We start from the raw sequence: 54958 nt of genomic DNA on the forward strand, positions 1-54958 counted from the left end.
GGTGCACTCCCGGCAGTCGGGGTATTCGAACAGGTCGTAGGCGAGCCAGCGGCTCAGCCGGCTCTCGTCCAGCGCGCCATCGATGTGGCCGACCTCCTGGCCTGCGACACCCGTCTGGTTGTAGCATTTGTAGAGCGTGCCGTCGGGTGCAACCACATAGGCATTGAGGGAGATCGCCCCGCAGCCCATGCCGCCGGCCGGGAAATTGTCGATGACGAAGCCGCGCTCCAGGCTCAGCATCTGCAGCCCGGTGAGTTCGCGGGCGAACTCTTCCTTGTCGAAGCAGTTGCAGCCATAGTCCTTGCAGGCCTCGGTGACGCTGTCGACGACGGCGTAGTAGACCCGCAGCTTGTCCCTGAGGCCGGCGCGCTCCAGTTCGTCCAGTAATTCGGGGATGGCGTCGATGTTGGTCTTGTCGACGTTGACGCGCACCGAAATCGCGCCGATGTGGTCGACCGCTGCGGCGAGGTTTTCCAGAATCCGGTCGAAGCTGCCGCGGCCGTGTTCCCGCGGGCGCCGTGTGTCGTGGATGCGGCGTGGGCCGTCGAGCGTCACCTGTGCCGAGGTGACGCCGCAATCGGCGAGTTCTTCGGCAACGCGTGCCGTCAGCAGATAACCGTTGGTGATGACGGCGGCCGAGTAGGCGAATTCCTTTTGCTTTGCCAGGCGCTTGAATTCCGCGGCCAGGGACGTGATGACCTTGCGGCCGACCAGGGGTTCGCCGCCGAAATAGACCACCTGCAGCCCGCTGAGGCCGGCCGCTTGGGACTCGACGAAATCGACCACCTTCGACTGGATGTCCGCGGACATCAGGTCGCTGGACTTCTTCTGGTAGCAGTAGACGCAGCGCAGATTGCAGGCGAGCGTCGTGCATATGGTCAGTCCGAGGACGCGGGTGTCGAACCGCCGGACCCGCTCGGCCGCCTTCAACGACGCCAGTTCGCTGCCGTCGTCCTTTGTCGCGAAGCCGAACCGCACGAGGTCTTTTTCGAAGTCGGCGTCGGGCTCGGCGGCGGGGCAGGCAAGGAAGCTCTCGGCCCGCTGCCGCATTGCCGGCGACAATCTCAGCAAAGCGTTGGTGCGTACGTTGTAGAGGAGCTGGTTTTCGGACCCTAATTGGGACCAGACGTTGTAGCGGGAAGCTTTCATGACGTCCTCGCCGGACCTGGATGGTTCCGTCTTTCGTCAATTGCGTTCCAGCCGGCCCGTCACATGCCGGCAAATATTTTGCTGGCGGAAGTCGTGCCAAATAAACCCGGCTTCAGAAGCAAGTTCAGCGCCATGAATGCTAGCGCAACGACCCGTCGATAACAACCTTAGTAATTTATCTAAGTTACCTGCAACCTTTTGAGGGTGCGACGCAAAGAAGCCCCCGGCGGAGGCGACCGCCGGGGGCTCGGGTGGGTCGTTCGAATGCGTTGCGGCCGCTACTCAGCCGCCGGCAATTCGGCGAGGGAGCGCTGGAGTTCGGCCTCGTCGTAGTCGCGGTCTTCCAGCTTGCCGGCGAAGTAGTCCATATAGGCCTGCATGTCGAAATGGCCGTGGCCGGAGAGGTTGAAGAGGATGGTCTTGGCCTCGCCCGCCTCTTTCGCGGCCAGCGCCTCGTCGATGGCGACACGCACGGCGTGGGTCGATTCCGGGGCCGGGACGATGCCTTCGGAGCGGGCGAACTGGATGCCGGCCTCGAAGCAGCCGAGCTGCTGGACGGCGCGGGCCTCGATCTCGCCGAGGTCCATCAACTGACTGACCAGCGGCGACATGCCGTGATAGCGCAGGCCCCCTGCGTGGAAGCCCGGCGGGATGAAGCCGGCACCGAGTGTGTACATCTTCATCAGCGGGGTCAGGTGGGCGGTGTCGCCGAAATCGTAGGCGTAGCTGCCGCGCGACAGGGTCGGGCAGGCGGCGGGCTCCACGGCGACGATCTTCGGGGCCGCGCCGCCGCGCAGCTTGGCGCCGATATAGGGGAAGGCGAGGCCTGCGAAGTTCGAGCCGCCGCCGGCACAGCCGATGATGACGTCCGGTTCGTCGCCGGCCATCTCCATCTGCTCCATCGCCTCCTGGCCGATCACGGACTGGTGCAGCAGCACGTGGTTGAGCACGGAGCCGAGGGAGTAGTTGGTGTCGGCGTTCTGGGCGGCGACTTCCACGGCCTCGGAAATGGCGATGCCGAGGGAGCCGGGGCTGTCGGGATGCTCGGCGAGGATGGCGCGGCCGCAGGCGGTCTCCTCGCTCGGGCTCGGAATGCAGGTGGCGCCGTAGGTCTCCATCAGGGCGCGCCGGTAGGGCTTCTGGTTGAAGCTGACGCGGACCATGTAGACCTTGACCTCAAGGCCGAAGAGGGAGCCGGCAAAGGCGAGGGAGGAGCCCCACTGGCCGGCGCCGGTCTCGGTCGAGAGCTTCGTGATGCCGGCCTCCTTGTTGTAGAAGGCCTGGGCGACGGCGGTGTTCGGCTTGTGGCTGCCGGCGGGGCTGACGCCCTCATATTTGAAGTAGATCTTTGCCGGCGTATCGAGGGCGGCCTCCAGCCGGCGGGCGCGGATCAGCGGCGAGGGGCGCCACAGCTTGTAGACGTCGCGGACCGGGTCCGGGATCTCGATTTCGCGCTCGGACGAGACCTCCTGGGCGATCAGGGACATGGGGAAGATCGCGGCCAGATCCTCCGGTCCGATCGGCTGCTTGGTGCCGGGATTGAGCACCGGCGCCGGCGGCTCCGGCAGGTCGGCGATGATGTTGTACCAGGTGCGCGGAATGCGTTCCTCGGGCAGGAAGTATTTCACCGAGTCCGTCATTTTTGTTGTCTAACCTCCCCGTCACTGTAACCGGATTTTTTGCCGCCGCGGCGGATGCGCGGCGGGCGATGGCACGCAACCCTAGAGGATCGCCGGTGTGAAGAAAACCGTCAGGGATGCCGCAAATGTGCGGCGTTTGGCGCGTCGTTCCCGGCCGCTCGCCCGCCTCATTCGGCGGGCTGGCGGCCGGCGACGGCGATGCCGCGGGAAATCAGCGGCTGCATCACGGCAAGGGCGAGGATCAAGAGGACGATCTCGATGGCAAAGACCGGATAGTAGGGCGTTGCCGCGCCGTATTCGGCCGTGACCGGCATGGCGAGGATGATGTCGCGGATGGCGCCGCCGATGGTGACGGCAACGCCGGCACAGGTCGCCTGCACGGCGCCCCAGGCGCCGAGCGCCAGGCCGATGTGTTCCTTCGGGGCGGCGCGCATGGTCTCCGTCAGGGTGCCGTGGCCGAAGAGGCCGGCACCGAAGCCGGTGAGCATGGTTCCCGCGACCAGAAGGGCGAGCGAGTCCATCGGCGCGGCGAGGATGATGGCGACGAAGCCGGGGATGCCGGCAACGGCGCCGATGCGGGCAAGGCGCAGCGGGCTGTAACCATTGGTCAGCACCTTGGAGGCAAGGGCGAAGCCGACGAGGCCGCCGGCGGCGAGCGCGGCGGTCAGCTTGGTGGTGCCTGAAACCGTCATGTCGAGCACCTGGCCGCCGAACGGCTCCAGGATGACGTCGGCCATGCCGAAGCCGGTGGTGCCGAGGCCGATGGCGACGAGGCGCGTACGCGTGCCGATGCCGCGCACGAAGTCGCGCCAGGACTCGTTGAAATCGGGCTTGACCGTCGGCGTCATGGCGCGCTTGCGGTCGCGCGCCTCCTGCTTCCAAAGGGCGAGGATGTTGAGCGCGACGGTGACGACGGCGGCGCCCTGGATGACCTGGACGAGGCGGGCCGGCGTGTAAGGATCGAGCAGCCAGCCGAACACCAGGGCGCTGGCGCCCATGCCGATCAGCATCATGACGTACATGAGGCCGACGACCTTCGGCTGGTCCTCCGGCGGGGCGAGGTCGGTGGCGAGCGCAAGGCCCACGGTCTGCACCATGTGGGCGCCGGCGCCGACGAGAAGGAAGGCGAGGGCTGCGCCGGAAATGCCGATCCAGGCCGGTGCGTCGTGGGCCTCCTGGAAACCGGAGAGCACCAGGAGCGCGAAGGGCATGATGGCGAAGCCGCCGAACTGCAAGAGCGTGCCCTTCCAGATGTACGGTACGCGGCGCCAGCCGAGGGCGGAGGTGTGGATGTCCGACTTGAAGCCGATCAGGGCGCGGAACGGGGCAAAGACCAGCGGCAGGGAGACCATGACGCCGACGATCGTCGCCGGTACGGCCAGTTCCACGATCATGACCCGGTTGAGGGTGCCGACCAGGAGCACCAATGCCATGCCGACCGTCACCTGGAAGAGGGACAGGCGCAACAGGCGGCCAAGAGGCAGGTCCTCGGTCGCCGCATCGGCGAACGGCAGGTAGCGCGGGCCGAGGCTTGCGAGCTTCCTGAGGGCAATCTCTCTGAATCGACTCATGACCGAAACATCCGAATGCAGGATCGGGAATTCGGTGGAACGGTGACGCCCGAGCCGGGCCGGCCGCGTCCCGATGAGGGTCCGAAACCGTGCCGCCCGGACGCCCCGTATATCATCGCTTGGGACGACGATATTGGTGCACTGCTAGACGGGAGCCCGCTTGACAGGGCTTTGGGAAGGACGAAGCCAAAACGGCTTTGACCTTCCCGCAAGGCGCTCTCACAAGGAGAAGACATCCTGCTGCAGCGGGACTCCCGATGCAGTTTCGACCGCAACCTTAGAAGGTCAGGGTCGCCTGTTCGCCGGTCGGCAGCGTCAGCGACGCCGGCTCGGCGGCAACCGGGGCAACCACGGTCTGGGCAGCGGTCGGGCCGCCATTCCAGTACGCAGGATACCAATCAGTCGCGGCCAGGACGGCGACGTGGATGCCGAGAGCGGTCAGGGCAACGCCACCAAGGAAGAGGGGAAGGCCAACGGTCGGTTTCACCACCAGCCAAATCCGAGCATTATTCATAACTTTCCTCCCTTATCCGAGCCACGGGGTGGCGACGGCGGTCAGAAAATGGGCCACGAGGGCCATGAAGCCGAACACACGAGTGCCGTCGATGACGTACTTGTGCAGTTCTTCCGCTTCGGGAAGGGTCAAGCCAGACGGCCAGACCTTCTCAGGATCGATTTCCATTTGTCGACTCCTATCTGCTTCGATCGACGCTGTTTTCCGAAAGGCTCCGGAACGTTGCCGCCCCGGGGGGCAACCTGTCGGCCAGCACGCACCACAGCGTCCTTTCGACATGAAGCTTGGTCGGCGCGGCCACTGTCGAAAGTGTCATGATTATTTGACATTTGCAAACGTAAAGATCATTTGACACATAGCCGTTTGAGGCGCACTCACTGATAATCAATGTGGTCGTGACGACGGCCGAAAGGTGTTTTGTGAGGATGGCTGCGGCGCTTTGGGCTGGTGAAAAACGGGCGATTTCAAGGAACTGTGGGCTTGAAAACGAGGCGTTTGCATAGGTTTGAAGATGCCGGGCAACATTCTCATGACAGCAATGAACCCGCGTCGAAAGGGCGCTGATTGAGTAATATGCTACCGGCCTGACACCCGTTTGCCGCCAAAGCGACATAAGGCCGCGCCGCCAAGCGAAGAAGGAAGGACTGCAGGATGACGACCATACTCACGAGGCTCTACGAGAAGAAGAAGGACGCCGAATCCGTGTGTTCGGCCCTTGAAGAGAGCGGCTTCTCGAACAACGACATGGACATCGTCGGTCCGCCCCGGAGCTCCAAGAAGGACGCCGAGGAAGTGTCAACGAAAGATGACACTCGGCGCGCCAGGACGGACGCCCGGCGCGCCCTGGTCAAGGCCGGCCTGTGGGATGAGGCGGCCGATGCCTATGCCGGTCCCCTGTCGGAAGGGAACTACCTGCTCATCGTCCGCGTTCCGACCGGACGGGTTCTGGAAGCGCGCGCGGCGGCCGACGCCGTCAAGTCGATTCCCGTCAAGATCGCCGATCCGGAATCATTCACTTTCACCCGGGAAGTCTCGCGGCTCCTGGGGAAACGGCGTTATTCGCCGATGATGCCACCCAGCGATATGCTGATTTTTACCAATGAAGGGATGCCTGCCGTGTTAAAGACCCAACATCCGTTTTCCTCGTGGCTGAATCTGCCGCTGCTGTCGAAGCCCAATCCGCGCGCCAAGCTGTGGGAGCCCAAGTCGTCCGCGCCGGTGTCCGCCGCGATCGGCATGGCGCCGCTCAGCGACCGCAAGCCGAAGGTCAAGCTGCTTGAGTATCAGACGCCGCTGTCGACCTTCATGAACTTCCCGCTTCTGACCAAGCGGAAGACCATGATTCAGTAACGTCCGAGCACTTTCGGGGTGCCGGTCGCACCGGCCTTGCCGGTTCGCGTTCCTTTTCGCGGTTCCGGCCGGCGCCTCGCTCGGCGGTGATCACCTCGGCCCGACAGACGCCTTGGCCGGGCGGCAGGGCATTTGACCGGGCCGTGGTGATCCTTATCTCCCGGCTGCGGCCGGCAGCTTCGGACGCGTCGGCGGCTCGCCCGTTCGAGCCGCGCGGTCCGTGGTAACCGGATATTTCCGGGCCGGAGGTGTCGTTTCTCTCTTCCCTGCGACGTGCGCGGGGGAGATTCTCTACTTCGTTCTTTTTGACCGGGTCGGAATTCGCCATCGTTCCGGCCGGACATTTCCCCGCGCCAATTCCTTTTCATCGTCGTCCTATCGGGCTCGCGCCGCCGGCACTTCCTTAGCCGGCGGGCGGGCGTCAGGTTTTTCCTTCCCCTGTACGCTTGCCTTGTGCGGTCCCGATGCGGCCGGGATAGCCCGATTTTCGCCCGTTTTCGGCCGGTCCGGAATTTTCCCGCGCCGGCCTGATTTCGGTTTGCACGTGTGGCCGAACTGACCGAAACTGCGCGCCAATGACGCAGACACGAAGGGACATACCGCCATGGACGTCAAAGCCGCCGTTGCCTTTGAGGCCGGAAAGCCGCTGGAAATCGCCACCGTACAGCTCGAGGGGCCGCGCGAGGGCGAAGTGTTGGTCGAGATCATGGCGACGGGTATCTGCCACACGGACGAGTTCACCCGCTCCGGCGCCGACCCGGAGGGCCTCTTTCCGGCGATTCTCGGCCATGAGGGCGCCGGCATCGTGCGCGACGTCGGACCGGGCGTGAAATCGGTCAAGCCGGGCGACCATGTCATTCCGCTCTACACCCCGGAATGCCGGGAGTGCGAATACTGCCTCAACCCCAAGACCAATCTCTGCCAGGCGATTCGCACGACGCAGGGCAAGGGCCTGATGCCCGACGGCACCTCCCGCTTTTCCTTCGAGGGCAAGATGTTGCACCACTACATGGGCACCTCGACCTTCGCCAATTTCACCGTTTTGCCGGAGATTGCGGTCGCCAAGGTGCGCGAGGACGCACCGTTCGAAAAGATCTGCTACGTCGGCTGCGGCGTCACCACCGGCATCGGCGCCGTCATCAACACGGCAAAGGCCGAGCCGGGCTGCAACGCCGTCGTCTTCGGACTTGGCGGTATCGGCCTCAACGTCATCCAGGGCCTGAAACTCGTTGGCGCCAACATGATCGTCGGCGTTGACCTCAACAACGACCGCAAGGGGTGGGGCGAGCGTTTCGGGATGACCCATTTCGTCAACCCGAAGGAGATCGACGGCGACGTCGTCTCGCACCTCGTCGAGTTGACCGGCGGCGGCGCCGACTATTCCTTCGAATGCATCGGCAATACCACGACCATGCGCCAGGCGCTGGAATGCTCCCACAAGGGCTGGGGCGAGAGCATCATCATCGGCGTCGCCGGCGCCGGCCAGGAGATCTCCACCCGGCCGTTCCAGCTCGTCACCGGCCGGTCCTGGCGCGGCACGGCCTTCGGCGGCGCGCGCGGGCGCACCGACGTTCCCAAGATCGTCGACTGGTATATGGACGGCAAGATCGAGATCGACCCGATGATCACCCACGTCATGCCGGTGGAGCAGATCAACGAGGCGTTCGAGCTGATGCACCACGGCGAGTCGATCCGCTCGGTGGTGACGTTCTAGACCGCGCATTGCGGGGCGAGCGCGGCGCGCAACGGCGCGCGCCGCGGGCGGCCAGGGAGGGAGAAACGACCATGCTGAAACAAATGGCGGCCGCAGCGGCTGCCGTCCTGTTGCTCTGCGGCGCGGCGCTCGCCGATCCGACGGGCAACTACGATGTCGTCGGCGAGAACCCGAATACGGGCGGCGAATACCAGGGCACCGTCAGCGTCTCGCGGACCGGCCAGACCTACCGGGTCGTGTGGTCGATCGCGGGCCAGAAATATGTCGGCACCGGGCTCGGCGCCGTGTTCCGGGACGGCACGTTCCGGATCGGCGGGGCAACGCCCGACGATGCCGCGCTGTCGGTCGGCTACATCTCCGGCCAGAGCTTCGGCATGGCGTTCTACATCGAGCAGGACGACGGCTCCTTTGAGGGCGTGTGGACCTATGCCGGCAGCGACAGGGTCGCCCGCGAGACCTGGTATCCGCGCTAGGGCAACCCGGAGCCGGGCCGGCCTTCCTTGCCGCAGGTGCCTCGGCGCACTATGATAGCAGTGTGCTATCATAAGAGGGTGCCATGGCGCAGGTGATCGTGCGGAACCTCGACGACAATGTGGTCGGCCGCCTGAAGCGGCTGGCTGCCTCCGAACAGAAATCGCTGGAACAGAAGCTCAGGGAAATCCTCACCGAGGCCGGGCGGCCGGGCCCCGCCGACCTTCAGGCGCGTGCCCGGGCGCTCGCCGCAAAGGCTCGGCCGACCAATCTCGATGCGGTCGACCTCATCCGCGAGGACCGCGAGCGGTGAGCGTCTGCGTCGTCGACGCCAATGTGGCTCTGAAATGGTTCGTGCCGCAGCCCGACTCGGACCGGGCGCTCGCCAGCCTGCAGCGCTTCACCTTCCTGGCGCCGGATCTGATCCTTGCCGAAGTCGCCAACGGGCTATGGAAATATGTGCGGGCCGGGGTTTTGACCGGGACCCTGGCCCGTGACATCCTCGGCGCGCTCAAGGACGGCTATTTCCTTGCCGAACCCGTTGACGATGCACTGGCGGCGGACGCGCTCGCCCTTGCCGTCGAGGCGGGCCATCCGGTCTATGATTGCCTTTATGTGGCGCTCGCGCGGCGCCGGGACATCCCGTTTCTCACCGCAGATCGCCGGCTCGCTGCGCGGATCGCTCCGCTCGGCCTTGTCGAGGCGATCGACCTTCATGCGATCGAACCAGAGGGGACGTAACGTCGGACCATGGGATTTGAGACGAAATCGGAAAACAAATGCTTCGGCGGGCGCCAGCTCGTGCTGTCCCACGACAGCGCCGAGACGAAGACGGCGATGGAACTGGCGGTCTACCTGCCGCCTCAGGCCGACGACGGGCCGGTGCCGGTGCTTTGGTATCTCTCCGGCCTGACCTGCACCTGGGAGAACGTGACGGCGAAGGCCGGCGTCCAACGCTGGTGCGCCGAGCACGGGCTCGCCTTCGTTGCGCCCGACACCAGCCCGCGCGGCGAGGGGGTGCCGGACGATCCGGACGGCGCCTACGACTTCGGCCTTGCCGCCGGCTTCTATGTGGACGCGACCGAGGAGCCGTTCGCGGCGAACTACCGGATGTACAGCTACCTGACCGAGGAGCTGCCGGGGCTCCTTGCCGCCGAGCTGCCACTCGACATGGACCGCCAGGGCATCACCGGCCATTCCATGGGCGGCCACGGCGCGCTGACGATCGGCATGCGCCACCCCGACCGGTTCCGTTCGCTCTCGGCCTTTGCGCCGATCGTTGCGCCGAGCGAGGTGCCGTGGGGCCATAAGGCGCTCGGCGGCTATCTCGGCGAGGACCGGACGGCCTGGGCCGAGCACGACGCGACGGCGCTGGTCGCCAGCCGCGGCTGGCACGGCGACATCCTCATCGACCAGGGCGATGCGGACAATTTCCTTGCCGAGCAGTTGCGGCCGGAGTTGTTCGAGGCCGCCTGCAAGGCGGTCGGCGTGCCGCTGACCCTTCGCCTGCAGCCCGGCTACGACCATTCCTACTATTTCATTTCGACGTTCATCGGCGATCACGTCGCATGGCATGCGGAGCGCCTGAGGCGTTAAAATAGCGGTGCCTCAAATGCCTGTTACTCCCGACAGGCGATCTCCCAAGATCAGAGCCCGAGAATGAAAGGAGCCAAATCATGGCTGACAGTTTCAAGAGCCAGAACAAGTCGCTGGTCGACAACAACAAGGCGCTCAGCGAGTTCATCCCCGACACCATGAAGGCGTTCGGCTCGGTCGGCGCGGTGGCCTACAAGGACGGGGCCATGTCGCGCAAGCACAAGGAACTCATCGCGATGGCGATCGGCATCGCCATCCGCTGCGACGGCTGCATCGCCTGGCATGTGCAGGAAGCGCGCAAGGCCGGCGCCACCCGCGAGGAGGTGGCCGAGGTGATCGGCCTCGCCATCCAGATGGGCGGCGGCCCGTCGATGGTCTATGGCGGCAGAGCGTTTGCCGGTTATGACGAGTTCAACGATATGGACTGAGGTGATTTGCGGGCAGGCGCGACGGCGCCGGCCGCGATCCCCCGCAACAAAAAAGGCCCGGCATTCGCCGGGCCTTTCCTGTCTGTGGGTGGCGGTGCCGCCGGACTACTGCATGTAGTCGTAGCTGCCGTCCTTCCACTCGTAGAAGACGTAGCCCGGCAGGGTCACGTCGCCCTTGTCGTCGAAGGAGAGCTCGCCGAGCACGGTCTTGAAGGTGCCTTCGTTCAGCGCCTTGACGACCGCGTCATAGTCGGTGGTGCCGGCGGCCTCGGCGGCCTGGGCCCAGGCCTGCATGGCGGCATAGGTGTAGAGGACGTAGCCTTCCGGCTCGATGCCCTTGGCGCGGAACTTTTCGACCAGCGGCGCTGCGTCGGGGTTCTTGCGCGGGTCGGGCGAGAAGGTCATCAGCGTGCCTTCGCCGGCATCGCCGGTGATCGACCAGTACTCGTCGGTGACCAGCGCGTCGCCGGAGATCAGCACGGTGTCCATGCCCTGATCGCGCATCTGGCGGACCATCAGGCCGGCCTCGGTGTGGTAGCCGCCGACATAGAGGACGCCGATGCCCTCGGCCTTCAGCTTGGAGACCAGCGCGGTGTAGTCCTTTTCACCGGCGGTGTAGGCCTCGTACATGTCGGCCTTCTTGCCGGCTTCTTCCATGAACTTCATGGTCTGGTCGGCAAGACCCTTACCGTAGGCGGTCTTGTCGTGGATGATCGCAACCTTGGTGTCGGCGAAATGGTCGGCGAGGAACTTGCCGGCAACCTGGCCCTGCTGGTCGTCACGGCCGCAGACGCGGTAGATGCCCGGGCCCGGACGCTCGTCGGTGAATTTCGGGTTGGTCGAGGCCGGCGAGATCTGGACGATGCCCTCTTCGGAATAGACCGAGGAGGCCGGGATCGACGAGCCGGAACAGAAGTGGCCGGCCATGAAGACGACGCCGTTGCCGGCCATCTGGTTGGCGACCGCCACGGCCTGCTTCGGGTCGCAGGCGTCGTCGCCGATCTCCAGGTTGAGCTGCTCGCCGAGCACGCCGCCGGCGGCGTTGAGGTCCTCGACGGCCTGTTCGGCGCCGGCCTTCATCTGGGCGCCGAAGGTGGCGTACTGGCCGGTCATCGGACCGGCGGTCGCGATGGAAATGTCAGCCCAGGCCGCGCCCGACATCAACATGCCGGCCGACAATGCGACGCCTGCCAAAAGTGTCTTTTTCATCTTGAACTCCCTCGCAATCCTGTTGCGCGTCTCTGAAGGTTCGCGGCTTGTGCCGCAAGGGGCTTCGCCCTTAGCGGGCATTGTGCCCCGTTTCGAACGGAAATGATACGGGTTTTCCCGTTATTCCCGTTCCGGCTGGCAGCGGCCCTCACTGGCCGCCGGCAGCGGTCTTGGCCCGGTCACGCCAGGTGAACGGGGTGGTCTTCTCGTAGAGCCAGGGGTACTGGCGGACCATCTGGCTGGTCCGGGTCAGGCGCCATCCGAGGAGCCCGACGGCGGCCAGATAGACGAAGGTGATGATGAGGTGGTGGAGCGACGTCAGGGTGCCCTCGAACAGGCCGAAATGCAGGAAGCGCACGGCGCAGGACAACAGGAACATGAACCAGACGAGCATGAATAGCGGTCGCCAGGTGATGGCGACGGCGCGGCCCGTCATCCACGCGGCGCCGCCGCCGATGACCAGCGTCAGAAAGAAGAACGGCAGAAAGGTGTCTTCCCAGAAAAGGCCCATGGTCGCTCCGTTGCGGGGTCCCTCGGCGCGGGACCGTCACCGCCAGTCCGTGTGTCTTGACGCAGGAAACCCGCCGCGCTCGAACGATCGCCGGCGGGGGTCCCGCATCAGTGCCTGCCGCCCTCCAGATAGGCCGCCTGAACCTCCTCGCGGGCGAGGAGTTCGGCGCCGGTTCCGGTCATGGTGATCTCTCCGTTGACCATGACGTAGCCGCGATGGGCAAGGCGCAGGGCGTGGTAGGCGTTCTGTTCGACGAGGAACACGGTCAGTCCCTCGCTCTCGTTGAGTTCGCGGATGACGTCGAAGATCTGCTTGACGATCATCGGCGCAAGGCCGAGCGAGGGCTCGTCGAGCAGCAACAGCTTCGGCCGGCTCATCAGCGCGCGGGCGATCGCCAGCATCTGCTGCTCGCCGCCGGACAGCGTGCCGCCGCGCTGGCCCTGGCGATCCTTGAGGATCGGGAACAGCTCGAAGACGCGGTCCAGATCCTTGTCGAAATGCTCCATGTCGGTGACGGCGGCACCCATCAGCAGGTTTTCCAGCACCGTCATGCGCGGGAAGATGCGTCGGCCCTCGGGCGACTGCGCGATCGACATGTGCATGATCTCGTGGGTCGGCGCGTTGGTGATCTCCGTGCCTCGGTAGGTGATGCTGCCGGCACGGGCCTTGGGGTCGCCGCAGATCGTCATCATCAGCGTCGACTTGCCGGCGCCGTTGGCGCCGATCATGGTGACGATCTCGCCCTCATAGACGTCGACGTCGACGCCGCGCAGGGCGACGATCTTGCCGTACCAGGTCTCGACGCCGCGGATCGATAGGAGAGGGGCCTTGCCGTTCATACGCCGACCTCCTCTTCCACTTCGTCGACTTCCTCGTCGTCAACGCCGAGATAGGCGGCGATCACCGCCGGGTCGTTCTTGACCTTTTCCGGATCGCCGTCGGAGATCTTCTCGCCGTAGTCGAGGACGACGACGTGGTCGGAAATCTCCATCACCACCGACATGTCGTGCTCGATCAGGAGGATCGAGGTTTCGTGGTTGGCGCCGATATAGCGCAGCAGCCTGTTGAGCTCGGCGCTTTCGCGCGGGTTAAGGCCGGCGGCCGGCTCGTCGAGGCACAACAGCTCCGGCCCGGTGCACATCGCTCTGGCGATCTCCAGGCGGCGCTGGGCGCCGTAGGGCAGGTCGGCGGCCGGGTCATCGGCGCGGTCGATCAGGTTGACGTGTTCCAACCAGTAGGTGGCGCGCTCCACCGCCTTGGCCTCCGCGTGGCGGTAGCGCGGCAGGGAGAAGATGCCGGCGAAGGAGAAGGCCGATGCGTGCATCAGGGGATTGTGCTGGGCGACCATCAGGTTTTCCAGAACGGTCATGCCGCCGAACAGGCGGATGTTCTGGAAGGTGCGGGCGACCTTGGCATGGCGCGATATCTTGAAGTCGGCCATGCGCTCCAGAAGGTAGGTGTCGCCGTCGTGGTGGCGCAGCTTCAGGCGCCCCTCGGTCGGCTTGTAGAAGCCGGTGACGCAGTTGAACACCGTGGTCTTGCCGGCGCCGTTGGGGCCGATGAGGGCGGTGATGTCACCGCGGCCGACGTCGAAGGACAGGTCGTTGATGGCGACCAGACCGCCGAAGCGCATGGTCAGGTGCTCGACCTTGAGGATCGGGTTTTCGGACCAGGACGCCATCAGCCTTGCCCCTGCGCAACGTTCTCTGCGCCGATCGCCTTGCGACTGTGCAGGCCGATGGAGGGCTTGCGCGAGGAAATCAGGCCGCGCGGGCGCCAGACCATGATGAAGACCATCAGGAGGCCGAAGATCAGCATGCGGAACTCTTCCGCCTGGCGGAACACCTCAAAGCCGCCGATCATGACGACGGCGGCGATGACGACGCCGATCTGGCTGCCGAGGCCGCCGAGGACGACGATGGCGAGGATCACCGCGGATTCGATGAAGGTGAAGCTCTCCGGCGAAATGAAGCCCTGGCGGGTGGCGAAGAAGGACCCGGCGAAGCCGCCGAACATGGCGCCGATGGCAAAGGCTGTGAGCTTGGTGTTGGTGGTGTTGATGCCGAGCGAGCGGCAGGCGATCTCGTCCTCGCGCAGCGCCTCCCAGGCGCGGCCGATCGGCAGCCGGCGCAGGCGCAGGGTGACCAGGTTGGTCAAAAGGGCAAGCGCCAGAATCAGATAGTAGAAGAAGATGATCCTCTGCATCGACGAATAGTCGAGGCCGAAGGTGTCGGCAAAGCCGCCTTCGCCGCGCGAGAACGGGATGCCGAAGAAGGACGGCCGCGGAATGCGCGAGATGCCGTCCGGGCCGCCGGTGAACCAGTACCAGTTGAGAAGCACGATGCGGACGATCTCGCCGAAGGCGAGCGTGACGATGGCGAGATAGTCGCCGCGCAGGCGCAGCACGGGAAAGCCGAGGATGATGCCCCAGAAGGCAGCGAGGATGCCGGCCAGCGGCAGGCAGATCCAGAACGCCCAGTCCAGGATGCCGCCGCCGACATAGCCCATCTCCACCAGCATCGGGAAGAACTTGGTGGACAGCAGCGCGTAGGAATAGGCGCCGACGGCGTAGAAGGCGACATAGCCGAGGTCAAGCAGGCCGGCGAGGCCGACGACGATGTTGAGGCCCCAGCCGAGCATCACATAGGTCAGCACCAGGATCGACAGGTCGAGGATGTAGCGGTCGGTGATCGGCAGGAACGGCCAGACCAGCGCAAAGATGAGGGCCACCGGGGCGACGATCTTGGCAAATCCGCCGAGCGAGGTCTGCGCCGGCACCAGGCCCGACAGGCCGCGCGTGATCGGCCGGTCGGTCTTCCAGACCAGCAGATTGAGGATGAGACGCCCGGCAAAGACGATCGCGACCATGATGGCGACGGTCGTCATATGGGAGGAGAGCGCCAGGCCGCCCGGTTCGGTTTCCGTCTTCAGGCCGACGATCGGCCCGAACAGGGCAAGGGCGATGGCTGCGGCGATGAGCGAGTCCTTCAGGGACGCGATCACCCGGTTCTCTTGTGTTACCGCCATGTCCGCTCAGACCTTCTCGACTTCGGGTTTGCCGAGAAGCCCGGAGGGCATGAAAATGAGCACGATCGCAAGGATCGAGAAGGCGGCCACGTCCTTGTATTCGACCGTGAAATAGCCGGACCAGAAGGTCTCGATAAGGCCGATCAGGAGGCCGCCGAGCATGGCGCCGGGGAGCGATCCGATGCCGCCGAGGACGGCCGCGGTGAACGCCTTCACGCCGGCGACGAAGCCGATATAGAAGTCGATGACGCCGTAATAGAGCAGGAACATCAGGCCGGCGACGGCGGCGAGCGCGGCACCGACCACGAAGGTCAGCGAGATCGTGCGGTCGACATTGACGCCGAGGAGTGCCGCCATCTTGCGGTCCTGCTCGCAGGCGCGCTGGGAGCGGCCGAGCGAGGTCTTGGCGATCAACAGCGAGAACGCCGTCATCAAAAGCACCGTGGTGGCGATGATGAGGATCTGGATGTTGGAGAGCTGGACCACGAAGAGGCCGTTCTCCGTCGTCGTCTCGGTGATCGTGTAGCCGCCGGTGATGATCGGCTGCAGCGGCTTGACCCGGGCGCCTTGCGCGATCTGCACGTAGTTCTGCAGGGCGATGGACATGCCGATGGCGGTGATCAGCGGGGCCAGCCGGAACGAGCCGCGGAGCGGCCGGTAGGCGAGCCGTTCGACGGTCCAGCCATAGACGGCGGCAAAGACCATCGAGATCACCAGCACCAGCATCAGGGCGAGGATGATCAGACCGATGCCGGTGGACGCGACGAAGCCGAGGGCGGTGATGGCAATCAGGGCGATGAACGCGCCGACCATGAAGATGTCGCCATGGGCGAAATTGATCATGCCGATGATGCCGTACACCATCGTGTAGCCGATCGCGATCAGGCCATAGATCGAGCCGAGAGTCAGCCCGTTAATGAGCTGCTGCAGAAAATACTCCATATCCCCTCTCGCCCTTTTCGGGCTTTTTTGGATTGCTCTGAACGCGTTTTTTGGTGCGTTTATTTCAAAGGCTTAGCGTCGATAGAACTGGTGAATGGAACGTTTGTCAATGCATACTGACACGGCACGCCCGCAATTTGTGCAGCGCAGCACGCGTTGGCAGGGCGGGTCCTTGCACTAATTCCCCGAAACAGCGGGCATCGCGGTGCCGCCTCCCACGGACCGCGGCTTTTGCGACACCTGCCCGCGACTTGCAGACGACCGCCCGGCGATGTGTTAGGGGTGGCGCGAATGCCCGGGAAGCGGCTTCGCGCGGTGCCGCGCGGGCTCAGGAAATGACGGTGGCTGGTGCGATGACGAATGTGGACGATTTGTCCCGGATGGTGACGGGCGCAGACTTTCGCGAGGCGATGAGCCGGATCGCGAGCGCCGTCCATGTGGTGACCACGGACGGGTCGGCGGGCCGATTCGGGATCACCGTTTCGGCAATGGCCTCGATCAGCGACGCGCCGCCGACCCTGCTTGCCTGCCTCAACCGCAAGAGCCCGGTCAACGAAGCGGTGACCAAGAACGGCGTCTTCTGCGTCAATGCGCTGTCGGGAGAGGCGGCGGCGATCGCCGACACCTTTGCCGGGCGCGGCGCGGCCGAGACCATGGAGGCGCGGTTCGCCGTCGGCGACTGGCTGACGCTGCAGACCGGGGCGCCGGTGCTGGCCGATGCGCTTGCCGCCTTCGACTGCCGCGTCGTCGACGTCGCCGAGGCCTCGACCCACAGCGTCTTCTTCGGCGAGGTCGTCGGCCTGATGATCGCGCCGCCGCAAAGCGCGCTGGTCTATGCCAACCGCTCCTACCGCAGCGTCTGAGCGCCCGACAGCCGGCCGCAATGGCGCAGGCTCCGGCGGTTCTTAACGTATAACCGGGATATCCGTGCTGGCATCGCTCTGCCGTAATCAGTTGTTATGGATTCGCGGCTAGTCCCGCCATAACAACCGGTTTTCAGAGCACGCCATGGTGACCTTCAATACCCAGCACGGCCGCGTCGCCGTCAACGACTGGGGCTATCGCCTGCAGGGCAGCAACGGCAGCGAACTCGGCGCCGGCGGCCTTGCCAAGGCGTCGCACGACCTCATCGTGATGGACTATTCGCGGAACGGCCTTGACGGCGGCCAGTACAGCACGGCGCAGATCGACCGCATCCAGGACGGGCCGGGCGGGCCGGCGGTCGCCGCGGCCTATATCTCCATCGGCGAGGCGAGCGGCTTCCGGTCCTACTGGGACGATAGCTGGACCAGGGTCAGCGGCAACAAGCCGAAGGCCTCCTATCCGTTATCGAACAGCGCGCCGGACTGGCTCGGGCCGGTCAATCCGGACTGGCCGGAATCGCGCAAGGTGCGCTACTGGGACGACGACTGGCAGGACATCCTCTTCAACGACGCCAAGACCGGCTGGTTCGACAAGATCGTCGCGCAGGGCTTCGATGCGGCCTATCTCGACATCGTCGATGCCTATTACTACTGGGCCGAGGAGGCCCCGGCCTCAGTCAAGCGGGCGGGCGATCCGAACAGCGTGGAAATCGCCGCCAAGCGCATGGTGCAGCTCATCGTCGATCTCGTCGAGCATGCCCGCAAGACCAATCCGGATTTCTTCGTCATCCAGCAGAACGGCGAGTTCCTGATCAACGATCTGGGACCCGGCTATAAGGCGCTGAAGGCAAAGTACTACGACGCCGTCGGCGCGATCGCGGTGGAAGACACCTATTTCACCGGCGAGCGGGACGAGAACAACGATTTCGACCCGGATCTGGAAAAGATCGACGTCCTGAAGTCCGACTACCTGAAGAAGGGCGTGCCGGTCTTTGCCGTCGACTACGTCAACCAGAACAGCAAGGTCGAGGCGTTCTTCGACGACGCGATCGGCGACGGCTTCATCCCCTATGCGGCGTTCTCGCGCGAGCTCGATGTGATGTCGAAACCGTTCGGCTCCACGCTGAAGGCGACGATCGGCTCGGACTTCCTGCGCGACGGCAATGACGGCGGCACCATCAAGGCGTTTGCCGGCGACGACACGGTGTTCGGCGCCGGCGGCAACGACAGCCTCCTCGGCCACAATGGCGACGACCTGTTGGCCGGTGGCAAGGGCGACGACCAGCTCTTCGGCGGCAGGGGGCAGGACAAGCTCGTCGGCGGCTCCGGCGACGACAGGCTGCTCGGCCATGCCGGCAGCGACCGGCTTTTCGGCGATGCCGGCGACGACCGGCTCTACGGCCACAAGCATAACGACCGGCTCGACGGCGGCAGCGGCGAGGATACGCTCGTTGGCGGCACCGGCGCCGACACGCTTGCCGGCGGCAAGGACCGGGACCTGGTGCTCGGCGGCAACGGCGACGACCTCCTGTTCGGCGGCCGTCACGACGATACGATCGAGGGTGGGCGCGGCGCCGACACGCTGGTGGGCGGACCGGGCGACGATCTCCTCGTCGGCGGGCGCGGGCAGGACGAGTTCCGCATCGCGCCGCGCCAGGGCGACGACAGGATCGAGGACTTCAGCGCTGGTATCGACGACCTCGACCTCAGGGCCTTCGATTACGCGTCGGTCGCCGAGGCCAAGTCGCATTTCCGCACGGTGAACGGCAATGCCGTGTTCTCCGACGGCGGCACCACGGTCGTCATCGAGGACATAAGGGCAAACCAGATCGACGCGGACGACCTCCTGGTGTGAGGCCGGGCCGGAGACTTACCCGGCCCGTGAGAGCCAGGCCCTCGGCTCCGTCTCCTCGCGCCCGGCGCGGCCGGAGAGCGCCGCGCAAAGGTCGGCGATGGCGCCCAGCGAATGGACGGCGCGGAACTCGTCGACATGGGGCAGCATCGCCCGGACGCCCCGGGCGCGGGGCTCGAAGCCTTCGAAGCGCAGCAGCGGATTGAGCCAGACGAGGCGGCGGCAGGAGCGGTGCAGGCGGTCCATCTCGCGCGCCAGGTCCTCGTCGGAATCGCGCTCCAGCCCGTCGGTGATCAACAGAACGATGGGGCCGCCGGAGAGCACCCGGCGCGACCACAGCCGATTGAAATCGTGAATCGCGCTGGCGATGCGGGTGCCGCCGGACCAGTCCTCGACATGGTCGGTGCAGGCATCGAGCGCCTGGTCCGGGTCCTTCATGCGCAATTGTCGGGTGACGTTCGAAAGCCTGGTGCCGAAGAGGAAGGTGTGGACGCGGCGCCGGTGCTCCGTCAGCGCGTGCAGGAAATGCAGGAAGATGCGGCTGTACTGGCTCATGGAACCGGAGATGTCGCAGATGGCGACGATCGGCGGTGGCTGTTCGTCCGGGTCGCGGCGGCGCAGCGCAATGATGTCGCCGCCGGCGCGCATGCTCGACCTAAGCGACCTGCGCGGATCGATGCGCCGGCCGCGCGAGGTCGGCACCAGGCGGCGGGTGCGCACCCGGTCGAGCGGCAGGACGAGGTCGGCGAGCGCCTTCTTGGCGAGTGCGATCTCGTCGGCGGACATCTGCGCGAAGTCCTTCTTCTGCAGCACCTCGCGGCCGGAGACGGTCAGCGTCGCGTCGATCTCGATCTCCGGCTTCTTGACCTCGGTCGGGTTTTCCAGGCCCTCGAACAACGCCTTGGCGACGCGGGCCGCGCCGGCTTTGGCCTTTTCGCGCGAGGGCTGGGGCGGGGCGGTCGGCGAGAAGAGGGCGATCAGCTTTTCGATCAGGCCGCGCGAGCGCCAGAACATGCGGAACGCCTCGTCATAGACGGGACGGTGCTCGCGCTTCTTCACGAAGATGGAATGGAGGGTCCAATAGAAATCGTCGCGGCTCTGGATGCCGGCGACTTCGACGGCGCGGATGGCATCGACGACGGCGGCCGGGCCGACCGGCAGGCCGGCATTGCGGAGCACCCGGGCGAAATAGACGATGTTGTCGGCGAGCCGGCCGCTCGGGTCCGCCTCGGCGGGCGGTGTCGCGGAGCCGGTCGTGTCGGTCCCGGCTGTCATGCGCCGGCCGCCACCTCGCGGCGCAGATCGTCGATCATCTGCCTTGTGCGGCTTCCCTTTATGCGGTCGATGTCGTCCTGGTACTTCAACAGCACGCCGAGGGTGTCGGAGACGGTTTCCGGGTCGAGCGCGAGCTGGTCGAGCTCGGTCAGCGCTGTCGCCCAGTCCAGCGTCTCGGCGACGCCGGGCTGCTTGAACAGGTCCTCCTCGGCGCGCAGCATCTGCACGAAGGCGACGATCTCGCGCGACAGGCGGTCGTCGACGCCGGGCACCTTGGTGGTGACGATTTCCAGCTCGCGCTCGGCCGTCGGATAGTCGACCCAATGATAGAGGCAGCGCCGCTTCAGGGCGTCGTGGATCTCGCGGGTGCGGTTGGTGGTGATGACGACGATGGGCGGCTGGGAGGCATGGATGGTACCGATTTCCGGGATCGTCACCTGGTGATCGGAGAGCACTTCCAGGAGGAACGCCTCGAAAGCCTCGTCGGCGCGATCGAGTTCGTCGATGAGGAAGATCGGAGCGCCGCCGAGATCGGGTTCGAGCGCCTGCAGCACCGGGCGCTTGATCAGGAAGCGTTCGGAAAAGACGTCCTTGCCGAGGAGTTCGCGGTCGGTCTCGCCGGCTGCCTCGGCGATGCGGATCTCGACCATCTGGGCGGCGTAGTTCCACTCATAGACGGCGGTGGAAACATCGAGGCCCTCATAGCATTGCAGGCGGATCAGCGAGCGCCCGAGGGTCGCCGACAGCACCTTGGCGATCTCGGTCTTGCCGACGCCGGCCTCGCCCTCCAGGAACAGCGGCCGGTTCATCTTCAAGGACAGATAGAGCACGGTCGCCAGCGAGCGGTCGGCGATATAGCCGGCCGAGCGCAGCAGCGCCTCGGTCTCGTCGATCGAGGCGGGAAGGGCGGGCGATCCGGGACCGGCGGGCGCTTCGGCCGTCATGCGTTCTCCTCTCCGTCAGGTTCGTTTCTTTTCGCGCGCACTATAGGCGATTTGGCCGCATTGTCGCCGGTCGATTGCGGCGAAAATGCTGATGCCGGCCGTCGCGGCCTTTGCCCGGGGGCGAAGGTTTGACAAACTCCGGCGCAACTGCAGTGCACCCAAGAAGGAGGCCATCCCCATGCCGACGATCGAGACGGACGACGGAACGACGCTCTACTACGACTGGGCCGGCAAGGCGGACGGGCCGGTGCTGGTGCTCTCCAATTCGCTCGGCGCAAGCCTTGGCATGTGGGACGATCAGGTCGCGGCCTTCGGCGCCAGATTCCGGGTCCTGCGCTACGACGACCGCGGCCACGGCCAGTCGGCGGCGCCCGAAGGTCCCTATACGCTCGACCGGCTCGGCAAGGACGTGGTCGCGCTCCTCGACGGGCTGGGGCTAGACAAGGTGCATTGGTGCGGGCTTTCCAAGGGCGGCATGCTCGGCATGTGGCTCGGCGCGAAACATCCGGAGCGGATCGAGCGCCTCGTGCTTTGCGACACCGCTCCCTACATGCCGCCCGCGGAGCTCTGGAACGAGCGGGCCGCGACCGCCCGCGACAGGGGCCTTGAGGCGATGGCCCCGGCGATCCTGGAGCGCTGGTTCACCGCGCCGTTCCGCGAGCAGTCTCCCGAGGCCGTGGAAAAGGTCCGCGCAATGATCGTCGCGACGCCCGGCGAGGGCTATGCGGCGACCTGCGAGGCGCTGCGCGACATGGACCAGCGGACGGCGATCCGCAGCATCGAAGCGCCGACCCTCGTCGTCGTCGGCGCGGAGGATCCGGCAACGCCGCCGGACCAGGCGCGGGCTATCCACCAGGCGATCCCCGGAGCGCGCCTCGCCATCCTCGACAACGCGGCGCACCTGTCCAACATCGAGCAGGCGGCGATCTTCAATGAGGTGGTGCTGGGTTTCCTTGGCGGATAACACTGCCTCAACGTTTCCCACGTCCTCCCGTCCGACGATGGCGCTCCGGCGAGACATTTCGCCGGTTGTGGAATCGCCTCTGCCCGGCAAAAGATGGCCAAAACGGGGGAACGACAATGTCCAAGAGGGTTCTGGCTGCTGCCGTGCTGGCGGCTTTCACCGGCGTCGGAGTGGCCTCCTGCGAGGAGGCGCCGTCACCCGAGGAGCGCGGCCGCTCCATCGCCATGGAACACTGCGCGGCCTGCCACGCGACCGCCGCCGACGACGCGAGCGCCCTGCCGGAGGCGCCGGCGTTCCGCGACCTCGGCGCGCGCTACGATGTGGGCCTTCTGGAGGAGGCGCTCGCCGAGGGCATCATCACCGGCCATCCGGACATGCCGGAGGTGGTCCTGGACCCGGAGGATATCGACGCCTTCATCGCCTATCTGCGGTCGATCCAGGTGCCGCGCTGAGGCGCTTTTGCCGACAAACCGTTTGACTTTCCGACAAAGCGTTTGACCGGGCACGGCCGCTGCGGCAAGGGTGCGGGCCTGTATCACCCGAACCTGCCTTTCTCAGCCATGAGCCGACTTGAAGCCTTCATTGACCGCATGGTCGCGCAAAAGCGCCTCCTGGAGCACACGGCGCGCCTGATCGCCGATGTGCCCGGACCGGTGCTGGAACTCGGCCTTGGCAACGGGCGGTCCTTCGACCATTTGCGCGAGATCCTGCCGGGGCGGGAGATCTTCGCCTTCGACCGCTCGATCACGGCGCATCCGAGCTGCGTGCCCGACGGCGAGCACATGATCGTCGGCGAAATCCGGGAGACGCTGAAGTTCTGCGGGCCGCGGGTGAAGCGGCCGGCGGCGCTCGTCAATATCGACCTCGGCACCGCTGACGAGACGGCCGAGCTGGCGATCGTCCATTGGCTGTCGCCGCTGATCGAGGAACGGGTGGCGCCGGGGGGCTATGTCCTCTCCGACCTTGCCCTCGACTTGCCGGACTTCGACCTGGTCGCAAAGCCGGAGGGAACGGAGGCCTGCCAGCACCAGCTCTTTCAGAAGAGGGGGATGCCATGAGCCGCAAGATCGTGTTCGCGTTTCCCGGCGTGACGCTGACGGCGACGCTGCGCGACACGCCGACGGCCGATGCCGTCTGGGCGATGCTGCCGGAGGATGCGCCGGTGCTGACCTGGGGCGATGAGGTCTATTTCTCCATGCCGACCGAGGCGGCGCTGGAGCCGGACGCCAAGGAGGTGGTGGAGGCCGGCGAGATCGCGTTCTGGCCGGAGGGCCGGATCATCGCCATCGGCTTCGGGCCGACGCCGCTGTCGCTTGAGGACGAAATCCGGCTCGCGGCGCCCGTCAACGTCTTTGCCGATGCCGACGGCGACGTGCGCGAGCTTGCCACGGTCGTTGCCGGTAACCGCGTCGTCGTGCGCCGGGCGGACTGACGCCGTGACGACCGGACTTCGCCCATGAGCCGCCTCGACAGCTTCATCCGGCGGATGTCGGCGCAGCGCGACCTGCTCGACCATGCCGCCGGACTGATCGACGGCGTTGCCGGTCCGGTGATCGAACTGGGGCTCGGCTCCGGGCGGACCTACGATCACCTGAAGGCGCGGCTGCCGGGCCGGGAGGTGTTCGTCTTCGACACCCTGTTCTCCACCGTCTCCATCGACCAGTTGCCGGACCGGGAACACATGGTGCTCGGGGATATCCGCGACACGCTGCCGTTCTGCCTGCCGCGGATCAAGGCACCGGCCGCGCTCCTGCACAACGACATCGGCGCCGGCGACGACACGGTGAACGCGGCGACGGAGGCGTGGCTGGCGCCGATCGTGCCGGGCCTGATGGCGCCGGGCGGCCTCGTCGTTACCAGCTTCACCATGGCCCTGCCGGGCTACGAGCTGCTGCCGGTCCCGGCGTCGATCCCGGCCGGGCGCTACTATCTTTATCGGGCGCCCCGCTGATCTCTTTGCCTTGACCTTCCAGTGTCGGGAACGATTTAACTGGGTAACGGCCGCCGCGATCCTTCCCGGTGCGGCGGCAAGACCCGGAGAGACTGCCATGAATATCGGCCAGGCGGCGGGCCGGTCGGGACTGCCGGCAAAGACCATCCGCTACTATGAGGAAATCGGCCTCGTCGCCCCCGGGCGGCGGGACAACGGCTATCGCGATTACGACGCCAGCGACGTGCACAAGCTGCAGTTCCTGAAGCGGGCGCGCGGGCTGGGCTTTTCCATCGACGACTGCCGGCACCTGTTGTCGCTCTACGAGGACAAGCACCGGGCGAGCGCCGACGTCAAGGCCCTGGCGCGGGCACGGATCGAGGACATCGATGCGCGCATGGCCGAGCTTCAGAGCCTCAGGACGACACTGGCCAAGCTGGTTGAGTGCTGTCACGGGGACGACCGGCCGGACTGTCCGATCCTCGACGACCTCGCCGGCCATCCGGTGGGCTGACGCCACAGGGACGGTCAGGCGCCGTGGGCGACGCGCAGGAATTCCAGATCGCGGTTGACGGCCTGTTCCATCATCATCCGGCGCATGATCTGCGGCGCGGTCACCGGCTTTGAGAACAGGAAGCCCTGCAGCTCGTTGCAGCCGGCGGCCTGCAGGAACCGGCAATGGGCCTCGGTCTCCACGCCCTCGGCGACGATGGTCGTGTTGAGGGTGTTGCCGAGGCCGATGATGGTGTGGACGATGGCCGCGGCTTCCGGCGAGGTTTCCAGATTGCGCAGGAACGAGCGGTCGATCTTCAGCTTGTCGAAGCGGAACGACTCCAGGTAGCTGAGGCTCGAATAGCCGGTGCCGAAATCGTCGAGGGCGATCTTGGCGCCGACGGCGCGGAGCTGGTCGAAGACCCGGCGCGCCGCATCGGCATATTCCAGCATGATGCCTTCCGTCACCTCGATCACCAGGCGCTGCGGATCGAAGCCGGTCCGGGTGGTGATATCGATGACCTGGTCGACGAAGTCCGGCTGGCTCAGATGCATCGGCGAGATGTTGACGGCGACCGAAAGGTCGTTCCAGTGGCGGGCCTCGCGGCAGGACGTTTCCAGCACCCAGCGGCCGATCTCGTCGATCATGCCGAATTCCTCGGCGATCGGGATGAACAGGGCAGGGGTGATCTCGCCGCGGGTCGGATGGCGCCAGCGCAACAGGGACTCGACGCTGACCATGGACAGGTCGTCGGCGCTGACGAGCGGCTGGTAGCAGACATAGAGCTCGCCGTTGGTCAGCGCCTGGCGCAGGTCGTGGACGAGGCGCTGGCGCTCGTGGACGTGGTCCTCGATGGCGGCGAAATACTGGACGATGCGGTTGTCGTGCTTCTTCTTGGCGGCGTGCAGCGCCATGTCGGCGCGGCGCAGGATCTCTTCGGCCGACGTGCCGTGGTCGGGCGCGACGGCAAAGCCGATACTGCCAATGGCGACCAGCCGATTGCCGTCGATGGCAAAGGGCTCGCGCACCGCCTCCATGATCTTCTCGCACATCGCCATCATGTCGTCGGTGTCGCCGATGCCCATCACCAGGATGGCGAACTCGTCGCCGCCGGCGCGCGCCAGGAAGGCCTGCGGACCGATGGCGGCGCGCAGGCGCCTGGAGATGCCGACGATGAGCTTGTCGCCGACCTTGTGGCCGTAGATGTCGTTGATTTCGGTGAAGCCGTCGAGGTCGAGCCGGACGCAGCCGATCTGGATGTGGCCCGGGATCGCCACCTTCAGCGTGTCGGCGAGCTGCAGGGCCAGGTAGCTGCGGTTCGGCAGCCCGGTGAGCTGGTCGTGCATGGCGTCGTGGCGGGCTTTGGCCTCGCTCGCCTCGACCTCGCGGGCGGCCCGCCGGGCGGTATTGAGGATGAAGATCGTCAGCGCAACGAGGGTCAGGATCGCCAGCATGACCAGCGGGCTCGCCTTGGCGGCAAGCACGGTGCCGGGCAATTCGGAGAACCAGTGCAGGACGCCGAGGTGCCTGCCGCTGTTGTCGATCAGCGGGATCTCGCCCGGGCCTTCGTGGAAGCTGGCCGACATCTGCGGCGGCGTTTCCTCGTTGACCGGGTGGATGTGCAGCGAATTGACGACGGCGCCGGAAGCGATCTGGTCGAGGACCGGCCGGGACAGGAACTTGACGCTGATGACCATCGACGCCGGACGCAGATCGAGGATCTTCGGGGTGATCGTCGGCGTCACCGCCATGACGCTCGCGACCCCGATCTGGCCGTCGATCAGGACCAGGTCGACGGCATGGAGCTTGTTGACGAGCTTGCTCGGGCCGACACCGCGCAATGGTGCGCGATCGTCATGGGTGCCTATGCTCTGGATGAGGAAATTGCGGTTGGTCTTCTGAACCTCGGTGACCAGGTGGGCGAACTCGCCGCGGTAGCGCTCGTACTGGGTTTCCGGCAGCTTGCGGCCGTCCGCCATCAGGTAAAGGGGGCGCTGGTGGGCGGAGACGACGGCAATGACGTCGTGGCCGTGGATGCGGTAGAGCTGCTGGCCGATATTGCGGTGCGTCCAGAGCTGATCGAAGTCGAGGACGATCTTCTTGTAGGCCTCGTCGCCGGAAAAGACGCTCTGCTGTTCCTGGGGAAGCCGTTCGATGAGGGCGTTCAGGGCGTTGCCCACGGCAACGGTGTCGCGCTGGATCGTCGCCTGGTCCGACTGGCGGGCCCAGAACGCGATTGCCACGACCGCAACGATGACGACGCTTGCGACCAGCAAGGATATCGGGAGGACGATCCGGGCACTGACGAGGCGCGTTGCACGCTTCTTCACCACAGGGCCGGTTCCGTCCAAGGTTGCACTCGTCACACTCTTTGCCCCTTGGTCCCGCGACACCCGCGGCGGGATCGGGATGGGATTAGTTCGAATTACAAATTCCTTTTAACTGACAAGGGTTAACACAACATGCTTAGAGAACCCCCAAGAAACAGGGGGGCAAAATCATCCGGTGTATACAATGGTGTGAGGGCCGGTGCGGTAACCGGTTCAGATCAGTTGCAGGCCGCGAAAGCTCGTATGGCCGTTGCGGGCGACGATGATGTGGTCGTGGACGGTGATGCCGAGCGGCTTGGCGATCTCCACGATCTGCTTGGTCATCTGGATGTCGGCGCGCGACGGGGTCGGGTCGCCCGAGGGGTGGTTGTGGACGAGGATGATGGCGGTCGCCGAGACTTCCAGGGCCCGCTTGACGATCTCGCGGGGATAGACCGGGGTGTGGTCGACGGTGCCGCTCTGCTGCAATTCGTCGGCGATCAGCGCGTTCTTCTTATCGAGGAACAGGATGCGGAACTCCTCGCGTTCCGAAAACGCCATGGTTCCGCGGCAGTATTCGATGACCTCCGACCAGGAGGTGAGGAGCTGCTTGTTGCGGACCTGGCCGCGCAGGATGCGTTCCGAGGCGGCCTGGACGACCTTCAAGTCGGTGATCGTCGCCTCGCCGATGCCCTCGACCTCGGCAAGGCGCGCCGCCGGCGCGGTCAGCACCTCGGCAAAGGAGCCGAAGCGCGCGATCAGCGCCTTGGCGATCGGCTTGGTGTCGCGTCGGGGGATGGTGCGAAAGAGCACCAGTTCCAGCATCTCGTAGTCGGCGAGGGCCTCCGCACCGGAGTCCCGGAAGCGCTGCTTCAGGCGCTGGCGGTGGCCATGGAAATGCGGCCTGGCGCTTGCTTCTGAAAAGCCGTCGCCATCCTTTGCCATGGGCGAGCCCCCTTCGCGGGCCTAGTCCGCGATGTAGGGCGGGCGGTCGAGGCCGGCCGGCGACAGGGTGAATATCTCGCAACCGGTCTCCGTCACGCCGACGGTGTGCTCGAACTGGGCCGACAGGGAGCGGTCGCGGGTCACCGCGGTCCAGCCGTCGGCGAGCACCTTCACATGGGCGCGGCCGAGATTGACCATCGGCTCGATGGTGAAGATCATGCCGGGCCTCAGCTCCAGCCCGTCGCCGCGATTGCCGTAGTGCAGGACGTTCGGGGCGTCGTGGAACAGCTGGCCGACGCCGTGGCCGCAGAAGTCGCGCACCACAGAGCAGCGCTGGGCCTCGACGAAATCCTGGATGGCGGCGCCGATGTCGCCGAGACGGGCGCCGGGCCGGACCTCGGCGATGCCGAGCATCATGGATTCGTAGGTGATGTCGATCAGCCGCTCGGCGGCACGCTTGATGGTGCCGACCGGGTACATGCGGCTGGAGTCGCCGTGCCAGCCGTCGACGATGAAGGTGACGTCGATGTTGGCGATGTCGCCTTCCTTCAGCGGCTTCTCGTTCGGAATGCCGTGGCAGACGACATGGTTGATCGAGATGCAGGACGCCTTGTTGTAGCCGCGATAGTTCAGGGTCGCAGGAAGCGCGCCGCGCTCCACGCCGAACGCGAAGATGAAATCGTCGAGGGCCTTGGTCGTCACGCCCGGCTCGACCATGGGAGCAAGGGCGTCGAGGCACTCGGCGGCGATGCGGCCGGCGCGGCGCATGCCCTCAAAGCCGTCGTCGCCATAAAGGCGTATCTGTCCGGTGTTTTTAAGCGGTGCCGTCGCCGCCTCGATATAGCTGACCATCTGTTCTGAATTCCGTCGTATCCGGCCGCACTGAGGCGGTTTTCGCACCGCCGGCCGGGCGCAGCCTGAAGTTTCTTTCCCACTCATATAACGACGAAGGCCGGTTGTGCCAGTTCCTTCGACGCTGTGTCGCGCCGTCAGGCGGTGGTGGGGGCGAGATCGAGCACCGGAACCGGGGCCGTCACGGTGATCTCCTCAAGGCCGACCTCGCAGCGCCAGGCGAGCGCCTCGACGCCGGCGGCAATGGCCGCATCGAAGGCAAGGCCGTAGGCCGGGTCGATGTCGCGGGCAAGCGATATCCGGTCCGTGTCCGGCCGCTGGATGAGGAACATCATTACCGCGCGGTGGCCGGCGGCCACCATGTCGGAGAGTTCCCGCAAATGCTTGGCGCCGCGGGTCGTCACGCTGTCGGGGAACTCCGAAAGCAGCGGTTCGCGCAGCAGGTGGACGTTCTTGACTTCCACGTAGCAGCGCGGGCGGTCTTCGCTTTCCAGCAGGATGTCGATGCGCGAGTTGACGCCGTAGCGGACCTCGCGGCGCAGGGTCTCATAGCCTGCAAGTTCGGGGATGGTGCCGGCCGCGATCGCCTCGGCGACGAGGGTGTTCGGATTGTTGGTGTTGATGCCGACGAGGACGCCGTCGGCCTCGACCAGCTCCAGCGTTTGGGCGAGCTTCCGCTTCGGGTTCGGCGAGGTCGACAGCCAGACGCGGCTGCCCGGCGCCTTCAGCCCGGTCATGGAGCCGGGGTTCGGGCAGTGCGCGGTGACGATGGTCCCGTCCGCCAGCTCGACATCGGCGAGGAACCGCTTGTAGCGCTGGACAAGGCGGCCTTCGGTGAGGGGGAGGGGCAGGCGCATTGGTTTCCTGTCTCGCCGCTATTCGATCAGCAGCGAGTCGTCCTCCAGTTCCTGGCCGCGGACCTTGCGGAACATGGCGACGAGATCGTCGGTGGTGAGCCCTGAACGCATGTCGCCGGCGACGTCCAGCACGATGCGGCCCTCGTGCAGCATGATGGTCCGGGTGCCGACATCGAGCGCCTGGCGCATGGAGTGGGTGACCATCATGGTCGTCAGCTTACGTTCGGCCACCAGCCGCTCGGTGAGGTCGAGGACGAACTCGGCCATGCCCGGGTCGAGTGCGGCGGTGTGCTCGTCGAGGAGGATGACTTCCGAGGGCGACAGGGTCGCCATGATCAGCGCCAGCGACTGGCGCTGGCCGCCGGAGAGGAGGTTCATCAGGTCGTTGAGGCGGTTTTCCAGCCCGAGGCCGAGTTCGGAGACGCGCTCGTGAAAAATCTCGCGGCGCGCGGCCGACAGCGCGGGTCCAAGGCCGCGGCGGTGGCCCCGTGCGGCGGCAAGGGCAAGGTTCTCCTCGATCGAGAGGTTGCCGCAGGAGCCGGCGAGCGGGTCCTGGAAGACGCGGGCAACGAGGCCGGCGCGGCGCGCGGTCGACCATTTCGTGACGTCGCGCTCGCCGATCAGGATGCGGCCGTCGGTGACCGGCGTGTCGCCGGCGACCGCGGACAAGAGCGTCGACTTGCCGGCACCGTTGGAGCCGATGACGGTGACGAACTCGCCGGAGTTGATCGTGAGGTCGATGCCGCGCAGCGCCTTGGTCTCCAGCGGCGTGCCGCGCGAGAAGGTGACGCCGAGGTTTTCGATGCGGATCATGCCCGGCCTCCCTTCCTCAGCCGCGGCAGGATCAGCGCGACGGCGACCAGGACGGCGGTGGCAAGGTTCAGGTCGGAGGCCTTGAGGCCGATGACGTCGGCCGACAGCGCGAGCTGGATGGCGATGCGGTAGAGCACCGAGCCGATGACGCAGCCGATGAGGGCGAGCGCGATGCGCCGGCTCGGCAACAGTGTCTCGCCGACGATGACGGCGGCAAGGCCGACGACGATGGTGCCGACGCCGGCGGTGACGTCCGCAAAGCCGTTGGTCTGGGCAAAGAGCGCGCCGGCAAGGCCGACAAGGGCGTTGGAAAGGGCGATGCCGGCATAGATGTGGAACTGGGTGCGGATGCCCTGCGCCCGCGCCATGCGGGCGTTGGCGCCGGTGGCGCGCATGGCGAGGCCGAAATTGCTGCCGAGAAAGGCGGTGAGGAGCACCACGGCGATGGCGACGAAGACCAGGAGCACGGCTGGCCGAACGAGATAGTCGGAAAGGCCCAGCCCATAGAACGGGGTCAGCACCGTCGGCTCGTTGATGATGGCGACGTTCGGCCGGCCCATGACGCGCAGATTGATGGAAAAGAGCGCGATCATGGTCAGGATCGAGGCAAGCAGGTGCAGGATCTTGAACTTGACGTTGAGCGTCGCCGTGACGAGGCCGGCGCAGCCGGCGGCGACCATGGCGGCAAGCGTTGCCGGCCAGGGCGCGACGCCGGCAAGGATCAGCACCGCGGCGACGGCGGCGCCGAGCGGCAGCGATCCGTCGACGGTCAGGTCGGGGAAGTCGAGGATGCGGAAGGAGAGATAGACGCCGAGCCCGACGAAGGCATAGACGAGGCCGAGTTCGACGGCTCCCCAGAAAGCGATTTCGCTCAACGCTGCCCCACAGTCAAAACAAGGCCCCGGAAACCGGCGGACCGCTCATGGGCGGCCCGGGCGTCCGGGGACTTTTCGTTGCAATTCGAAGGCGGTCCTATTTCACCACGGTGTTGGCGCGGTCGATGACGGCCTGAGGGATCTCAACACCCATGCGCTCGGCGGCGCCGGGGTTGACGATCAGGTTGGTGCCGGCCGCCACCTTCACGGCGATGTCGCCGGGCTTTTCGCCCTTCAGGACGCGGGCGACGATCTGGCCGGTCTGCACGCCGATGTCGTGGTAGTTGAAGCCGACGGCGGCGAGCGCCCCGCGCGGCACGGAATCGGTGTCGCCGGCATAGAGCGGGATGTCGTTCTCTTCGGCGACCTTCACCGCGGCTTCCAGGGCCGAGACGATGGTGTTGTCGGTCGGGATGTAGATGACGTCGGCCTTGCCGACGAGCGCGCGGGTCGCGCCCTGGACCTCGGCGGACTTGGTGGCAACGGATTCCACCAGTTCCAGGCCGGCGGCCTCGACGCGCGAGCGCATGCCCTCAAGCAGGGCGACCGAATTGGCCTCGCCGGAATTGTAGACGATGCCGATGGTCTTGGCGTCCGGCGAGATCTCGCGGATCAGCGCCAGGTGGTCGTCGAGCGGCGAGAAGTCGGAGAGGCCCGTGACGTTGCCGCCGGGCTTTTCGGTGTTGGAGATCAGCTTGGCGCCGACCGGGTCGGTGACGGCGGTGAAGACGACCGGGATGTCGCGGGTGCCGGCGACCACGGCCTGGGCCGAAGGCGTGGAGATCGGCACGATGACGTCCGGCGCCTCGCCGATGAACTGGCGGGCGATCTGGGCGGCCGTTGCCGGGTTCCCTTGCGCGGACTCGTAGACAAAGGTCAGGTTTTCGCCGTCCTTGTAGCCCGCCTCGGCAAGGGCATCCTTGACGCCGTCGCGGCAGGCATCGAGGGCCGGATGCTCGACGATGGCGGTGACGGCGACGGTGACAGTGTCGGCGGCAAGCGCCGGGCTGGCGATTGCGCTCGCAGCGGCGAGCGCCAACAGAAGCTTACGCATGGCGTGACGTCCTCCGAAAAATTCTTTTGACCGCCGACCAGTGGCGGCGAACCCTGCGGAGAGACGATTTTTTGCCGGGCGAGTCAATGGTCGCCCGGCCGACCTTTGCGCGAAACAAGGCCGCTTTGCGGCGGGGATGCGGGCGGCGAATGGGCGCGCCCGTAGTTTACCGCACAAGCTCCGCCCGCTTCGCTCAGAACCGGCCGTTCTGGAAGTCGGCGAAGGCCTGGTGGAGTTCGGCTTCCGTGTTCATGACGAAGGGGCCGGCCCGCGCCACCGGCTCGCTGAGCGGGCGGGCGGCAATGAGAAGGAACTTTGCACCGTCCTCGCCGGCGGTTGCCGAGACGACGTCGCCGGTGCCGAGGACGGCCAGATGACCGATGCCGAGGGTCTCCGGTCCGTTGGCACCGGCAAGCGTAAGCGTGCCGTCATGGACGAGCACAAAAGCGTTGCGCTCGCCGCCGATGGCCTCATCGAGCGTTGCGCCCGGATCGAGATAGATATCGGCAAAGAACGGATCGGTGGGCCGGTCGACGACGGGGCCGGAAACGCCGCCCGACGTGGTGCCGGTGATGACGCGAAGGGTCGCGCCGGCACGCTCTTCGACGGGGATGCGGTCGGGGGCGAATTCCTGGTAGCCGGCGGGCACCATCTTGTCCTTTGCCGGCAGGTTGATCCAGAGCTGGAAGCCGGAGAGGAGGCCGTTCTCCTGTTCCGGCATTTCCGAATGGACGATGCCGGACCCGGCCGTCATCCACTGGATGCCGCCTGGCTCGATGACGCCGGCATTGCCCCTGTTGTCGGCATGGCGCATGCGGCCGTGGAGCAGATAGGTGACGGTCTCGAAGCCGCGGTGCGGATGGTCGGGGAAGCCGGCGAGATAATCCTGCGGCTGGTCGGAATGGAACCAGTCGAGCATCAGGAACGGATCGAGGAAGTCGAACCGGGGCGTTCCCAGCATGCGCCGCATGCGCACGCCGGCGCCGTCGGAGGCGTTCATGCCGTCGGTGCGAAAGACGACCGGGCGGATCTTCTGGTCGATATCGGTGACGGACATCGGCTTCTCCTCGTTTTGCGTCGGCTCCGGCGACGGACATGTCGTTCCCGCGGCCGGTCTGCCCCTTATCTGGTGTCGGACGCTGTGTTGAAAAGCGCTGCGTCGTGAACAGTTTGTTTGTGCCTGTGCCAAGGTGCAGTACGGCCGTCTGTCGCCGGGTTCGATGCCGTCCTGGAATTATGCATCCATAAGTAGAAATCCGTTTACAAAATCGCGTGCCTGCACCACGATCGAGGCATGGTAACCGGCGCTTCCCATAGCTGTGACGACGATCACCTGACGGCATGCCCGGAGTGCGTGCAGCGGAAGATACGCGTGCTGGAGCCGGGCGAGACCCTGACCCTGCGGCCCGGCGAATATCGTCGGCCGATCACCGCGGTGGGCCTTCGCGGAAGTGCATCGAACCGGATCACCATCCGCGGGCAATCGAAGGGTTGGTATCCCGAGGAGACGGGGGACCAGCAGGAACCCGATCCGTCTGCCGAGGCCGTCCTGACCACCGGGATGAGTGCCGAGCTATTTCGCCGGGACGCCAACATGCTGGCCCGCAAGAAACAGGCGGCAGGGGGCAGCCCCGGCCTCTATTACATTGCCGACGAGGCGATGCTGTTCCTGCGCGACTGCCAGCACGTGACGGTCGAGAACCTCTATTTCAATCGATGCTGGCCGACCGCCGTCTATCTCGACAATTGCCAGGACATTACCGTCCGGTCCTGCCAGTTCCGCTGGGGCACCTATGCCGTCGGCGCGGCAGGGTTTCACACGCGACATCTGACCGTCGAAGGGTGCCGCTGGCAGCAAAACCCGGACAACAAGGGGCGCCACTGGAAGGATTTCTTGTGGTTCCGGATCCACGGCGATCTCGACGAGGAAAACCCTCCGGATGGCGATGGCCGGGTCTCGATCGAAGAGGGATGGCGGCTCTTTGACGGTGATTTCTTCGTCGGCTGGCGCATCGCCGGGTTCGTCACCCTGCGGGGCAACCTGATCGAGGATGCCTTCAACGCCATCCACATGTTCAACTTCACGGAAAATCCGCGCACGGACCTCAATCTCAACGTCGTCGTGGAGAACAACCGGTTCGTGCGCATCCGGGACAACGCCATGGAGCCGGAAGGCGCGGCCTGGAACTGGGTGGTTCGCCACAACGTCTTCGTTGACGTCTATCGCTGGTTCGGCTTCGAGGTCGAGCGCTCCGGCTGGTTCTACATCTACGGCAACCTTGCCTGGTACACCCAGGTGCCGGGCCCCGATCCGGGAGCCGACGGCAAACCGCGCGACGACCACACGGGTGGCTCTGTCTTCAAGTTCAACACCAAGCACGTCGCCGACGGGCCGACCTATGTGTTCCACAATTCCTTCCATCTGCGCGAGCCGATCGCCAAGAAGAAGCGGTTTGCAAAGCTGGCGTTCTTCAACAACGCCATTGCCTTCTGCAAGGCAAAGGAGGGCGGTTGCACAGGACGGCCGACGCTGTTCGCGCAGGGCGCGCGGGCCCTCGCCATGCCCCACGATCCTGCGGCGGACCTTGCCCAGATGTACGTTGCCGAAAAGAAGCGCTTCACCAAGGACTGGGAGGCGCTCGAAATCGTCTTTGACGGCAATTTCATCCATGGCCCCGACCGGCTCAGCCACCTGCGCGCGGTCGGCTATCTGTTCGGCGATGCCTCAAGCGATTTGGATCCCGGCTTTGCCGGGCCGCTCGACGCGACGAACACGTCGGCATCTTCCTTTCGGTTGGACCATGGCGCCGAGGCGGCCGGCAAATCGATTCCGTTTGTCCTCAAGACCAAGAACGACTTCCAGACGTTCAAGGACGCCGGCGGGGGCAATGTCGGGGCGATCCGGGACGACGGCTCATTGTTCCAGCTTGCCGACGAGTTCGAGTGGATCACCGTCAAGATGCCACCGCAAAAGACCTCCTGACCAGGGCCGCTATTCGGCGCCACCGTGCGCGGTGCGGAGGTCCTTGAGGAAGGTCTTCAGGGTTTCCGTTGGCCGGTAGCCTTTCCTGAGGATCAGGCAGAAGGTGCAGGTATAAGAGACCTCGTCCGGCAGGATGGCCCTGAGCCGGCCGTCTTCGACCCATTGGCGCGCATAGTGCTCCGGCAGGAAGCCGAGATAGCGGCCGGAGAGGATCAGCATCAGTTGCGGCTCGATCTGGTGGACGGTCGCCTCGACCGGGCCGAGCAGCAGGCGCTTTTCGTCGGTCGCGCGCCAGTAGCCGCGGCGGATGAAGGCGTGGCGGCGGAGTGCTTCCGGCGTTACCGCGTCCTCGGCCAGGACGGGGTGGTCGGTGGCGGCGTAGAGATAGTGCTGCTCGTCGTAGAGCGGGACGGATTCCAGCCCGGAGATCAGGTGCGGGAAGCTGCCGATGCCACAGTGATAGACCCCGTCATAGACCTTCTGCTGCAGTTCCTGGGGCCGGTCCTGCATCAATGTGATGGAGACGTCGCCGCCGCGCCCGCCGAATGCCGCGACCGCCTCGGACATGCGCGAATTGGGGTCGGTGACCATGCTGTCGACGAGGCCGATGCGCAATTCGCCCGTCAGCGTGCCCTTGAGGGCGCCGATCTCCGCGTCGAAATCGCCGATCGCCTTGAACAGGCGCCTTGCGGCATCGAGCACCATGGCGCCCTTTTCGGTCAGCCGGAAGCCTGTGCGGCCGCGCTGGCAGAGCTTGATGCCAAGCCGCTCCTCAAGCGCCGTCATGTGGTTGGAAATGGTCGAGGCGGAAATGTTGAGCTCGGCCTCGGCGGCGGAAAAGGCGCCGTGGCGGGCGACGGCCTCGAAAACCTGCAAAAAGCGCAGGTCGCTGCGGGAGAGGCGGACGGGCATAGTTTGATATTTCCAAAAGTGAGTTTTGATAATTCCCTATTTTTTCCAGCTACGCCAGCCGCTAGCCTGCTCAATCGATAAGCATGATCAAATCGTGGTCAGAAAAGAGGCGCCCATGAGCTTCAACCAGCCGCTCGGCGGCAACGAGATGCCGCGCTTCGCCGGCCCGGCGACGATGATGCGGCTGCCGTCGCAGGAAACGGCGGAGGGCCTGGACGCCTGCTTCGTCGGCATCCCGCTCGACATCGGCACCTCGAACCGCTCCGGCACGCGCCAGGGACCGCGCTATATCCGCATCGAGTCCTGCATGCTTCGGCCCTACAACATGGGCACGGGGGCGGCGCCCTTCGACAGCCTGCAGGTCGCCGATATCGGCGATGTTCCGCTCAACACCTTCGATCTGAAGAAATCGGTTGTGATCATCGAGGAGGCCTATGACGGCATCCTTGCCCATGACTGCCGGCCGCTGACGCTCGGCGGCGACCACACGCTGGTCTATCCGATCCTCAAAGCGATGGCCAAGAAGCACGGGCCGGTGGCTCTGATCCACGTCGATGCCCATGCCGACATCAATGACGAGATGTTCGGGGAAAAGATCGCCCACGGAACGCCCTTCCGCCGGGCGCTGGAAGACGGCTGCATCGCCGCCGACAAGGTGTTCCAGATCGGCCTGCGCGGCACCGGCTATTCGCCGGAGGATTTTGATTGGTCGCGCCAGCAGGGGTTCACGGTGGTCCCGGCCGAGGACTGCTGGATGAAGTCGCTCACCCCGCTGATGGCGGAGATCCGCGCCAAGATCGGCGACCATCCGACCTATCTCTCCTACGATATCGACAGCCTCGATCCGGCCTTTGCGCCCGGCACCGGTACGGTGGAGATCGGCGGCCTGACCATCTGGCAGGCGCTGGAAATCATCCGCGGCTGCCGCGGCCTCGACATCGTCGGCGGCGATCTCGTCGAGGTCTCGCCGCCCTACGATCCGTCGGGCAACACCGCGCTCGTCGGCGCCAACCTGCTCTATGAAATGCTCTGCATCCTGCCCGGGGTCCGCTATCCGGATGAGGCTCCGGGAAACAAATAAATCAGAAAAACCGACCAGAACCCGCCAAAAAGCCATCCAGAGGTGAACCGAGCCATGAACACCGCGATCAAACGACTGAAGCTGACGGGCGCCGCCGCGCTCGGCGCGCTCCTTGCCGGCGTCGCCGCGATGCCCGTCGCCAACGCCACCGAAGAACTCAACGCGCTGGTCTGGTGCGACCACACCGACCCGGCCCTGATCGAGCCGTTCGAGAAGAAGTTCGACGTCAAGGTGAACCTGAAAGAGTATGAGGGCACGGGTTCGGCGCTCGCCATCGTGGAACAGTCGCAGCCCGGCGACTGGGACGTCTTCGTCATCGACGGCGTCGACGTGCCGCGCGCCATCGATGCCGACCTGCTGGCGCCGCTGCCGGCCGACGAGATGCCGCTCGACGACATCTTCCCGGAACTGCGGCTCGATGAGGCGCAGATGCGCGACGGCAAGCTCTACGCCGTCTCGGAAAAATTCGGCTACAACACCGTCTCCTTCAACAAGACCAAGGTCGATGCCGCCGACATGAAGGACATGACGGTGCTTTGGTCCGACGCCTACAAGGGCAAGATCGCCGTCTACGACTATTACCTGCCGGTGATCGGCATGGTCGCCGTCGGCCTCGGGAAAAAGACCTCGGAGCTGACCGCCGACGACCTTCCGGCGATCAAGGAAACCCTCTTCAAGATCAAGGACAACGCCAAGCTCGTCGGCGAGGTGGTGTCGAGCCAGACGGCGATCGCGACCGGCGAGGTCGACATTCTCGTCGGCGGCGGCGAGTGGGTGACGGCCGGGCTTTCCGCCGACAAGCCGGAGCTGGACTGGATCCTGCCGGAGCAGGGCGGCGTGCGCTGGTCGCAGTCGATCGGCGTCTTCAAGGACAGCACCCGCAAGGAACTGGCCACCGAGTTCGTCAAATACATTGTCTCGCCGGAAGGCCAGGCGCGGCTCGCCACCTCGTCCTGCTACTGGGCGATGCCGGCGAACGCCAAGGCCGGTGCGGAACTGACCGACCAGCAGAAGGCGGCGCTGCGCTGGGATGACCAGCCGACTTACCTGAAGAACGCCCAGATGTATCCGGCGCCCGACGCCGAACTGGACGCCGCCATGCAGGACCTGTGGACGGAATTCCTCCAGCATTAGAAAGTCCTCCAGCACCAAGACGGGCCTTGCCGGGCGTGACGTGACGTCCGGCAAGGCTTGAGGCGAACGAGGTGGCGGTCATGGCTTTGGCGGCACGGGCGAGGCGGTTCGATCTCGGAGCGTGGGGCTTCGTTGCCCCGGCGCTTCTGTGGACGGCGGCGTTCTTCGTCGCGCCGTTCGTCGTCATGGCGGTCGTCAGCCTCTGGGAGCGGATCGGCACCGATCTCGTCGCCAGCTGGAGCTTCGCCAACTACCTGAAGTTCTTTGAGCGCGGCCATTTCCTCGAAGCCATGCTGAACTCTCTGGAGGTGACCGTCATCGTCACCGTCACCTCCATCCTGCTCGCCTATCCGTTCGCCTGGATCATCGCCGAAAAGGTGCCGCCGCGGCTGCAGCGGCTGGCGCTGGTGCTCGCCATCCTGCCGTTCTGGACCTCCTATGTGGTCCGCTCCTATTCCTGGCTCTTGGTGCTCGCCAATAACGGCATCATCAACGAGACGCTGCTCGGCATCGGTCTCATTGGTGAGCCCCTAGATCTCGCCAACAGCCGCACGGCGACCGTGATCGGCTTCGTCCACTTCTTCGTCATGCTGCTGACGCTGACGATCTACGCTAATCTCGTCCAGCTCTCGCCGAACTACCGCAAGGCCGCGGCCGACCTCGGGGCGGGGCCGCTGTCCACCTTCTGGTTCGTGGTGCTGCCGCTGACCCTGCCGGGCATCATGGTCGGCGCGTTCCTCACCTTCGTCCTGTGCATCGGCGACTACATCACGCCGCAGGTGCTCGGCGGCAACAACGAGCTGCTGATGCCGCAGGTGATCATGCTGCAGATCGGCCGGCGCGCCGACTTCCCGACCGCCTCCGCGCTGGCGATCCTGCTCATGATCGTCGTCACCATCGCCTATCTCGGCTTTGCCCGCTGGATCCGGCTGGAAAGGGCATGACCATGCGCGGCACGTCTTGGCGCACGGCCGCCTCTTCCGTCTACGCCATCCTCGTCTACGGCTTCATCTTCCTGCCGGTCGTGGTGCTGGTGCTGTTCTCCTTCCAGGACGGGCGGTTCCCGATCCCGCCGTTTGAAGGGTTCAGCCTTCGCTGGTACGAGGCGGTGCTGGCCGACAGCCGGCTGATGGAGGCGCTCGCCAACTCCATTGTGGTCGCCGTCGGCTCCTCGCTCGTCACCGTCCTCCTGGGCTTCCTCTCCGCCTACGGCCTTGCCCGCTTCGCGCTGCCGGCCAAGGGGGTGCAGCGGGCGCTGCTGACGGCGCCGCTCACCGTTTCCTACCTGATCATCGGCATGGGGCTCCTCATCACCTTCAACTTCATCGGCTTCCCGAAGTCGCTGCTGGCGGCCGGGATCGGCCATGTGGTGATCAACCTGCCGCTCTGTTTTGCCATCATCTACAGCCAGATGGGCGACCACCAGGCGAATATCGAAAAGGCGGCCCGTGACCTCGGCGCCTCGGAATGGCAGGTGATCACGCTCGTCACCGCGCCGATGCTGTGGCCGGCGCTGTTCGCCGCGTTCTTCCTGTCGATGACGTTCTCCTGGGACGAGTTCATCATCTCGTTCCTGCTCACCCGCTTCGACGTCACCCTGCCGGTGGAGATCTGGAGCCTGCTCCGCTCCGGCCTCAACCCCAAGACCAACGCCGTCGGCAGCCTCGTCTTCGGCATCTCCGCCGTTCTCGTCGTCGTCCTGGAACTGGTCGTCCTCAGAAAGGGGAGGCGCTGATGAGCGCGACCGCCGTCGACGTCAAAAACGTCACCCACCGCTACGAGGCGTTCACCGCGCTCGCCGATGTCTCGCTGACCGTGCCGACCGGCTCCTACACGGTGTTCCTGGGCCCGTCCGGCTCCGGCAAGACGACGCTTCTGTCGGTCATCGGCGGCTTCCTGGTGCCGCAGGAGGGCTCGGTGCTGATCAACGGCCAGGACATGACGGCGGTGCCGCCGGCAAAGCGGCCGACGACGACCGTGTTCCAGGACTACGCCCTCTTTCCGCACATGACGATCGGCGCCAATGTCGCCTTCGGGCTCCGCATGCGCGGCATCGGCTCCACGGAGCGCATGCGCCGGGCGCACGATATGCTGGACCTCGTCGGCCTCAAGGGCTCGGAGGCCAAGCGCCCGCACGAGCTTTCCGGCGGCCAGCGCCAGCGCGTGGCGCTCGCCCGGGCGCTGGCGGTGGAGCCCTCCGTGCTGCTCCTCGACGAGCCGCTCGGCGCACTCGATCTGAAGCTGCGCCGGCAGATGCAGGCGGAGCTGAAGGCGATCCAGCGCGAGGTCGGAACCTCCTTTATCCACGTCACCCACGACCAGGAGGAGGCGATGGCGATCGGCGATACCATAGTCGTCATGAGCCACGGCCGGATCGAGGATATGGGCACGCCGGAGCGGGTGTATCTAAAGCCCGCGACGCTGTTCGCGGCCGGCTTCATGGGCCAGAGTTCGTTTCTGAAGGGGAAGGTGAGATGGCGCACCGGCGGGCGGCTCGATATCGAGACGCCGCTCGGCCGGCTGCCGCTCACCGCCAACGGCTCCGGCGTCGATGCCGGGGATAATGTGGTGCTTTCCATCCGGCCGGAACATTTCGTCGTCGGTACGGTGGAGGGGCCGGCGTTGTCGCTGGGCAGCGCGATGGTGGAGGACATGACCTTTGCCGGCGCCCACCATCTCGCCGTAATGCGCCACGAGACCCTCGACAGTTTCCGGCCGATGGTGCAGATGCCGCAGATCGGAGAGACCAAACCGGGCGCGACGGTGGCGCTCGGCGTCCTGCCGGAGGACGTGGTTATCCTGAAGGACGAGGCATGACGGACCTACCGCGGGCGACGGCTGCGACCTGGTACGAGACGAGAACGGTCGGCGACGACGTCACCTTCATCTCCGAGCCGTTCATTCTCGAATTTTATCGCTGCAACATCTGGCATGTGCGCGGCCGCGACAGGGACATGCTGGTCGACAGCGGCATGGGCGTCGTCTCGCTCAGGCAGCAGGTGCCATTGGTCACCGAGCGGCCGCTGGAGGCCGTCGCCAGCCACACCCATTTCGACCATATCGGCTGCCACCACGAGTTCGAGCAGCGCACCGTGCACCGGGCCGAGGCCGGGCTTCTGGCCGCGCCGACGCGGGTGAACACGCTCGCCGACCCCTACGTCACCGACGAGATATTTACCGCGCTGCCGCCGCAGCCCTATCTTTCCACCGAATATGCGGTGAGAAAGGCGCCGGCGACGCGGATCGTCGACGACGGCGACGCCATCGACCTTGGCGACCGGCATTTTTCCGTCATCCACACGCCGGGCCATTCACCGGGCGGCATCGCGCTCTTTGAGGCCGCCACCGGCATCCTCTTTTCCGGCGACATCCTCTATGATGGGCCGCTGATCGAGGACACATACCACTCGGACGTCGGCGACTACATCGCCAGCATGGAGCGGCTGTTGGATATGCCGGTCAGGCTCGTCCATGGCGGCCATTTCCCGAGCTTTTCCGGGGAGCGCTATCGGGCGCTCATCCGCGAGTGGCTGGCAGCACACGACCGGTGAGGGGCGATTTTCCTGAAAGAAGCGCTTCCGTCGTTGCAGCCGTCCGGGTGCGTTGCGGCAACCTCTGTCGTCATCCCGGGCGGAGCGAAGCGCAGACCCGGGATCTATTGTCCACCTCGACCGGTAGCCGTGGCGGCTCCTGCACAGGCCCAGCACCATTCAAGGGCACAAATCCCCTCGCCGGCGACATACCGCATGGACAGGGGCAATAGGCCCCGGGTCAAGCCCGGGGTGACGGCTGAGGGATGGGCATGCGAGAGTGCATGCGGGAAACGCTCACCGATTTGGCCGATGTCCACCGGACGATCTGCCGCGGATAAGCATTTCGCGCGGCGGACGGATTGCCCGAAAGTTAGAACATTTGTATATTGCATGCATCAAGTGTTAAGCGTGCGTGTTTCATTCAGAGGTTTCACTCCATGCAAGCGACATGTCTGAAGGCGCTCGAGGAGCTCGGCGCCGCGCTCTCCCGGCTCGACGACGACGCCATGCGTGCCGCTATCGATGAGATCGTCGCGGCGGATCGAATCGCGCTCTACGGCGTCGGCCGCGAGGGGCTGCAGATCAAGGGCCTCGGCATGCGGCTGTTCCATCTCGGCCTCAAGGTGGCGATGGTCGGCGACATGACGACGCCGCCGGTGGGCAAGGGCGATCTCCTCATCGTCTCGGCCGGTCCGGGCAATTTCTCCACCGTCGCCGCGTTGATGGGCGTTGCCAAATCGGCCGGTGCGCGGACGCTCGTCGTCACGGCCCAGCCGGACGGTGCGGCGCCGAAGGCGGCCGATACGGTGCTGCCGGTGCCGGCCCAGACTATGGCCGACGATCAGACCGGGGAGGGCAGCATCCTTCCCATGGGATCGCTCTTTGAGGGCGCGGAATTCATCGTCTTTGAGGCCCTCGTCATTGGCGTGCGTGACCGGCTCAAGGTCACGCCCGAGGCGATGCGCGCGCGCCATACCAATCTCGAATAGGCGCAGTTTCCACTACGGTGTAAGGATTGAAGGGGGCGCGAGGAAATGCCGGGCAGAAGGGCCGCATGACGACGTCCCGCAGGAAGAGGCAAGGAATGGCGGACGGTTCCGACGGACTGACAGGCGGTATGGATGCCGAGCACCTCGTGGCCCGGGTCGCTTGGTATTATTACGTCGCGAACATGACGCAGCAGGAGATCGCCGACCGGCTGGGGCTGACGCGCCTCAGGGTTAACAAGATCATCGGTCAGGTCCGCGCCGACGGCTCGGTGCAGGTGGAGATCCGGCTGCCGCTCGCTTCCTGCGTTGCCCTGGAAGAGGAGTTGAAGTCCCGCTTCAAGCTGCAGGACGCGGTCGTCGTGCCGTCGATCCGCGACGAGGTCGCCCAGAAGCGGGTGATCGGCGAGGCTGCCGGCGTACTCCTCAATGGCATGCTGAAGGACGGCCAGACCATCGGCCTTGGCTGGGGCGACACGCTGGGGGCGGCCGTGCGCAAGCTGACGCCGCGCCAGTTTTCGCGCACCAGGGTCGTCTCGCTGATGGGCGGGCTGACCCGAGGCTCCGGCGCCAACACCTTCGAGGTCGCCAGCCAGCTCGCCCGCGCGCTCGGCGCCGAATGCCACTACATCCCGTCGCTGCTCTACTATCCGGACGACGAGAGCTTTGCCGGCCTGATGGCCTATCCGCCGCTCGCCGAGGTGATGGCGGAGGCGCGCCAGGCGGATGTGGTGCTGGTCTCCTGCGGCGATCTTTCCGGCCGTTCGCAGCTCTTTTCGGCGGTCTCCCTGTCGCCGCGCGACATCGACGAGTTGAAGGAAAAGGGCGCCGTCGGCGAACTTCTCGGCACCTTCCTCGATGCCAACGGCAAGGACGTCGACCATCCGCTCAACAAGCGGGTGATGGCGCTGCACCCTTCCGGCCTCGGCAATATCCCCAAGACGATCCTTGCCTCGGGCGATGCCTACAAGCTGCCGATCATCCGGGCGATCCTGAAGCTCGGCAACGTCACCCACCTCGTCACGGACGAGGCGGTCGCGGAAGGTTTGATGCGCGGCTAGGTGCGGTTCACGAAAGGCGGAAACGTTTTTGAAAAAGGACCGCGCAAAAGACTGAAAGCCGAAGGATGTTACTTGCATCCGGCCGGGTGAATGCTGCTTCAGAACTCGCTAATAGGCGTTATTTTTCCTTATTTTTGAATGAGTTAGATGGTTCCAAAAATGCGCTGTTTTGGCGCACGGATACGGAACCGACAAATCAATTGAAAAACAGAAATTACAAATGTAATGTCATTTGACCGGTAGGGAAGATCCGCAAGCTCGTTCGAGCGAGTAGGGCGCCATGAACGCCGTAGCCGCCGAACGACCGTGTGAGGGCTTCTCATGCGCGGCCCGGTCCGCGCAGATGGAGTGCCAGCATGCGCTCCCATTACCGGCGGTGAGGAAAAAAGTTCGAGGAACATTCCCATGAAAAAACTCCTGTTGGCGTCAATCCTGGCTGCTGTCGTGGCTGGTCCTACGGTTGCTGCCGCGCAAGACCAAGACCCGCTTCGCTTCGTCATCGTGCCGAAAGTGGTGCATCCGTGGTTCGACCTCGTGAACGACGGCGCCAAGGAAGCGGCAAAGATGCTGACCGAGACCACCGGCCGCGAGGTGCAGATCGAGTACCGCGCTCCGCAGAAGGCCGATGTCATCGAACAGAACGACATCATCTCCCGCTCCATCGCCACCCAGCCGGACGGCATCCTCGTCGACCTGCTGGACGGCAAGGGCAACCGCGTCGTGCTTGAAGAAGCCGTCGACCAGGGCATCCCGGTCACCGTGTTCGACTCCGTCCCGCCCGAGGGCATGGAACTTACCAGCATCGGCAATGACTTCTGCGAGCAGGCCAACATCGCCTCCGAACGCCTCGTCAAGCTGCTCGGCGGCAAGGGCGAAGTGGCGATCATGATGGGCGTGCCGACGGCGCCGAACCACGCGATCCGTGCCGAATGCCACAAGAAGACGTTCGAGAAGTATCCGGACATCAAGCTTGTCGCCACCGGCATCGACAATGACAGCATTGAGACCGCCCAGAAGCAGGCCGCGGCCATCATGCAGGCCAACCCGAACCTGAAGGGCTGGGTGGCGTGCGACGCGGCCGGCCCGATCGGCATCGGCCAAGCGATCAAGGAAGCCGGCAAGGTCGGCGACGTGATCCATGTCGGCCTCGACAACCTGCCGGACCTTCTCGCCCTCATCAAGGAAGGCGTCGTCGACTCCTCGTCCTCGACCAAGCCGGAAATGCAGGGTTACTGGGCCGTCATCGCGACCTGGCAGAAGGCCATGGGCAAGCCGGTTCCGAAGTATATCGACACCGGCATCGCCGTCATCACCAAGGAAAGCCTGGAATAGTCCTTCGCATGCACCCCACGGTTTCTGGCAACGGGACGCCGTGGGCCCCATGAATGACTTCCAGAGCGGGACGGACGAGCCGGTACTTCACCGCCTTGCCCGTCCCGCAAGTCCCCACCAGCCGATTTGGTGACAGTGATGGCTTTCCTCCGCGTCCAAGGCATCCGCAAAGAGTTCCCCGGTGTCGTGGCGCTGGACAATGTCGACCTCGAGATCGAGCGCGGCACCGTCCACGTCTTTGCCGGCGAGAACGGAGCGGGCAAGTCGACGCTGATCCGGGCACTGACCGGGATCATGGCGGTCGACAGCGGCACCATCCACATCGACGGGCGCGACACCGCCGAAGACAAGTCGCTCTTCGACCTCGTCGCCTATGTGCCGCAGGAACTCAACGTTTTCCCGCATATGTCGGTGGCTGAAAACCTGTTCATGCCGTTCGACAAGTCGGGCTTCGGCGGCGCCGTGCTCTCCGGTTCCAGGATGCAGCGCGAGGCGCAGGAATATCTCGACCGCTTCGACATCCACGCCCGGCCCGACGAGGCGGTGGGCACGATCGCGGTCTCCGACCGTCAGCTCCTGCAGATCGCGCGGGCGGCGACCAACAAGTCGTTCCAGATCCTGATCCTCGACGAGCCGACCACGTCGCTGACCACCAAGGAAATCGAGCGCCTCTTCAAGATCATCCGGCAGCTCCGCGACGAGGGCAAGGCGATCGTCTTCGTCTCCCACAAGATGGACGAGATCTTCGAGATCGGCACCACGGTGACGGTGCTGCGCAATGGCCAGACGGTCGGTCACCGGGCGATGGATGACGTCACCGAGGCCGAGCTGATCCGGATGATGTCCGGCGGCGAGATCCGCCTCGACCAGACCTTCCTGCCCGAGGGCGAGCCCGGGGAGCCGGTCCTGACCGTGGAACACCTGTCCGGGCGAGGCTTTTCCGATGCCTCCTTCACGCTCCGGCGCGGCGAGATCCTCGGCTTTGCCGGGCTGATCGGCGCCGGCCGCTCCGAGTTGATGCAGGGCGTCTTCGGCTACAAGAAACCCAAGCACGGCCGCGTTGTCCTGAAGGGCGAGGAACTGCGGCTCGGCTCGCCGGCCGCCTCGGTCGCCGGCGGCGTCCTCTATCTTTCCGAAGAGCGCAAGCTGCACGGCATCCTGCCGACGCTCAGCGTGCGCGAGAACATCGGCATTTCCGTGCTTGACCAGACGGCGCCCTCCGGCGTCATCTCCGGCTCCCGCGAGCGGTCGATCGTCGGCGGCGTCATCGACGACTACGACATCAAGACCTCGTCGTGGGAAAAGAAGATCATGTTCCTGTCCGGCGGCAACCAGCAGAAGGCCATCATCGGCCGCGCCATGGCACGGCGCCCGGACGTTCTCATCTTCGACGAGCCGACCCGCGGCATCGACGTCCGCAACAAGGTCGAGATCTACAAGATCATGAAGTCTCTGGCCGAGGAGGGGGTGGGGATCATCATGATCTCCTCCGAACTGGCCGAGTTGAAGAGATGCGCGACGCGCATCATCACCATGCATGACGGCGAAATCAGCGGCGAATTCGACACGATGACAACGGATGCCGACACGCTGGTGAGCGCCATTATCGGTTCGGGAGAGTTGCGCCATGTCGTCTGAAGTCGTGTCCGAAACGGCATCCCCCGCAAAACGGAGCCTTGCCAGCCGGATCGCTGCCGTGCCGCTGCTCGGCGTGCTGACCGCGCTGATCGTCATCTTCGTCGTCTCGTGCATGCTCTCGCCGCACTTCCTGACGCCCTACAACATGACGATCATGGCCAGGACGCTCGCCTTCGTCGGGCTCGTTACCCTCGGCCAGTCGATGCTGATGATTCTCGGCGAACTCGACCTGTCGCTCGGCGCGATCGCCGGGCTTTGCGGCGTCGTCGGCGGCATCATGATGGTGCAGATGGGCTGGAACCCGTGGCTGTCGCTGGCACTGTGCCTGGCGCTCGGCACCTTCTGCGGCATGTTCAACGGCTTCCTGGTGGTCGCGCTCCGGTTGCATTCTCTGGTGCTGACCATCGGCATGGCCGGCGTCTATGGCGGCGCCAATCTCGTTGCCACCAAGGGCGTTGCCATCACCGGCATTCCCGACGCCATCAGCTTCCTCGGCAAGAGCGCGCCCTACGGCGTGCCGGTGCCGTTCATGATCCTCGTCGTGGCGCTGATCGTCATCACCTTCATGGCGGTGAAGACGCCGTTCGGCCGGTATCTCTATGCCATCGGCAACAACCCGCCGGCGGCCCGCATGCTCGGCATCCGCGTCGACACCATCCGGGTGCTGGTGTTCGCTGCCGCGGGCTTCCTGTCGGCGCTCGCCGGCATGTTGATGGTTGCCCGCCTCGGCACCGCCCAGCCGTCGATCGGCGAGGGCTGGGTGCTGGCGCCGATTGCCGCCTCGGTCATCGGCGGCGTCGCCACCACCGGCGGCGTCGGCAGCCCGATCGGCGCCATCCTCGGTGCCGCGATCATCGGCATCATCGAGAACATCATCGTGCTGTTCGGCGTCTCGCCCTACTGGCAGTCGGTGGTCTCCGGCGCGATCGTCGTCCTGGCCATCTCCTTCGACTCCATCTCGCGCCGCTACCTGCGCCGCGAAGGCTGAGGCAAGGAACACCCGACCGGGCCTTGTTCGCCCGGCCGGGAGAGAAGAAAGGGAGTGAAAAACAATGAAACTCGGGGTCAATCTCTCCTTCGCCGTCAAACGCTGGCTGGAACCCGAAGCGCTCGCCGCGCTGATCCACGACCGGCTCGGCGTCAAATACGTCCAGTACACCTGGGACCTGACCGATCCGTGGTGGCCGGCGGCCGAGCGCGACCGCTTAGCTGCGGCCTATGCCAAGGCGTTCCGCGATGCCGGTCTCGTAGTGGAAAGCACCTTCGGCGGCCTGGCCTCCTACACCTACAATCACGTCCTTGCCCCGAATGCGGACTTGCGCAAGCTCGGCAAGGAGCACCTGAAGCGCGCCATCGACATGACGGCGGCGATGGAGGTGCCGGCGACCGGCATGCCGTTCGGCTCCTATTCGTCGGCCGATGCGGTCGACCCGGCGCGGCGCGAGGAAATCCTCAAGCTTGCCGAGGAGGCCTGGGTCGAGCTTGCAGCGCACGCGGCCGAGAGCGGCCTTGAGATGCTCTATGTGGAGCCGGTGCCGCTCGGCACGGAGTTCCCGTCCACCGCCGCCGACGGGCTGCGCCTGATGCAGGATCTCGACGGCAAGACCGAGGTGCCGGTGCGGCTTCTGGTCGACTGGGGCCATGCCATGTTCGAGCCGCTGTTCGGCGCGGACGCCAACATGGACCACTGGATGAAAACCTGCGGCGACTACATCGCCGCCTATCACATCCAGCAGACCGACGGCCAGCTCGACCGTCACTGGAGCTTTGCCCAGGACGGCCTTTTGAACAAAGGCGTTCTTGAGGACTTCTGGAAGCGCTACGACCTCAAGGACCAGACCTTCTTTGCCGAATTCGTTTACCCCTTCGAGGCGACCGACGAGTACGTTCTCAATGACATGGTCGCGTCGATGGCGGCGCTCGACGTCGCCAAGGCGGCCTGAAGGCGAGGAAAGCATTCCCCATGAGACGCGTGAAAAAGATCCTCAACGATCCGGCCAAGGTGGTCGAAGAGACGCTGGAAGGCATGAACCTTGCCGGCGACGGCGCCACCAAGCTGCTGCCGGGCAACATCATCGTCGCCGACCGCGAGAAGGCCGAAAAGCCGGCGCTCCTCATCGGCGGCGGCTCCGGCCATGAGCCGATGTTCGCCGGCTATGTGGGGCCGGGGCTCGCCGACGGCGCGGTCTGCGGCCAGGTGTTCGCGGCGCCGAGCCCGGACGCGATCGTTGCCGCCACCAAGGCCGTCGATTGCGGCAAGGGCGTCCTCTACGTCTACGGCAACTATTCCGGCGACAACATGAACTTCGACATCGGCGCGGAACTCGCCGAGGAGGACGAGGACATCGCGACCCGGACCGTGCGGGTCCGCGATGACGTCGCTGCGGCGCCGCCGGAGCGCATGGACGACCGGCGCGGCATTGCCGGCGATTTCTTCGTCATCAAGGTGGCGGGCGCGGCTTCAGAGGCCGTCGATACGCTGGAGGAACTCCACCGCATCGCCGCCAAGGCGGAGGCCAACACCCGCTCCATCGGCATTGCCGTTTCGGCCGGCTCGATCCCGGAGACGGGCGAGCCGACCTTCGAGCTCGGCGAGGACGAGATCGAGATCGGCATGGGCGCCCATGGCGAGCCGGGGGCAAAGCGCCAGAAGCTGGCGCCGGCCGACGAGATCGTCGACCAGATGATGGACCTCCTGCTTGTCGACCTGCCGTTCGAGAAAGGCGATGAGGTCGCGCTCCTCATCAACAATCTCGGCTCGTCGACGCCGATGGAGCTGTTCGTCGCCAACCGGCGGGTGCGGGCGCGGCTGGCGGATGCCGGCATCACCGTCCACCGCACGGAGGTCGGCCCGTTCATCACCTCCCAGGAGATGGCCGGCTACTCGATCACCCTGATGCGCCTCGACGACGAGTTGAAGGGCTATCTCGATGCCCCGGCGTCCTCGCTGGCCTATTCGAACTGACGGAGGGTGCCCCGATGACCACGGAACTTGATGTCGCCGGCGTGAAGGGCATGTTCGTTGCCGCCTGCGACGCGATGCTGGCCAATATCGAACTCCTGACCCACGCCGACCAGGCGATCGGTGACGGCGACCACGGCGTCGGCATGAAGCGCGGCTTTTCCGCCGCGCTCGCCTTCCTGAAGGAGAACGAACCGGCGACCGTCGGCGAGGTCTTCAAGGGGGTTGGCGGCGCCATCATGTCGGCCTCGGGCGGAGCCTCGGGAGCGATCTTCGGCACCTTCTTCCGGGCCGGCAACAAGACCCTCGGCGATGCGACGACGCTGGACGGCGCCGGCTTTGCGGCCTTCCTGAAGGCCGGTCTCGAAGCGGTCGAGAAGCGCGGCGGCGCCGGGCCCGGCGGCAAGACCGTGATCGATGCCATCGATCCGGCGGCAAAGGCCGCGGCCGACGCCGGCGACGACCTTGAGGCCGTTCTGTCCGCTGCGACGACCGCGGCCAAGGAGGGCGTCGAGGCGACGAAATCGATGATCGCGACCACCGGCAAGGCCCGCACGCTCGGCGAGCGCTCGCTCGGCCATCCGGACCCGGGCGCGATCTCGTTCTCCATCGTGATCGGCGCGATGGCAAAGGCCGTCGCCGGGGCGGACGTCGCCGCGACCTGATCTCCCAAGTCTGCCCCGGAGCGGCGCCAAGACCGCCCGGGACCGGCGCGACACGCGCCCGCAGCGCCTAGAAAAACATGGACCGGTTGCCGCCGGGCGCTTCGCCCGGCGCAGGGAAGGAATTTGTCCGATGACATCGTTCTGGATCGGCACGAGCTGGAAGATGAACAACACCATCGCCGAGACGCGGTCCTATCTGACCGAGCTCGCCGCGGCGCCCTTGCCCGACGCCATGTCGGTGTTCGTCGTGCCGTCCTTCACCGCGCTGCCGGCGGCGCGCGAGACGATCGGCGATGCGCCCGTCCATCTCGGCGCCCAGAACATGCACTGGGACGAGAAGGGCGCCCATACCGGCGAGATCTCGCCGCTGATGCTCCTGGAATGCGGCGTGGAGATCGTCGAGCTCGGCCATTCGGAGCGGCGCACCGACCAGGCCGAGAGTGATGCCGACGTCAATGCCAAGGTCCGCTCGGCGATTGCCCATGACCTGCGCCCGCTCGTCTGCGTCGGCGACCACGAGGAGGAGCTTGCCGCCGGTGCTTCGGCGGAGACCGTGATCCGCCAGGTGAAGCTGGCGTTTTCCGGCATCGACACCTCGCAGCTCTCGCGCTCCCTGATCGCCTATGAGCCGGTCTGGGCGATCGGCGAATCGGGCCGGGTCGCGAGCCCGGAGCACGTGGAAGCCGTGCACCGCGCCGTGCGCGACCTGCTCGACACGCACGGCCTTGCCTCCGTGCCGGTGCTCTATGGCGGCAGCGTCAATGCCGGCAACGCCGGCGCGCTTGCCGCCACGAAGGGCGTCGGCGGGCTCTTCGTCGGCCGTTCGGCCTGGACCGCGGGCGGCTTCCTGGAGGTCATCGCGGCGGCGGAGAAGGGTCTTGGTGCACGGAGTGCGGCAGCGAGCGTCTAGCCGCGTTCTGCACGCAAAAGGCGAAGTCCGCCTTACATGTGTAATTCCGATACGAAAACTTGTTGCGAATTTGTCGCGCCTCGGCCGAACATGATGCCGGAGCAGGGGGCGTTGGCGCGTCCGATATTGCCAAAAGAATAAATAAAGCAATTAGATGTGGCGCTAACCGTTCCGAAAACTAATGTATCGATAGATTGACAAAAGTTCAGACCCGGAATAGCATTCCGGCAATGGATGAGGTCCGGTTCGGCGGACGGGATGCGAGGCATTTGCGGCGTCCCAACGGACACATCATCCGGAACGGCTTCGCCGGCGGATAACGCCGGTGTCAGCGCAGGGTCGAGGGCGTCGCTCCTTCCTCGTGACGTCGCCGGCCGGAGGGAACAACAATGGCGATCGCTTTCGGTTGCAGCAGGGCCGGTACGGCCTTGAACGAAAAGTTCGGACCCTATCTGGCGAAGAACGGGAACGAGGTCGACGACTTCGGACCCTTCGACGACACGCCGGTGCTCTCTGCCGATACCGCCCACGCCCTTTCGAAACCGATTGCGGCGGGGAGGAACGAGGCGAGCCGGATCTGATACGGCCGGCAAAAGGGCCCCATTGTTGACCGTTCCGCGCTTGACGCCGATGCTGGGCCATCCAGCCGTTTCATTGGAGATTTGATTATGGACGACAAGCTCTCCCAGATCCGCCGGCACACGGTGATCGTCGCCGACAGCGGCGACATTGAGAGCATCCGCGCGGTGGAGCCGCAGGACTGCACGACCAATCCGTCGCTGATCCTGCGCGCCGCGAAGATGCCGGCCTATGAGGAATATGTGAGCGACGCCGTTGCCTGGGCAAGGCGCCAGGCGGACGACGACACATGGGTCGACCATGCGCTCGACCGGCTCGCCGTCAATTTCGGCGCCGAGCTGACACGGATCGTGCCCGGCGTCGTCTCCACCGAGGTGGATGCGCGGCTCTCCTTCGATACCGAGGGCACGATCGCCAAGGCCGAACGCCTCATCAAGCTCTATGAAGAGGTCGGCGTTGGCCGGGAGCGCATCCTGATCAAGGTCGCGGCGACCTGGGAAGGCATTCGCGCCGCCGAAGTGCTCGAAAAGCGCGGCATCCGCTGCAATCTGACGCTGATCTTCAGCCTTGCCCAGGCGATTGCCTGCGCGGAGGCCGGCGCGTTCCTGATCTCGCCCTTCGTCGGGCGCATCCTCGACTGGTACGCCAAGTCGACCGGCAAGACCTACGACGCCGAGACCGATCCGGGCGTGAAGTCGGTCACGGAGATCTACAACTACTATCGCAAGTACGGCTACAAGACCGTCGTCATGGGTGCCTCGTTCCGCAATACCGGCGAGGTCGAGGCCCTCAATGGCTGTGACCGGCTGACGGTGGGCCCGAACCTTCTCGGCGAGCTTGCCAGCGAGACCGGCGATGTGCCGGTGCGCCTGACGCCGCCGGACGGTCCGCCCGAGACCCCGCCGGCGCCGCTGACGGAAGAAGAGTTCCGCTGGCGCCTCAATTCCGATGCCATGGCGACGGAAAAGCTCGCCGAGGGCATCCGGCTGTTCCACCGGGACGCCGAACAACTGCGCGAATTTGTGCGCACGCACAAAGCGCCCCAGGCCGTCGCCTAAAGGCGGCCCATGTGGCGGCGCCCTCGGCCGGTCGGCCCTCCTCCCACCGATCGGCCGAAGAGACACACCCGCGTGCCTCAACCGCCGGCGGACGACCGCGCTCCGGTTCCTATCTGGCCGGACTGCGGCCGTCCGTCGGCGGAATTTTTTTCAGAGCGATTTTCCGGTCAAAAATGGACGACGCTCCGGCGTCGCAACCTCGACGCCAACGGCGTCGCAAGGCCGACCGGCCGCCGGCGCCTTCGCGCCGCCCCGTCGGAGGCTAGCGGGCGCAGCCCGCGCTCAGCCGTGAGACACCTCGAAGCCAAAGGCTTCGCAAGCGCGACCGCGCGCCGGCGCCTATGCGCCGCCCCGTCGGAGCGGTGCGCGAAGCGCATTCGCGTGAGACATGAAAAATGGTGCGGACGGCGGGACTCGAACCCGCATGGCCGAAGCCGAGGGATTTTAAGTCCCTTGTGTCTACCGATTCCACCACGTCCGCGTGCAAGGGGCGGCGACACGTAACCGTGCGGCCCATTGTCCTTGCAAATATCAAAATCCGTTTGTCGTGCCAAACGCTTCTGTCGTAAAAGCCGCGGCGTGCGGCGACCCGGCGCGTCTGGCGGGACGCTGCGGCATGTTGCGTTTGCGGCTCCGCACGCTACATGCAGGGACTGACTTTTGGCATGCGCGGCCGGCGCGGAACCGGTTCGGGCACAAGCGCTCCGGCACGAAAGGGTGGTGCGATGACACGGCGGGCCTATGTCGACCATCACCGGCGGATCTGCGTCTTCTGGAGCCCGAAATCGGCCTCGCGCACGATTCTTGCCTGGTACGCCGAGGCGTTTTGCGGCATCACCCGGCTGGCGCGCACCGATGCGCGGCGGCTGACCCAGATCGCCAATTACGACGTGGTTCGCGCATCTTATCTGGTCAACCGCGAGCGCTATTTTTCCGCCGCCTTCGTGCGCCATCCGGCGACGCGTCTGCTCAGCGCCTATCTCAACAAGTTCGTGCGCGCCAAGCAGCGCCCGCTCGAGGCCTTTACCGATCTTGCGCCCTATGCCCGCACGGCGGTGCGGGAGATCGCGGCGCTGAAGGGCGAGCGGTTCGACGCGGAGAGCTATGAGGGCATTTCCTTTGCCGACCTCCTCGATCTCTGCGAGGCGCGGATCAGGGCGCGCGGCGTCGAGCCCGACCTCAACGCCCACTGGAACACCCAGGTGCCGTTCGTCGCGCCGGTGGTGAAGCTCTCATACGACCATGTGGTGGCGGTGGAGACACTCGCCGACGACATGGCGCCGCTCGTTGCCGCGTTCGGCGGCAGCGGAGCGGAGGAAATCCGCAACCGCACCGCGCTTCACGCCAACGCCGAGGACGCAACCGGCGATGCCCCGAACCACAGCGAAGCGAAGACGGGGGCGGTGGAAACCCCCTCCGTCCGGCTCGCCGGCGAGCGGCTCGACCCGTCCGCCTTCCTCACCGAGACCATCCTTGCCCGGATCGGCGAGGTGTTCGCCCAGGATTTCGAGTATCTCGGCTACGATCCGATGGCGCCGGACCGGCCGCCGGCCATCCGCACCCGCAACAAGCCGGAGATTCACCACGACCCGATGCGCGAGATTTGCCGCCGGCGTGCAAATCGCGCCTTCGGCGCGCGCAAGCTGAAGCGGTTCTATGCGGAACGGCGCAAGCGGAGCGCGGACGATGCCTGAGGCAACGCCATTCGTCTCTAGGGGCGCGCTCACGGTCGTCTTTCCAGACATCCTGGCTGAGCGGGCCGGGCGCGAGACGCTGATCGTCACCGGCTCGCCGCGCGGCGGCACTTCTGCCGTTGCTTATGCGCTGAGGCGGCTCGACTATTGTCTCGGCGACCGGATCGGCTCCAACAATCACGAAGACCTCGATTTCCTTGCCGCCTTCGACGAGGCCAGCGCACGAAAGCGCAAGGCGGCTCTCGGCGCGCTGATCGCGGCGCGCAACGCGATCTATTCCCG

Annotated in this window: 57 protein-coding genes and 1 tRNA gene (2 of these 58 running past the window's edge); 35 read left to right on the forward strand and 23 right to left on the reverse strand. The window is 65.6% G+C overall.

The features are described from left to right. The 5 genes from M2319_RS13560 to M2319_RS13580 form a co-directional block, all read right to left on the reverse strand. On the reverse strand, positions 1 to 1149 hold the 5' portion of the coding sequence (locus M2319_RS13560) for a radical SAM/SPASM domain-containing protein (protein WP_264602001.1). Its footprint begins 219 nt before the window's first position; the window shows 1149 of its 1368 coding nt (coding positions 1-1149); its start codon is at positions 1147 to 1149; its stop codon lies off the left edge, out of view. A 278-nt stretch (positions 1150 to 1427) separates the two neighbouring features. After that, positions 1428 to 2789: a TrpB-like pyridoxal phosphate-dependent enzyme gene (locus M2319_RS13565; RefSeq protein WP_264602002.1), complete on the reverse strand. Its 1362-nt coding sequence runs from the start codon at positions 2787 to 2789 to the stop codon at positions 1428 to 1430. A 167-nt stretch (positions 2790 to 2956) separates the two neighbouring features. Next, positions 2957 to 4360, reverse strand: a complete 1404-nt coding sequence (locus M2319_RS13570; protein WP_264602003.1) for a PucC family protein — start codon at positions 4358 to 4360, stop codon at positions 2957 to 2959. A gap of 277 nt (positions 4361 to 4637) precedes the next feature. Further along, positions 4638 to 4874: a light-harvesting protein gene (locus tag M2319_RS13575; RefSeq protein ID WP_111433749.1), complete on the reverse strand. Its 237-nt coding sequence runs from the start codon at positions 4872 to 4874 to the stop codon at positions 4638 to 4640. A 12-nt stretch (positions 4875 to 4886) separates the two neighbouring features. Next, positions 4887 to 5042: a light-harvesting protein gene (locus M2319_RS13580; RefSeq protein WP_111433748.1), complete on the reverse strand. Its 156-nt coding sequence runs from the start codon at positions 5040 to 5042 to the stop codon at positions 4887 to 4889. Between the two features lie 483 nt (positions 5043 to 5525). Between M2319_RS13580 and M2319_RS13585 the strand changes: the two genes are divergently transcribed. The 7 genes from M2319_RS13585 (at position 5526) to M2319_RS13615 (ending at position 10433) form a co-directional block, all read left to right on the forward strand. Further along, positions 5526 to 6224 carry a hypothetical protein gene (locus M2319_RS13585; protein ID WP_264602004.1) on the forward strand — a complete coding sequence of 233 codons (699 nt, stop codon included), beginning with the start codon at positions 5526 to 5528 and terminating at the stop codon, positions 6222 to 6224. Positions 6225 to 6828: 604 nt separating this feature from the next. Beyond that, positions 6829 to 7938 carry an S-(hydroxymethyl)glutathione dehydrogenase/class III alcohol dehydrogenase gene (locus M2319_RS13590; RefSeq protein WP_264602005.1) on the forward strand — a complete coding sequence of 370 codons (1110 nt, stop codon included), beginning with the start codon at positions 6829 to 6831 and terminating at the stop codon, positions 7936 to 7938. A gap of 71 nt (positions 7939 to 8009) precedes the next feature. Further along, a complete protein-coding gene (locus M2319_RS13595; protein ID WP_264602006.1) occupies positions 8010 to 8411 on the forward strand; it encodes a hypothetical protein in 402 nt (133 codons plus the stop codon). Between the two features lie 83 nt (positions 8412 to 8494). Then, entirely contained in the window at positions 8495 to 8722 is a 228-nt protein-coding gene (locus tag M2319_RS13600) for a FitA-like ribbon-helix-helix domain-containing protein (RefSeq protein WP_264602007.1), read from the forward strand. Beyond that, positions 8719 to 9150, forward strand: a complete 432-nt coding sequence (locus tag M2319_RS13605; protein ID WP_264602008.1) for a type II toxin-antitoxin system VapC family toxin — start codon at positions 8719 to 8721, stop codon at positions 9148 to 9150. The genes M2319_RS13600 and M2319_RS13605 overlap by 4 nt, the downstream gene beginning before the upstream one ends. A 9-nt stretch (positions 9151 to 9159) precedes the next feature. After that, entirely contained in the window at positions 9160 to 10005 is an 846-nt protein-coding gene (gene fghA, locus M2319_RS13610) for an S-formylglutathione hydrolase (protein WP_264602009.1), read from the forward strand. Positions 10006 to 10085: 80 nt separating this feature from the next. After that, the gene (locus M2319_RS13615) at positions 10086 to 10433 is read left to right on the forward strand and encodes a carboxymuconolactone decarboxylase family protein (protein WP_264602010.1); all 348 of its coding nucleotides are present in this window, start codon (positions 10086 to 10088) and stop codon (positions 10431 to 10433) included. 105 nt (positions 10434 to 10538) lie between these two features. Here the strand turns inward: M2319_RS13615 and M2319_RS13620 are convergent, their stop codons facing one another. The 6 genes from M2319_RS13620 to M2319_RS13645 form a co-directional block, all read right to left on the reverse strand. Continuing rightward, positions 10539 to 11642, reverse strand: a complete 1104-nt coding sequence (locus tag M2319_RS13620) for a branched-chain amino acid ABC transporter substrate-binding protein (RefSeq protein WP_264602011.1) — start codon at positions 11640 to 11642, stop codon at positions 10539 to 10541. Between the two features lie 148 nt (positions 11643 to 11790). Beyond that, the gene (locus M2319_RS13625; protein ID WP_264602012.1) at positions 11791 to 12153 is read right to left on the reverse strand and encodes a DUF6867 family protein; all 363 of its coding nucleotides are present in this window, start codon (positions 12151 to 12153) and stop codon (positions 11791 to 11793) included. A 107-nt stretch (positions 12154 to 12260) separates the two neighbouring features. Next, positions 12261 to 12992, reverse strand: a complete 732-nt coding sequence (locus M2319_RS13630; RefSeq protein ID WP_264602013.1) for an ABC transporter ATP-binding protein — start codon at positions 12990 to 12992, stop codon at positions 12261 to 12263. Then, positions 12989 to 13834, reverse strand: a complete 846-nt coding sequence (locus M2319_RS13635) for an ABC transporter ATP-binding protein (protein ID WP_264602014.1) — start codon at positions 13832 to 13834, stop codon at positions 12989 to 12991. Before M2319_RS13635 ends, M2319_RS13630 begins: the two co-directional genes overlap by 4 nt. Next, positions 13834 to 15180, reverse strand: coding sequence for a high-affinity branched-chain amino acid ABC transporter permease LivM (gene livM, locus M2319_RS13640; RefSeq protein WP_264602015.1), 1347 nt, complete (start codon positions 15178 to 15180; stop codon positions 13834 to 13836). Before livM ends, M2319_RS13635 begins: the two co-directional genes overlap by 1 nt. 6 nt (positions 15181 to 15186) lie before the next feature. Next, on the reverse strand, positions 15187 to 16122 hold the full coding sequence (locus M2319_RS13645) for an ABC transporter permease subunit (RefSeq protein WP_264602016.1): 936 nt from the start codon (positions 16120 to 16122) through the stop codon (positions 15187 to 15189). Positions 16123 to 16463: 341 nt separating this feature from the next. Here M2319_RS13645 and M2319_RS13650 point away from each other — a divergent pair, with 341 nt between their 5' ends. Both M2319_RS13650 and M2319_RS13655 read left to right on the forward strand, forming a co-directional pair. Further along, on the forward strand, positions 16464 to 16985 hold the full coding sequence (locus M2319_RS13650) for a flavin reductase (RefSeq protein ID WP_264602017.1): 522 nt from the start codon (positions 16464 to 16466) through the stop codon (positions 16983 to 16985). Between the two features lie 145 nt (positions 16986 to 17130). Further along, positions 17131 to 18840, forward strand: a complete 1710-nt coding sequence (locus tag M2319_RS13655; RefSeq protein WP_264602018.1) for an MJ1477/TM1410 family putative glycoside hydrolase — start codon at positions 17131 to 17133, stop codon at positions 18838 to 18840. Between the two features lie 15 nt (positions 18841 to 18855). Here the strand turns inward: M2319_RS13655 and M2319_RS13660 are convergent, their stop codons facing one another. Further along, positions 18856 to 20112: a vWA domain-containing protein gene (locus tag M2319_RS13660; protein WP_264602019.1), complete on the reverse strand. Its 1257-nt coding sequence runs from the start codon at positions 20110 to 20112 to the stop codon at positions 18856 to 18858. Beyond that, on the reverse strand, positions 20109 to 21056 hold the full coding sequence (locus M2319_RS13665; protein ID WP_264602020.1) for an AAA family ATPase: 948 nt from the start codon (positions 21054 to 21056) through the stop codon (positions 20109 to 20111). Before M2319_RS13665 ends, M2319_RS13660 begins: the two co-directional genes overlap by 4 nt. Before the next feature lie 178 nt (positions 21057 to 21234). Here M2319_RS13665 and pcaD point away from each other — a divergent pair, with 178 nt between their 5' ends. The 6 genes from pcaD (at position 21235) to cueR (ending at position 24464) form a co-directional block, all read left to right on the forward strand. Next, positions 21235 to 22020 carry a 3-oxoadipate enol-lactonase gene (gene pcaD, locus M2319_RS13670; RefSeq protein ID WP_264602021.1) on the forward strand — a complete coding sequence of 262 codons (786 nt, stop codon included), beginning with the start codon at positions 21235 to 21237 and terminating at the stop codon, positions 22018 to 22020. A gap of 116 nt (positions 22021 to 22136) precedes the next feature. Beyond that, on the forward strand, positions 22137 to 22472 hold the full coding sequence (locus tag M2319_RS13675) for a c-type cytochrome (protein WP_264602022.1): 336 nt from the start codon (positions 22137 to 22139) through the stop codon (positions 22470 to 22472). Between the two features lie 108 nt (positions 22473 to 22580). Continuing rightward, entirely contained in the window at positions 22581 to 23078 is a 498-nt protein-coding gene (locus M2319_RS13680; RefSeq protein ID WP_264602023.1) for a class I SAM-dependent methyltransferase, read from the forward strand. Continuing rightward, positions 23075 to 23452 carry a cyclophilin-like fold protein gene (locus M2319_RS13685; protein ID WP_264602024.1) on the forward strand — a complete coding sequence of 126 codons (378 nt, stop codon included), beginning with the start codon at positions 23075 to 23077 and terminating at the stop codon, positions 23450 to 23452. The genes M2319_RS13680 and M2319_RS13685 overlap by 4 nt, the downstream gene beginning before the upstream one ends. Positions 23453 to 23476: 24 nt before the next feature. Further along, a complete protein-coding gene (locus M2319_RS13690; RefSeq protein ID WP_264602025.1) occupies positions 23477 to 23971 on the forward strand; it encodes a class I SAM-dependent methyltransferase in 495 nt (164 codons plus the stop codon). A gap of 97 nt (positions 23972 to 24068) precedes the next feature. Next, on the forward strand, positions 24069 to 24464 hold the full coding sequence (gene cueR / locus M2319_RS13695; protein WP_264602026.1) for a Cu(I)-responsive transcriptional regulator: 396 nt from the start codon (positions 24069 to 24071) through the stop codon (positions 24462 to 24464). Between the two features lie 14 nt (positions 24465 to 24478). On the opposite strand, the gene M2319_RS13700 is transcribed toward cueR, so the two are convergent. From M2319_RS13700 to M2319_RS13735, 8 genes are all read right to left on the reverse strand, one after another. Further along, positions 24479 to 26773, reverse strand: coding sequence for a bifunctional diguanylate cyclase/phosphodiesterase (locus M2319_RS13700; RefSeq protein ID WP_264602027.1), 2295 nt, complete (start codon positions 26771 to 26773; stop codon positions 24479 to 24481). Positions 26774 to 26986: 213 nt separating this feature from the next. Continuing rightward, complete coding sequence (radC, locus tag M2319_RS13705; protein WP_264602028.1) at positions 26987 to 27697, reverse strand: RadC family protein; 711 nt, start codon at positions 27695 to 27697, stop codon at positions 26987 to 26989. Positions 27698 to 27718: 21 nt separating this feature from the next. Further along, positions 27719 to 28549 (reverse strand): type I methionyl aminopeptidase, encoded by an 831-nt coding sequence (gene map, locus M2319_RS13710; protein WP_264602029.1) that lies wholly within the window; start codon positions 28547 to 28549, stop codon positions 27719 to 27721. 137 nt (positions 28550 to 28686) lie between these two features. Then, the gene (gene sfsA / locus M2319_RS13715; protein ID WP_264602030.1) at positions 28687 to 29406 is read right to left on the reverse strand and encodes a DNA/RNA nuclease SfsA; all 720 of its coding nucleotides are present in this window, start codon (positions 29404 to 29406) and stop codon (positions 28687 to 28689) included. An 18-nt stretch (positions 29407 to 29424) separates the two neighbouring features. Beyond that, positions 29425 to 30219 carry an ABC transporter ATP-binding protein gene (locus M2319_RS13720; RefSeq protein WP_264602031.1) on the reverse strand — a complete coding sequence of 265 codons (795 nt, stop codon included), beginning with the start codon at positions 30217 to 30219 and terminating at the stop codon, positions 29425 to 29427. After that, positions 30216 to 31094 (reverse strand): ABC transporter permease, encoded by an 879-nt coding sequence (locus M2319_RS13725; protein ID WP_264602032.1) that lies wholly within the window; start codon positions 31092 to 31094, stop codon positions 30216 to 30218. Before M2319_RS13725 ends, M2319_RS13720 begins: the two co-directional genes overlap by 4 nt. Positions 31095 to 31191: 97 nt before the next feature. Beyond that, on the reverse strand, positions 31192 to 32148 hold the full coding sequence (locus M2319_RS13730; protein WP_264602033.1) for an ABC transporter substrate-binding protein: 957 nt from the start codon (positions 32146 to 32148) through the stop codon (positions 31192 to 31194). A gap of 193 nt (positions 32149 to 32341) precedes the next feature. Then, positions 32342 to 33205, reverse strand: a complete 864-nt coding sequence (locus M2319_RS13735; protein WP_264602034.1) for a pirin family protein — start codon at positions 33203 to 33205, stop codon at positions 32342 to 32344. A 297-nt stretch (positions 33206 to 33502) separates the two neighbouring features. On the opposite strand from M2319_RS13735, the gene M2319_RS13740 reads away from it, so the two are divergent. After that, positions 33503 to 35131, forward strand: a complete 1629-nt coding sequence (locus tag M2319_RS13740) for a right-handed parallel beta-helix repeat-containing protein (RefSeq protein ID WP_264602035.1) — start codon at positions 33503 to 33505, stop codon at positions 35129 to 35131. 9 nt (positions 35132 to 35140) lie between these two features. On the opposite strand, the gene M2319_RS13745 is transcribed toward M2319_RS13740, so the two are convergent. Further along, positions 35141 to 36043, reverse strand: coding sequence for a LysR family transcriptional regulator (locus tag M2319_RS13745; protein WP_264602036.1), 903 nt, complete (start codon positions 36041 to 36043; stop codon positions 35141 to 35143). A 115-nt stretch (positions 36044 to 36158) separates the two neighbouring features. Here M2319_RS13745 and speB point away from each other — a divergent pair, with 115 nt between their 5' ends. The 17 genes from speB (at position 36159) to tal (ending at position 52982) form a co-directional block, all read left to right on the forward strand. Beyond that, a complete protein-coding gene (gene speB / locus M2319_RS13750; RefSeq protein WP_264602037.1) occupies positions 36159 to 37124 on the forward strand; it encodes an agmatinase in 966 nt (321 codons plus the stop codon). A 54-nt stretch (positions 37125 to 37178) separates the two neighbouring features. After that, positions 37179 to 38258, forward strand: a complete 1080-nt coding sequence (locus M2319_RS13755; RefSeq protein ID WP_264602038.1) for an extracellular solute-binding protein — start codon at positions 37179 to 37181, stop codon at positions 38256 to 38258. A gap of 80 nt (positions 38259 to 38338) precedes the next feature. Next, positions 38339 to 39202 (forward strand): ABC transporter permease, encoded by an 864-nt coding sequence (locus M2319_RS13760; RefSeq protein WP_264602039.1) that lies wholly within the window; start codon positions 38339 to 38341, stop codon positions 39200 to 39202. A 2-nt stretch (positions 39203 to 39204) separates the two neighbouring features. Then, on the forward strand, positions 39205 to 39993 hold the full coding sequence (locus M2319_RS13765; RefSeq protein ID WP_264602040.1) for an ABC transporter permease: 789 nt from the start codon (positions 39205 to 39207) through the stop codon (positions 39991 to 39993). Continuing rightward, positions 39993 to 41075 (forward strand): ABC transporter ATP-binding protein, encoded by a 1083-nt coding sequence (locus tag M2319_RS13770; RefSeq protein ID WP_264602041.1) that lies wholly within the window; start codon positions 39993 to 39995, stop codon positions 41073 to 41075. The genes M2319_RS13765 and M2319_RS13770 overlap by 1 nt, the downstream gene beginning before the upstream one ends. Next, a complete protein-coding gene (locus M2319_RS13775) occupies positions 41072 to 41809 on the forward strand; it encodes an MBL fold metallo-hydrolase (RefSeq protein ID WP_264602042.1) in 738 nt (245 codons plus the stop codon). The genes M2319_RS13770 and M2319_RS13775 overlap by 4 nt, the downstream gene beginning before the upstream one ends. Positions 41810 to 42228: 419 nt before the next feature. Beyond that, positions 42229 to 42780 (forward strand): SIS domain-containing protein, encoded by a 552-nt coding sequence (locus tag M2319_RS13780; protein WP_264602043.1) that lies wholly within the window; start codon positions 42229 to 42231, stop codon positions 42778 to 42780. Positions 42781 to 42875: 95 nt separating this feature from the next. After that, complete coding sequence (locus M2319_RS13785; RefSeq protein WP_264602044.1) at positions 42876 to 43838, forward strand: sugar-binding transcriptional regulator; 963 nt, start codon at positions 42876 to 42878, stop codon at positions 43836 to 43838. Positions 43839 to 44282: 444 nt separating this feature from the next. After that, positions 44283 to 45170, forward strand: a complete 888-nt coding sequence (locus tag M2319_RS13790; protein WP_264602045.1) for a substrate-binding domain-containing protein — start codon at positions 44283 to 44285, stop codon at positions 45168 to 45170. A gap of 138 nt (positions 45171 to 45308) precedes the next feature. Continuing rightward, the gene (locus tag M2319_RS13795) at positions 45309 to 46808 is read left to right on the forward strand and encodes a sugar ABC transporter ATP-binding protein (RefSeq protein ID WP_264602046.1); all 1500 of its coding nucleotides are present in this window, start codon (positions 45309 to 45311) and stop codon (positions 46806 to 46808) included. After that, positions 46798 to 47796 carry an ABC transporter permease gene (locus M2319_RS13800; RefSeq protein ID WP_264602047.1) on the forward strand — a complete coding sequence of 333 codons (999 nt, stop codon included), beginning with the start codon at positions 46798 to 46800 and terminating at the stop codon, positions 47794 to 47796. Before M2319_RS13795 ends, M2319_RS13800 begins: the two co-directional genes overlap by 11 nt. 64 nt (positions 47797 to 47860) lie before the next feature. Then, positions 47861 to 48751 (forward strand): sugar phosphate isomerase/epimerase family protein, encoded by an 891-nt coding sequence (locus M2319_RS13805; protein WP_264602048.1) that lies wholly within the window; start codon positions 47861 to 47863, stop codon positions 48749 to 48751. A 20-nt stretch (positions 48752 to 48771) separates the two neighbouring features. Further along, entirely contained in the window at positions 48772 to 49773 is a 1002-nt protein-coding gene (locus M2319_RS13810) for a dihydroxyacetone kinase subunit DhaK (RefSeq protein ID WP_264602049.1), read from the forward strand. 14 nt (positions 49774 to 49787) lie between these two features. After that, on the forward strand, positions 49788 to 50435 hold the full coding sequence (gene dhaL / locus M2319_RS13815; RefSeq protein ID WP_264602050.1) for a dihydroxyacetone kinase subunit DhaL: 648 nt from the start codon (positions 49788 to 49790) through the stop codon (positions 50433 to 50435). 130 nt (positions 50436 to 50565) lie between these two features. Beyond that, positions 50566 to 51345, forward strand: a complete 780-nt coding sequence (locus tag M2319_RS13820; RefSeq protein WP_264602051.1) for a triose-phosphate isomerase — start codon at positions 50566 to 50568, stop codon at positions 51343 to 51345. Positions 51346 to 51734: 389 nt separating this feature from the next. Next, entirely contained in the window at positions 51735 to 51926 is a 192-nt protein-coding gene (locus M2319_RS13825; protein ID WP_264602052.1) for an RpiB/LacA/LacB family sugar-phosphate isomerase, read from the forward strand. An 87-nt stretch (positions 51927 to 52013) separates the two neighbouring features. Then, complete coding sequence (gene tal, locus M2319_RS13830; protein ID WP_264602053.1) at positions 52014 to 52982, forward strand: transaldolase; 969 nt, start codon at positions 52014 to 52016, stop codon at positions 52980 to 52982. A gap of 396 nt (positions 52983 to 53378) precedes the next feature. Here tal and M2319_RS13835 read toward each other — a convergent pair. After that, a tRNA-Leu gene (locus tag M2319_RS13835) sits at positions 53379 to 53463 on the reverse strand. Between the two features lie 244 nt (positions 53464 to 53707). Between M2319_RS13835 and M2319_RS13840 the strand changes: the two genes are divergently transcribed. Beyond that, entirely contained in the window at positions 53708 to 54676 is a 969-nt protein-coding gene (locus M2319_RS13840; RefSeq protein ID WP_264602054.1) for a sulfotransferase family protein, read from the forward strand. Beyond that, a protein-coding gene (locus M2319_RS13845; RefSeq protein ID WP_264602055.1) for a hypothetical protein crosses the window boundary here: on the forward strand, positions 54669 to 54958 show its 5' portion. The gene runs 400 nt beyond the window's last position; only the first 290 of its 690 coding nucleotides appear in the window; the start codon lies at positions 54669 to 54671; its stop codon lies off the right edge, out of view. Before M2319_RS13840 ends, M2319_RS13845 begins: the two co-directional genes overlap by 8 nt.

Origin of the sequence: Rhodobium gokarnense, assembly GCF_025961475.1 — a bacterium.
Taxonomy (GTDB): domain Bacteria; phylum Pseudomonadota; class Alphaproteobacteria; order Rhizobiales; family Rhodobiaceae; genus Rhodobium; species Rhodobium gokarnense.

What these genes read in the sequence shown, in the direction of transcription:
- M2319_RS13565 (WP_264602002.1), bottom strand. Translation starts at nt 2,789, where the DNA reads ATGACGGACTCGGTGAAATACTTCCTGCCCGAGGAACGCATTCCGCGC.
- M2319_RS13570 (WP_264602003.1), bottom strand. Translation starts at nt 4,360, where the DNA reads ATGAGTCGATTCAGAGAGATTGCCCTCAGGAAGCTCGCAAGCCTCGGC.
- M2319_RS13575 (WP_111433749.1), bottom strand. Translation starts at nt 4,874, where the DNA reads ATGAATAATGCTCGGATTTGGCTGGTGGTGAAACCGACCGTTGGCCTT.
- M2319_RS13580 (WP_111433748.1), bottom strand. Translation starts at nt 5,042, where the DNA reads ATGGAAATCGATCCTGAGAAGGTCTGGCCGTCTGGCTTGACCCTTCCC.
- M2319_RS13585 (WP_264602004.1), top strand. Translation starts at nt 5,526, where the DNA reads ATGACGACCATACTCACGAGGCTCTACGAGAAGAAGAAGGACGCCGAA.
- M2319_RS13590 (WP_264602005.1), top strand. Translation starts at nt 6,829, where the DNA reads ATGGACGTCAAAGCCGCCGTTGCCTTTGAGGCCGGAAAGCCGCTGGAA.
- M2319_RS13595 (WP_264602006.1), top strand. Translation starts at nt 8,010, where the DNA reads ATGCTGAAACAAATGGCGGCCGCAGCGGCTGCCGTCCTGTTGCTCTGC.
- M2319_RS13600 (WP_264602007.1), top strand. Translation starts at nt 8,495, where the DNA reads ATGGCGCAGGTGATCGTGCGGAACCTCGACGACAATGTGGTCGGCCGC.
- fghA (WP_264602009.1), top strand. Translation starts at nt 9,160, where the DNA reads ATGGGATTTGAGACGAAATCGGAAAACAAATGCTTCGGCGGGCGCCAG.
- M2319_RS13615 (WP_264602010.1), top strand. Translation starts at nt 10,086, where the DNA reads ATGGCTGACAGTTTCAAGAGCCAGAACAAGTCGCTGGTCGACAACAAC.
- M2319_RS13620 (WP_264602011.1), bottom strand. Translation starts at nt 11,642, where the DNA reads ATGAAAAAGACACTTTTGGCAGGCGTCGCATTGTCGGCCGGCATGTTG.
- M2319_RS13625 (WP_264602012.1), bottom strand. Translation starts at nt 12,153, where the DNA reads ATGGGCCTTTTCTGGGAAGACACCTTTCTGCCGTTCTTCTTTCTGACG.
- M2319_RS13630 (WP_264602013.1), bottom strand. Translation starts at nt 12,992, where the DNA reads ATGAACGGCAAGGCCCCTCTCCTATCGATCCGCGGCGTCGAGACCTGG.
- M2319_RS13635 (WP_264602014.1), bottom strand. Translation starts at nt 13,834, where the DNA reads ATGGCGTCCTGGTCCGAAAACCCGATCCTCAAGGTCGAGCACCTGACC.
- livM (WP_264602015.1), bottom strand. Translation starts at nt 15,180, where the DNA reads ATGGCGGTAACACAAGAGAACCGGGTGATCGCGTCCCTGAAGGACTCG.
- M2319_RS13645 (WP_264602016.1), bottom strand. Translation starts at nt 16,122, where the DNA reads ATGGAGTATTTTCTGCAGCAGCTCATTAACGGGCTGACTCTCGGCTCG.
- M2319_RS13655 (WP_264602018.1), top strand. Translation starts at nt 17,131, where the DNA reads ATGGTGACCTTCAATACCCAGCACGGCCGCGTCGCCGTCAACGACTGG.
- M2319_RS13660 (WP_264602019.1), bottom strand. Translation starts at nt 20,112, where the DNA reads ATGACAGCCGGGACCGACACGACCGGCTCCGCGACACCGCCCGCCGAG.
- M2319_RS13665 (WP_264602020.1), bottom strand. Translation starts at nt 21,056, where the DNA reads ATGACGGCCGAAGCGCCCGCCGGTCCCGGATCGCCCGCCCTTCCCGCC.
- pcaD (WP_264602021.1), top strand. Translation starts at nt 21,235, where the DNA reads ATGCCGACGATCGAGACGGACGACGGAACGACGCTCTACTACGACTGG.
- M2319_RS13675 (WP_264602022.1), top strand. Translation starts at nt 22,137, where the DNA reads ATGTCCAAGAGGGTTCTGGCTGCTGCCGTGCTGGCGGCTTTCACCGGC.
- M2319_RS13680 (WP_264602023.1), top strand. Translation starts at nt 22,581, where the DNA reads ATGAGCCGACTTGAAGCCTTCATTGACCGCATGGTCGCGCAAAAGCGC.
- M2319_RS13685 (WP_264602024.1), top strand. Translation starts at nt 23,075, where the DNA reads ATGAGCCGCAAGATCGTGTTCGCGTTTCCCGGCGTGACGCTGACGGCG.
- M2319_RS13690 (WP_264602025.1), top strand. Translation starts at nt 23,477, where the DNA reads ATGAGCCGCCTCGACAGCTTCATCCGGCGGATGTCGGCGCAGCGCGAC.
- cueR (WP_264602026.1), top strand. Translation starts at nt 24,069, where the DNA reads ATGAATATCGGCCAGGCGGCGGGCCGGTCGGGACTGCCGGCAAAGACC.
- radC (WP_264602028.1), bottom strand. Translation starts at nt 27,697, where the DNA reads ATGGCAAAGGATGGCGACGGCTTTTCAGAAGCAAGCGCCAGGCCGCAT.
- map (WP_264602029.1), bottom strand. Translation starts at nt 28,549, where the DNA reads ATGGTCAGCTATATCGAGGCGGCGACGGCACCGCTTAAAAACACCGGA.
- sfsA (WP_264602030.1), bottom strand. Translation starts at nt 29,406, where the DNA reads ATGCGCCTGCCCCTCCCCCTCACCGAAGGCCGCCTTGTCCAGCGCTAC.
- M2319_RS13720 (WP_264602031.1), bottom strand. Translation starts at nt 30,219, where the DNA reads ATGATCCGCATCGAAAACCTCGGCGTCACCTTCTCGCGCGGCACGCCG.
- M2319_RS13730 (WP_264602033.1), bottom strand. Translation starts at nt 32,148, where the DNA reads ATGCGTAAGCTTCTGTTGGCGCTCGCCGCTGCGAGCGCAATCGCCAGC.
- M2319_RS13735 (WP_264602034.1), bottom strand. Translation starts at nt 33,205, where the DNA reads ATGTCCGTCACCGATATCGACCAGAAGATCCGCCCGGTCGTCTTTCGC.
- M2319_RS13745 (WP_264602036.1), bottom strand. Translation starts at nt 36,043, where the DNA reads ATGCCCGTCCGCCTCTCCCGCAGCGACCTGCGCTTTTTGCAGGTTTTC.
- speB (WP_264602037.1), top strand. Translation starts at nt 36,159, where the DNA reads ATGAGCTTCAACCAGCCGCTCGGCGGCAACGAGATGCCGCGCTTCGCC.
- M2319_RS13755 (WP_264602038.1), top strand. Translation starts at nt 37,179, where the DNA reads ATGAACACCGCGATCAAACGACTGAAGCTGACGGGCGCCGCCGCGCTC.
- M2319_RS13760 (WP_264602039.1), top strand. Translation starts at nt 38,339, where the DNA reads ATGGCTTTGGCGGCACGGGCGAGGCGGTTCGATCTCGGAGCGTGGGGC.
- M2319_RS13765 (WP_264602040.1), top strand. Translation starts at nt 39,205, where the DNA reads ATGCGCGGCACGTCTTGGCGCACGGCCGCCTCTTCCGTCTACGCCATC.
- M2319_RS13770 (WP_264602041.1), top strand. Translation starts at nt 39,993, where the DNA reads ATGAGCGCGACCGCCGTCGACGTCAAAAACGTCACCCACCGCTACGAG.
- M2319_RS13775 (WP_264602042.1), top strand. Translation starts at nt 41,072, where the DNA reads ATGACGGACCTACCGCGGGCGACGGCTGCGACCTGGTACGAGACGAGA.
- M2319_RS13780 (WP_264602043.1), top strand. Translation starts at nt 42,229, where the DNA reads ATGCAAGCGACATGTCTGAAGGCGCTCGAGGAGCTCGGCGCCGCGCTC.
- M2319_RS13785 (WP_264602044.1), top strand. Translation starts at nt 42,876, where the DNA reads ATGGCGGACGGTTCCGACGGACTGACAGGCGGTATGGATGCCGAGCAC.
- M2319_RS13795 (WP_264602046.1), top strand. Translation starts at nt 45,309, where the DNA reads ATGGCTTTCCTCCGCGTCCAAGGCATCCGCAAAGAGTTCCCCGGTGTC.
- M2319_RS13800 (WP_264602047.1), top strand. Translation starts at nt 46,798, where the DNA reads ATGTCGTCTGAAGTCGTGTCCGAAACGGCATCCCCCGCAAAACGGAGC.
- M2319_RS13805 (WP_264602048.1), top strand. Translation starts at nt 47,861, where the DNA reads ATGAAACTCGGGGTCAATCTCTCCTTCGCCGTCAAACGCTGGCTGGAA.
- M2319_RS13810 (WP_264602049.1), top strand. Translation starts at nt 48,772, where the DNA reads ATGAGACGCGTGAAAAAGATCCTCAACGATCCGGCCAAGGTGGTCGAA.
- dhaL (WP_264602050.1), top strand. Translation starts at nt 49,788, where the DNA reads ATGACCACGGAACTTGATGTCGCCGGCGTGAAGGGCATGTTCGTTGCC.
- M2319_RS13820 (WP_264602051.1), top strand. Translation starts at nt 50,566, where the DNA reads ATGACATCGTTCTGGATCGGCACGAGCTGGAAGATGAACAACACCATC.
- M2319_RS13825 (WP_264602052.1), top strand. Translation starts at nt 51,735, where the DNA reads ATGGCGATCGCTTTCGGTTGCAGCAGGGCCGGTACGGCCTTGAACGAA.
- tal (WP_264602053.1), top strand. Translation starts at nt 52,014, where the DNA reads ATGGACGACAAGCTCTCCCAGATCCGCCGGCACACGGTGATCGTCGCC.
- M2319_RS13840 (WP_264602054.1), top strand. Translation starts at nt 53,708, where the DNA reads ATGACACGGCGGGCCTATGTCGACCATCACCGGCGGATCTGCGTCTTC.